The organism is Streptomyces sp. NPDC050856 (assembly GCF_040653855.1).
In the GTDB taxonomy this organism is placed as follows: Bacteria; Actinomycetota; Actinomycetes; order Streptomycetales; family Streptomycetaceae; genus Streptomyces.
Genome location: NZ_JBFAGV010000001.1, coordinates 284,622 through 340,104 on the forward strand (window position 1 = coordinate 284,622; position 55,483 = coordinate 340,104).

Sequence of the window (55,483 nt, forward strand, 5' to 3'; positions counted from 1 at the left end):
GGCCGTGGGGCGCGAGCTGGGGCTCTCGGAGCCCGACCTGACCGTTCTGGAGTACGCCGCACTGATGCACGACATCGGACAGCTTTCCCTGGTCGACCCGGTGCCGGAGGGCGCCACCGTCCGCCTGCCGGCGGCCGAGCAGCGCCGTATCGCGCTGCTGGGCGGCGCGGTGGTGCGCCGGACCGGTGTGCCGGCCGCCGTCGCCGCCGTCGTGGAGCGGCAGGCCGACCCGTTCCGCGAACAGCCGCTGCCCGCGCGGATCGTGCGCGCGGTCAACGCGTACGACGACCTCGTGGGGGCAGGTGCCGAGGAGGCGCCGGGCGCGCTGGAGCGGCTGAGGCTGGGCACCGCCCGGGACTACCACCCGGCGGTGGTCGAATCGCTCGCCAGAGTGCTCGCCCGCGACGGCGTCGCGGGCCCCGGACCTGGGTAACCCATGGGTAATGAGCGGGCGTGCGACCGGGCATGGTTGGATGCGAACAAGAGGGTGTCCGGGGGCAGAGACCTTCAGCGACCGGCAGGCGGGAATCGTGAGGATCTTCGGGAAGGTACGGCATCGGCCCTCCGCCTCTTGGCGGCAGGCCACCGACCGCGCGTTCACGCTGATCGGGGACGGGCGGTACGAGGACGCGGGCGCGCTGTTGACGCGGGCGGCCGATCTGGAGCCCTGGCTCTCGGAGTCCTGGTTCAATCTGGCGCTGCTGCACAAGTTCCGCCACGACTGGGAACAGGCGCGGGCCGCGGGGCTGCGGGCGGTGGCGCTGCTCGACAAGGAGACCGGGGCTCCCGACTGGTGGAACGTCGGCATCGCCGCCACCGCGCTCCAGGACTGGCCGCTGGCCCGGCGGGCCTGGCAGGCGTACGGGCTGAAGGTGCCCGGGGCGGCCGCGGCCAACGGCGAGCCGGCCGGGATGGACTTGGGCAGCGCTGCCGTGCGGCTGTCGCCGGAGGGCGAGGCCGAGGTGGTGTGGGGCCGCAGGCTCGACCCGGCCCGCATGGAGGTGCTGTCCATCCCGCTGCCGTCGTCGGGGCGGCGCTGGGGCGAGGTCGTCCTGCACGACGGCGTCCCCAACGGGGAGCGCACCACATCGGCGGGCCACAGCTTCCCGGTGTTCGACGAGATCGAGCTGTGGGCGCCGTCACCCGTGCCGACCTGGGTGGTCCTGCTGGAGGCGGCCACCGAGGCCGACCGGGACGCGCTGGAGCAGCTGGCGTCCGACGCCGGTTTCGCCGCCGAGGACTGGTCCTCGTCGGTGCGGCTGCTGTGCCGGACCTGCTCGGAGTCCCGGATGCCCAGCGCCGAGGGTGAGGGCGAGCACCTGGACCCGCACGACCACAGCGAGCCGGGCCATCCCGGGCCGCTGGGCCACCGCTCACCGGGCGGGCTGTGGGTGCCGGAGCGCGAGTGCGGCATCGCGGCGCCCGCCGGGCTGGTGCGGGGGCTGCTGGACGGCTGGGTGGCCGACAGTCCGGACAGCCGTGAGTGGCGGGATCTCGAAGAGGTCTGCTGAGCCCTGCCCGTAGGCTGTACTCGCTCACATTCGGGTATTCCAGGAAGGCGCGAAGGCGGACATGGCGCAGCAGGAGACGGACCAGCACACCGACGGCGGGCCCGTCGTGGACGACGAGGGCTTCGTCGTGGACACGCGGGACTGCGAGGAGCGCGAGCGCGCGTACCGCGAGCGCGGCACCTCCCGCCCGATCACGGTCGTCGGCAACCCCGTGCTGCACAAGGAGTGCAAGGACGTCACCGAGTTCGACGACGAGCTGGCGCGGCTGATCGACGACATGTTCGCCAGCCAGCGGACGGCGGAGGGCGTGGGCCTGGCCGCCAACCAGATCGGCGTCGACCTGAAGGTCTTCGTCTACGACTGCCCGGACGACGACGGCGTACGGCACGTGGGCGTGGTCTGCAACCCGGTGCTCGAGGAGCTGCCGCCGGAGCTGCGGGTGCTGGACGACTCCAACGAGGGCTGCCTGTCCGTGCCGACGGCCTACGCCTCGCTGGCGCGCCCCGACTACGCGGTGGTGCGCGGCCAGGACGCCCAGGGCAACCCCATCAAGGTGCGCGGCACCGGGTACTTCGCCCGCTGCCTCCAGCACGAGACGGACCACCTGTACGGGTACCTGTACATCGACCGGCTCTCCAAGCGGGACCGCAAGGACGCGCTGCGCCAGATGGCGGAGGGCACCCCGCGCTACGAGGTCGTCCCCAACCAGTGACGTGCGCGCGGCCCCGCACCGGTGACCGGTGCGGGGCCGTGGCATGACCGCCGTGGGACGGACGGATGACGGCCGCGCCGGACCGGTTGACGCGCGTCGACCGCGCCGCCAGTCTCTGCGGTGTCCCTCTTCACCGCTGGAGGCCCGATGCCCGGACGTACCGCACGACTCCTGCTCGCCTTTGTCATGCTCATGGCTGTCGCGTCGGCCGGGGTGGTGGCCACGGCCGGCGCCGCGCACGCGGACGGCTGCTTCACCTGGTCGCGCACGCTCTCCGAGGGAGCGACCGGCGCCGACGTCACCCAGCTCCAGATCCGGGTCGCCGGCCACGCGGGATACGGCGGCGTCCTCGCCGTCGACGGCGACTACGGGCCGGCCACCACCGCGGCGGTCAAGCGCTTCCAGGCCGCGTACGGGCTCACCGCGGACGGGATCGCCGGGAACGCCACCTACACCAAGCTGTACGCCCTCCAGGACGACGACTGCACGCCCGTCCACTTCAGCTACGGCGAACTCAACGACTGCAACACCACCTGGGCGGGCGGGGCGGTGAGCGCCGCCACCGCCAAGTCCAACGCCCTGCGCACCATGTGGAAACTGGAGGCCATGCGGCACGCGCTCGGCGACCAGCCCCTCACCGTCACCAGCGGCTTCCGCTCGTACGCCTGCAACGAGGCGGTCGGCGGGGCGTCGGGCAGCCGTCATCTGTACGGGGACGCGGCGGACCTCGGCGCCGGCCCGCACTCCCTGTGCAGGCTCGCCCAGCAGGCCCGGTACCACGGTTTCCACGGCATCCTCGGACCGGGCTACCCCGGGCACGGCGACCACACCCACCTCGACCACCGCGCGAGCCGCTTCTGGTCCGCGTCCAGTTGCGGGATCTGACCGGCCCACGGGGCGCGGCGGTGGCCGGAGGGCCGCCGCCGCGCCCCCGCGGGACGGGTCAGAAGTCCTCGTCGAGGTCGACCGAACCCTCCACCGCCACCTGGTAGGCGGACGGGCGCCGTTCGAAGAAGTTGGTCAGCTCCTGCACCCCCTGGAGCTCCATGAACGAGAACGGGTTCTCCGAGCCGTACACCGGGGCGAAGCCCAGCCGCTGGAGCCGCTGGTCGGCGACGCACTCCAGGTAGGCGCGCATCGAGTCGGTGTTCATGCCCGGCAGGCCCTCGCCGCACAGGTCACGCGCGAACTGCAGCTCCGCCTCGACGGCCTCCGCCAGCATGTCGGTGACCTGCTGCCGGAGCGCGTCGTCGAACAGCTCCGGCTCCTCCTTGCGGACGGTGTCGACGACCTCGAAGGCGAAGCTCATGTGCATCGTCTCGTCGCGGAACACCCAGTTGGTGCCGGTCGCCAGGCCGTGCAGCAGGCCGCGCGAGCGGAACCAGTACACGTAGGCGAAGGCGCCGTAGAAGAACAGTCCCTCGATGCAGGCGGCGAAGCAGATCAGGTTCAGCAGGAAGCGGCGGCGGTCGGCCTTCGTCTCCAGCCGGTCCAGCTTCTCCACCGAGTCCATCCACTTGAAGCAGAACTCGGCCTTCTCACGGATCGAGGCGATGTTCTCCACCGCGTCGAAGGCGGCCGCCCGGTCGTCCGGGTCGGGCAGGTAGGTGTCGAGCAGCGTCAGGTAGAACTGGACGTGCACGGCCTCCTCGAAGAGCTGTCGCGACAGGTACAGCCGCGCCTCGGGGCTGTTGATGTGCTTGTAGAGCGTCAGCACCAGGTTGTTCGCCACGATCGAGTCGCCGGTGGCGAAGAACGCCACCAGCCGGCCGATCAGGTGCTGCTCTCCCGGCGTCAGCCTGGCGAGGTCGGCGACGTCGGAGTGGAGGTCTACCTCTTCCACGGTCCAGGTGTTCTTGATGGCGTCCCGGTAGCGCTCGTAGAAGTCCGGGTAGCGCATCGGGCGCAGGGTCAGCTCGAAGCCCGGGTCGAGAAGGTTCTTGGCATCGGACATCACTGGCAGGCCTCGCAGGACTCGGGGTTCTCAAGGGAGCAGGCGACCGCGTCGGGGTCGGCCGGGGCCGCCTGCGCGGGCACGGGGGTGGCGGACGCGGCGCGGGCGATCCGGGTCGCCGGGCGCGAACGCAGGTAGTACGTGGTCTTCAGGCCCTGCTTCCAGGCGTACGCGTACATCGAGGAGAGCTTGCCGATCGTCGGCGTCTCCAGGAACAGGTTCAGCGACTGCGACTGGTCCAGGAACGGCGTACGGGCCGCCGCCATGTCGATCAGGCCGCGCTGCGGGATCTCCCAGGCCGTCCGGTACAGCTCGCGCACCTCGGCCGGGATCCAGGTGAAGCCCTGCACCGAGCCGCTGGACTCGCGCAGCGCCTCACGGGTCTGCGCGTCCCACACGCCGAGCTTCTTCAGGTCGTCCACCAGGTAGGAGTTCACCTGGAGGAACTCGCCCGACAGCGTCTCGCGCTTGAAGAGGTTGGAGACCTGCGGCTCGATGCACTCGTACACGCCCGCGATCGAGGCGATGGTCGCGGTCGGCGCGATGGCCAGCAGCAGGGAGTTGCGCATGCCGGTGGCCGCGACGCGCTCACGCAGCGCCGCCCAGCGCTCCGGCCACGTCAGCTCCACGTCGTAGTGGTCCGGGTGCAGCACCCCGCGCGCGGTGCGGGTCTTCTCCCAGGCGGGCAGCGGGCCGTTGCGCTCGGCCAGGTCGCAGGACGCCTCGTACGCGGCGAGCATGATCCGCTCGGCGATCCGGGTGGACAGCGCCCGCGCCTCGGGGGAGTCGAAGGGCAGCTTCAGCCGGAAGAACACGTCCTGGAGGCCCATGGCGCCCAGGCCCACCGGCCGCCACTTGGCGTTGGACCGGCCGGCCTGCTCGGTCGGGTAGAAGTTGATGTCGACGACCCGGTCGAGGAAGGTGACGGCGGTGCGGACGGTCTCGTCGAGACGCTCCCAGTCGATGTCCCCGCCGGCCACGAACGCGCCCAGGTTGACCGAACCCAGGTTGCAGACGGCGGTCTCCCCGTCGTCGGTGACCTCCAGGATCTCCGTGCACAGGTTGGACGAGTGGACGGTGTGGCCCGGCTCGGCGGTCTGGTTGGCCGTACGGTTCGAGGCGTCCTTGAACGTCATCCAGCCGTTGCCGGTCTGGGCCAGGGTGCGCATCATCCGGCCGTACAGGTCACGGGCCGGCATGGTCTTGCGGGCCAGGCCCCTGGCCTCGGCGGCGCGGTAGGCGGCGTCGAACTCCTCGCCCCACAGGTCGACCAGCTCCGGCACGTCGGACGGCGAGAACAGCGACCACTCGGCGTCGGCGTTGACCCGGCGCATGAACTCGTCCGGGATCCAGTGCGCCAGGTTGAGGTTGTGCGTACGGCGCGCGTCCTCACCGGTGTTGTCGCGCAGCTCCAGGAACTCCTCGATGTCCGCGTGCCAGGTCTCCAGGTACACGGCCGCCGCGCCCTTGCGCCGGCCGCCCTGGTTCACCGCCGCGACGGAGGCGTCCAGCGTCTTCAGGAACGGCACGATGCCGTTGGAGTGCCCGTTGGTGCCCCGGATCAGCGAACCGCGCGCCCGGATGCGGGAGTACGACAGGCCGATGCCGCCCGCGTGCTTGGACAGCCGCGCCACCTGGTGGTAGCGGTCGTAGAGGGAGTCCAGCTCGTCCAGCGGGGAGTCCAGCAGGTAGCAGGACGACATCTGCGGGTGGCGGGTCCCGGAGTTGAACAGCGTCGGCGACGAGGGCAGGTAGTCCAGCCGGCTCATCAGCCGGTACAGCGCCGCGACCTCCTCCAGCGCGCCTACCGAGTCGTCCTCGGCCAGCCCGGCGGCGACCCGCAGCATGAAGTGCTGGGGCGTCTCGATCACCTTGCGGGTGATGGGGTGGCGCAGCAGGTAGCGGGAGTACAGCGTGCGCAGCCCGAAGTAACCGAAGCGGTCGTCGGCCGCCGGGTCGATGAGCGCGTCCAGCCGGTCCCGGTGCAGCCGGGCGAACTCGGCCGTACGGTCCGCGATCAGGCCCTCGCGGTGCCCCACGGCCACCGAGGCCGAGAAGGCCACCGCGCCCTGTCCCGCCGCCTCGTCGGCGATGGTCCGGGTCAGCAGCCGGGCCGCCAGGCGCGAGTACGCCGGGTCCTCGGCGATCAGCCCGGCCGCCGCCTCGGTGGCCAGCTCCCGCAGCTCGGCCTCGTCCGAACCGGCGTGCCGGCCGCGCAGCGCGGCGGCGGCGACCCGGCCGGGGTCGGTGTCGGGCAGGTCGGCGGTGAGGTCGGTCAGGACCCGCAGCAACACGGTCCCGGGTCCATCGTTCTCCGCGTCCCTGGCTGTGGCCGGATCTGCTGGCGCGATGGTCACGTGGGGGCTCTCCCTCGCTCGGCTCGGGGCCACCGCGCACGCGGGCAGGGGAGCGGGGCGCAGCCCTGGCACAGGGGCGCGTGCACCGCGTCCACCGGCCCACTCCGCGAGGCCCGGACGTCTTGGCACCCGGGCCGGACGGACCGGGCGCACTGCCGGCAGGTGCTCGGACTCGTGGTGCACAAAGGCGTACCAACACACCGTTGCGGGACAGTTCCGGATTCGCACCGGATTCCCCTGCGGCGACAGCGAGCATGAGCATACATGTGGGGTGCGCGCCCTGCGGCACCCCCCACATGTTGTGTCCGCCGGGATATGTCAGAGTTCCAGCGCGTAGGCGAGGAGTGTGACGTCCGGGATCGGTGTCCGGTCCCGTCCGGGGGTCCGGACCGCGTGGCGGCGGTACGGCGAAAGGCCGCCGCGCCCCCTGCCGGGGTGCGCGGCGGCCTTTCGCCGTGGCGGGTGGTGTCAGTGTGCGGCGCCCGCCGTCGCCGGGGGGAGCTCGACCTTGACGCCCGGGTCGCCCGCGTCGGCCGTGTAGTCCGAGGGGGACGTCTCGTCGATGCCGTCCGGTGCCTTGACGGCGCGCAGGACGAAGGTCAGGACGATCGTCACCAGGGCGTTGAGCACGAACGCCGTCAGACCGATGTAGCCGATCTCGCCGATGCCCGGGATCTCGGCGGACGAGCCGCCGAAGTGCTTCTGGGTCGGGCTGGCGACGCCGTACGCCGCCAGCGTGCCGTAGAGCATGCCGACCGCCCAGCCGGCCAGCAGCGCCCAGCGATGGAACCAGCGGGTGAACAGGCCGCCCACCAGCGCCGGCATGGTCTGCAGGATCCAGATGCCGCCCAGGAGCTGGAAGTTGATGGCGACCGTCTTGTCCATGGTCAGCACGAACGCCAGCGCGCCCACCTTCACCAGCAGCGACACCAGCTTGGACACCTTGGTCTCCTGCGCCGGTGTGGCGTCCGGCTTGATGAAGTCCTTGTAGATGTTGCGGGTGAAGAGGTTGGCCGCCGCGATCGACATGATGGCCGCCGGTACCAGCGCGCCGATGCCGATGGCGGCGAAGGCCACGCCCGCGAACCAGTCCGGGAACATGGTCTCGAACAACTGCGGGATGGCGAGCTGCCCGTTCTGGACCTTGATGCCGGCGGCGATCGCCATGAAGCCGAGCAGCGCCAGCAGGCCCAGCATCAGCGAGTACAGCGGCAGGATCGTGGTGTTGCGGCGGATGACGTCACGGCTGCGCGAGGAGAGCGTCGCGGTGATCGAGTGCGGGTACATGAACAGCGCGAGCGCCGAGCCCAGTGCCAGGGTCGCGTACGTCCAGTGCGCCGCCTCGCCGGGCACCAGCGCGCCGCGCGGCTTGTCGGTGGCCGGGTTGGTCTGCGCGTAGGCGTCGCCCGCCGCGCCGAAGATGGCGTCGAAGCCGCCCAGCTTGATCGGGATGTAGATGATCGCCACCGCGATCACGATGTAGATCAGCGTGTCCTTGACGAAGGCGATCATCGCCGGGGCCCGCAGTCCCGAGGAGTAGGTGTACGCGGCGAGCACGCCGAAGGCGATCAGCAGCGGCAGGTCCTTGATGAACCAGTTGGTGTCCTCGCCGCCGCCCACCCCCATCACGTCCAGCACCGCCTGGATGCCCACGAGCTGGAGGGCGATGTAGGGCATGGTGGCCAGGATGCCGGTGACGGCCACCGCCAGCGACAGGCCCTTGGAGCCGAAGCGCCCGCGCACGAAGTCCGAGGTGGTGACGTAGCCGTGCTTGTGCGAGACCGACCACAGGCGCGGCAGGAAGGTGAAGATCAGCGGGTAGACCAGGATCGTGTACGGGACGGCGAAGAAACCGGCCGCGCCCGCCGCGTAGATCGCCGCCGGGACGGCGACGAAGGTGTACGCGGTGTAGAGGTCGCCGCCCAGCAGGAACCAGGTGATCCAGGTGCCGAACGACCGGCCGCCCAGGCCCCATTCGTCGAGGCTGTGCTCGTTCTCGGCCTTGCGCCAGCGCGAGGCCAGGAAGCCCATGACCGTGACGGCCAGGAAGAAGAAGATGAAGACGGCGAGCGCGACGCCGTTCACGCCGTCCTTCATCGCGACGAACCCCCCTTGCGGGCGCGCTGGTCACGCCGCCACAGCTGGTACGCGACCATGGTCAGCACGGTGGAGATCAGCACCCAGAGCATCTGGTACCAGTAGAAGAAGGGGATGCCGATGACGACCGGCTCCACCTTCGCGTACGACCCGACCCAGAGCATCGCCACGAACGGCGCGATCAGACAGAGCGCCACCACCACCCGCGCCGGGGTGACCCATGGTTGTTTCTCCTGTGTCATACGGCGACTCCGTCCCCTCACTGATCACATGGCGTAATGCGCACGCAATCTAGGGGACCGTTCCGGCGTATGGAACCCCCGTCCGAATAACGGACGGGTCTCGGTGATGGCGCGATCCCGACCCACGAGCCCGACTCCTGCCGGTCCGTCCCTGTCCGTCCGGCCGTCTGTACGTCTGTACGTCCGTCCGGCCGGCCGGGTTCAGTCGTTGGGCCGCTTGAGCCGCGCGACGAACTTGTACCGGTCGCCCCGGTACACCGAGCGCACCCACTCGACCGGTTCGCCCCGGGCGTCCAGGGAGTGGCGGGAGAGCATCAGCATCGGCAGGCCCACGTCCGTGCCGAGCAGCCCGGCCTCGCGCGGGGTGGCCAGGGAGGTCTCGATGGTCTCCTCCGCCTCGGCCAGGTGGACGTCGTAGACCTCGGCCAGCGCCGTGTACAGCGAGGTGTACTTCACCAGTGACCGCCGCAGCGCGGGGAAGCGCTTGGCCGACAGGTGCGTGGTCTCGATGGCCATCGGCTCACCGCTGGCCAGCCGCAGCCGCTCGATGCGCAGGACCCGCCCGCCGGGGGAGATGTCGAGCAGTCCGGCGAGCGTGTCGTCGGCCGTGACGTACCCGATGTCGAGAAGCTGGGAGGCCGGCTCCAGGCCCTGCGCGCGCATGTCCTCGGTGTACGAGGTGAGCTGGAGGGCCTGGGAGACCTTCGGCTTGGCGACGAAGGTGCCCTTGCCCTGGATGCGCTCCAGCCGGCCCTCCACGACCAGTTCCTGGAGGGCCTGGCGCACGGTGGTGCGGGACGTGTCGAACTCGGCCGCGAGCGTGCGCTCCGGGGGCACCGGGGTGCCGGGCGGCATGGTCTCGGTCATGTCCAGCAGGTGCCGCTTGAGGCGGTAGTACTTGGGCACGCGCGCGGTGCGGGTGGCGCTCCCGCTCTCCGTCACCCCGGTGCCGCCGCCGTCCGTGGCCATGACCCGCCTTCCCGACTCCTGTGCTGTTGCCGTCACCGGCTCCTCCGTCCCTTGCGGCTCACATGGTGGCACGGACCGGTAACGGGTCGTCGCCCCTCCTCAGGTGTCGGTCCGATAACGGAGCCGACTGCCCTTCTTATACACCCTTGACACCCCTAAAGGTCTAGGCCAAGCTCCCGGTTACTGGTCTAAACCACTAAAGACCAGGTCCCGGTCCCACGGGCAGTACTCGAGTATGGCTTCGCGGTGTTCGCGGTGGGGGCAGGGTTTGCAGGCATCCCTGAGGAGGGTGGCGTGAAGCGCAAGCTCATCGCGGCGATAGGCGTCGCGGGCATGATGGTCGGCATAGCGGCGTGCGGCGGATCCGGCAAGGGCGGGGACTCGGCCGGCGGCGACGCCAAGGAGCTCACCGTCTGGCTGACGGTCGACGCCCAGAACAACTGGCCCGACCTGGTCAAGGCCGCCGACGACGCGCTCGTCGCGAAGCACCCGGGCGTCAGGATCAAGCACGAGTACTACGGCTGGCCCGACAAGAACGCCAAGCTCGACGCCGTCCTCGCCACCGACAAGGCGCCCGACGTGGTCGAGATGGGCAACACCGAGATGCTCGGCTACATGGTCAAGGGTGCCTTCGCCGAGGTCGACCCCAAGAAGTTCGACCAGTCCGACCAGTGGCTCGACGGCCTCAAGGAGTCCGTCACCTACGAGGGCAAGACCTACGGCGTCCCGTACTACGCCGGCGGCCGGGTGGCCACCTGGCGCAAGGACGTGGCCGCCGAGGCCGGTGTGAAGACCCCGCCGAAGACGTACGCCGAGCTGACCGCCGCCCTGGACAGGATCGAGGCGAAGCGGGGCGGCAAGTTCAGCCCCTGGTACCAGCCTTCGCCGGACTGGTACGCCGCGATGTCCTTCGTGTACGACGCGGGCGGCTCCATCGCGAAGCAGGACGGCGACCGGTGGAAGGCCAACCTGTCGTCGCCCGAGTCCCTCAAGGGGCTCAACGAGTACAAGAAGGTGCTCGACTCCTACATGAAGGCCGACAAGACCAAGGACGAGTCGGACCGTCCGGTGGTCTTCGGCCAGGGCAACGCCGCCATGATCTTCGCCGCGGCCTGGGAGGGCGCTACCGCCGCCGACCCGAAGAACGACAAGGTCGGCAAGCTCAAGGACAACCTCGAGAGCTTCGTGATGCCCGGGCCGTCCGGCAAGAACATGCCCGTCTTCCTCGGCGGCTCGGACCTGGCGGTCCCGGTGAAGTCCCAGGCCCAGGAGCTCGCCGCCGAGTGGATCAACGCCTTCACCGGCGCCAAGGGCCAGAAGGGCCTGCTCGCCAAGGGCAACCTGCCCAACAACAAGACCGACCTCGCGCCGCTGAAGAGCGACCCCAAGACGGCGGTGCCCGCCACCGCGGCCGAGTCGAGCTGGTTCGTACCCATGGCGCCGGGCTGGGGCCAGGTCGAGAAGGCGCAGACCCTCAAGACCATGCTCCAGGAGATCGGCACCGGCAAGAAGTCGGTCGCGGCCGCCGCGAAGGACGCGGACGCCGCCATCGACAAGGTCATCAACACCAAGTGACCTGACAGCGGGGCCCCTGGCTCCGAGGGCCCGGTCCACCTCCGGGGCGCCCAAGGCCGTGCCGGCGGCCGGGACGTGCTCGGGTCGCTCGTTCCTCACGACCCACCGCGCGTTCTCCCGTCCGGCACGGCCGCGCCCCCGGGCCCGCTCGCCCCGGGCGCCGGGTGACGGGGGCCCTGCCATCCGTACGAGAAGAGAGCGCGCGATGAGTGCCGCAGACACAACCGCCGCAGCCGCGACCACCGCCGAAACGCCGCCGGTCCGGCCGTCACCGGCAACGGATCCGTCCGCGCCCGGTGGCCCCGGGCGGCCGGTGCGGAAGAAGACCGCGGGGACCACCGCGGTGCCCTGGGCGCTGCTCGCGCCCTGCCTGCTCGTCCTCCTGCTGGTCCTGGGCTATCCACTGGTCCGGCTGGTCACCCTCTCCTTCCAGAAGTTCGGCCAGCCCCAGCTGTGGGGCTTCAAGGAGCCCGAGCCGGTCGGTCTTGCCAACTTCACCAAGATCCTCGGGGACACGGAGTTCTGGGCCGTCGTCGTGCGGACCGTGGTGTTCGCGGCCGGCGCGGTCGTCTTCACCATGGTCATCGGCATGCTGATCGCGCTGCTGCTCCAGCGGGTCTCCGGCTGGGTGAAGGCGCTCATCAACATCGCGCTGATCGCCAGCTGGGGCATGCCCATCATCGTCGCGACCGCGATCTTCAAGTGGCTCTTCGACGCCGACTACGGCGTGCTGAACTGGCTGCTGAGCCGGCTGCCCGGGGTCGACATGATCGGGCACAACTGGTTCGCCAGCGGTCCGCAGGGCCTGGCGGTGATCATGCTGCTGGTCGTCTGGGGAGCGGTGCCGTTCGTCGTCATCACCCTCAGTGCCGGGCTCACCCAGGTGCCCAAGGAGCTGGAGGAGGCCGCCCGGCTGGACGGCGCGGGCGCCTGGGGGGTCTTCCGCTACGTCACCCTGCCGATCCTCAAGCCCATCATCGTGATGCTCACGACGCTGTCGGTGATCTGGGACATGGGTGTGTTCCCGCAGGTCTTCGTGATGCGCAACGGCCATCCCGAGGCCGAGTTCCAGCTGCTGACCACCTACTCGTACGACAAGGCCTTCGTCGTCAACGACTACGGCGGCGGCTCGGCGATCGCGCTCGTCACCGTGATCCTGCTGCTCGGCGTCGTCGCCGTCTACATGCGCCAGATGCTCAAGATCGGAGAGGTCGAGTGAGCACCACGACCGGACGCGTCACCCGCCGTCCCCAGGGGCCGGGGAAGAGCAGGCTCGGTTGGAACCTGCTCGGCCTGCTGGTCTTCGTCACCGCGGGTTTCCCCGTCTACTGGATGCTGAACACGGCCTTCAAGCCGGCCAGGGACGCCATCGACCCGGACCCGCACTTCTTCCCCAGGACCTTCACCCTGGAGAACTTCGAGCGCGCCCTGCAGGTCTCGGACTTCTGGGGCCCGGTCGGGCGCAGCCTGGTCGTCTCGCTGGTCGTGGTCCTCATCGGCATCGTCGTCGGGATGCTGGCCGCGCTGGCCATCTCGCGGTTCGCCTTCCGCGGCCGCAAGGTCGTCATCGTCGGCATCCTCGCGGTGCAGATGGTGCCGCTGGTCGCGATGATCATCCCGGTCTTCCTGCTGCTGAACGACCTCGGCCAGTACGACAAGCTCACCGGTCTCGTCATCACCTACCTGACCTTCATCCTCCCCTTCACGGTGTGGACCCTGCGCGGCTTCATCGTCAACATCCCCCGGGAGCTGGAGGAGGCGGCGATGGTCGACGGCTGCACCCGTACCGGCGCCTTCGTCCGCGTGGTGTTCCCGCTGCTCGCCCCCGGCATGGTCGCCACCTCCGTGTACGGCTTCATCCAGGCGTGGAACGAGTACCTGTACGCGCTGATGCTGATGAGCCAGCAGAACCAGACCGCCACGGTCTGGCTCGGCAACTTCACCACCAAGCACGGCACCGAGTACGCCCCGATGATGGCCGGCGCCACCATGATGGCCGTTCCCATCGTCGTCCTCTTCCTCCTGGTCCAGCGCAAGATGGCCGCGGGTCTGACGGCCGGCGCGGTGAAGGGATAACGACACCCATGACGACGCTCGTACGTGGCACCTCCGACACCCTGACCAGGGACGCGCTGGCCGTCCTCCAGCCGGGCTTCGCCGGCACCACCGCCCCCGACTGGCTGCTGCGCCGCATCGGCGAGGGGCTCGTGTCCGTGGGCCTGTTCGGCCGCAACATCGCCACGCCCGCCCAGCTCACGGCGCTGACCACCCGGCTGCGGGCCGAGCGCGACGACGCGCTCGTGGCCATCGACGAGGAGGGCGGCGACGTCACCCGCCTGGAGGTGCGCAGCGGCTCCTCCTTCCCCGGCAACCTGGCGCTCGGCACCGTCGACGACACCGCGCTGACCCGGGCGGTGGCCCGGGAGCTGGGCGGCCGGCTCGCCGCGTGCGGCGTGGACTTCAACTGGGCGCCGTCCGCCGACGTCAACTCCGACCCGGACAATCCGGTCATCGGCGTACGGTCCTTCGGCGCGGACCCCGAGCTGGTGGCCCGCCACACCGTCGCCTACGTCGAGGGCCTCCAGGCCGCCGGGGTGGCCGCCTGCACCAAGCACTTCCCGGGGCACGGCGACACGAATGTGGACTCCCACCTGGCGATGCCCCGCGTCCCGGCGGACCCCGACACCCTGCACGCGCGTGAACTGGTGCCCTTCCGGGCGGCGATCGCCGCGGGTTCCAAGGCGGTGATGAGCGCCCACATCCTGCTCCCCGCGCTCGACCCGGACCGCCCGGCCACCCTGAGCCACCGGATCCTCACCGGTCTGCTCCGCGAGGAGCTGGGCCATCAGGGCCTGATCGTGACCGACGGCATGGAGATGCGGGCCATCGCCTCGACGTACGGCATCGAGCACGGCTCGGTCCTCGCCGTCGCGGCGGGCGCCGACGTCATCTGCGTCGGTGGCGGCCTGACCGACGAGGGGATCGTCCTGCGGCTGCGCGACGCGCTGGTGAACGCGGTACGCACCGGCGAGCTGCCCGAGGAACGGCTCGCGGACGCGGCCTCCCGGGTGCGCGAGCTGGCGTCCTGGACCCGGGCCCACCGGGCGAGGGGCACCGCCGCGGAGCCGGGCGCGCCGGCCGGGGCCGGGACCTTCCCGGCGGGGCCGGCCGGTGGCGGCGCGCCCGGCGCGGGCGTCGGCCTGGAGGCGGCGCGCCGCGCGGTCCGGGTGACCGGCCGGCGCGATCCCCTGACCGGCCCGGCGTACGTCGCCGCCTTCACTCCCGTGGCCAACATCGCCGTGGGCGACGAGACCCCCTGGGGTGTGGGTCCGGAATTGGCCCGGCTCCTGCCGGGCACCACGACCGGTACCTACACGGCCGGCGACCCGGTGGACGCCGTCCTGCGGGACGCGGGGGGCCGGCCGGTCGTCGCGGTCGTACGGGACGCCCACCGCCACGCGTGGATGGCGGAGGCGCTGGACCGGCTGCTCGCCGCCCGCCCCGGCACCGTGGTGGTGGAGATGGGCCTCGGCCAGGCCCCGCCGAAGGGCTCGCCGCACATCGCGACGTACGGGGCGGCACGGGTGTGCGGGCAGGCGGCGGCGGAGGTCATCGCCGGGGTGTGAGCGCCGCCCGGGCGCGGGTGGCGAGGGGAAGGGGGCCGGGCTCGCGATCGAGCCCGGCCCCCCTTCCCCTCGCCCCGGCTAGATGCCCTGCCAGGCCGGCTTGTTGGCGTAGGTGTGCCGGAAGTAGTCGGCGAGCTTCAGCTTGGACGCGGCGGCCTCGTCGACGACCACCGTGGCGTGCGGGTGCAGCTGGAGCGCCGAGGCGGGGACCAGGGCGGCGACCGGCCCCTCGACCGTCTGGGCCACCGCCTCCGCCTTGCCCTCGCCGGTGGCCAGCAGCACCAGGTGGCGGGCCTCCAGGATGGTGCCGATGCCCTGGGTGATGACGTGGTGGGGAACCTGGTCGATGTCACCGTCGAAGAAGCGGGCGTTGTCGACCCGGGTCTGCTGGGTGAGCGTCTTGATCCGGGTGCGCGAGGCGAGTGAGGAGCACGGCTCGTTGAAGCCGATGTGCCCGTCGGTGCCGATGCCGAGGATCTGGAGGTCCACGCCGCCGGCGTCGGCCAGCGCCTGGTCGTACGCCTCGCACGCCGCCTGGACGTCCTCGGCGGAACCGTCGGGCCCCATGAACGCGTCGGGGCTCAGCCCGAGCGGTTCGACCACCTGGCGCAGCACGGTGGAGCGGTACGACTCGGGGTGCCCGGCGGGCAGCCCGACGTACTCGTCCAGCTGGGCGATCCGGGCATGCGAGACGTCCACCTCGCCGGCGCGTGCCTTGGCGGTCAGGGCGTCGTAGACGGGCAGCGGGGTCGAGCCGGTGGCCACCCCGAGCAGTGCGTCCGGCTTGCGGCGCAGCAGCCGGGCGATGCCCTCGGCGATCAGCTCGCCGCCTGCCTTGGCGTCGGGGACGATGACAACTTCCACGCTGGGCCTGCCGATCTGGAGAGTGGTCCGGGGGATACTCAGTGGTCATGTGGTATAGACCAATCTAGCAGAACGGGGCCCCGCGCGGACGGGTCGCGCCGGGGCCCGGCTGGTCGGACGACACCGCTCGGCGGGCCCGCCGGGCAGGCGCCGCCGGCCGGCCGCGGGGGCGGTTCCCGGCCCCACGTCCGCCCGGCGCCACCGGCGTCCGGGTACCCCTGGGGGCCGGGTACCCACGGGAGGCGGGGTCGTGCCCCACGGGCTGGTTGCGCCCGCGCCGGGTGGGCCGGTGCGCCACGGCCCCCGTACCGGAGGCCCCCGGTCGCGGGCTGGGAGGCGTCCGCGGCGGTCCGTCCGGCCGGCGGGGGCGGCCCCGGGGGGTTCCGGCTCGGTCCCGCCGCGCCGGATCCTGGCCCATGGGGCGCGGTGCCCCTCGCCCGCGGCGGGGCCCCGGGGCGCCTGGTCCCGGCAGGGAGGGACGGCCGGCGAAGGCGCGGGGCGCCTGGTCCCGGCAGGGACGGCCGGCGAAGGCGGGGGGCGGCGGTGCGCGGGCCGCTCAGGGGCGGAGAAACACCCGCGGGCCGCGGCGCCGCGACGGGACCCTCAACCCGTCCGGCACCGCAGCCCGGAGTTGCTCGGCCTCGGGGTGCCCCGCCCCTGCTGAGGGGAAGGGCGTGCGGTCCCCGCGGCCCTGTGGGGGTCCCGGCGCAGTCAGGGCAGAGAGCGCCGTTACCCCGGTCCACCCTCCTGTGCGGGGAGGGCGGAGGTTCGTTGTGTACCGTCTCACGCATTCTGGACTAGACCAATCGGGTCTGTCCATCCATATGCAGAGCCTATTTGCGGCCCCATCCTCCACCACGAACCGGCAGAACGCCAGCGGCATCCGCCCAGGTACGCTCGCACACGTGCCCTCCATGAACGACCTCGTACGCCAGCACACCGCCCTGAGCGAGTCCGACCTCGAATGGCTGCACCTGCTGGTCTCGGAGTGGCAGCTGCTCTCCGACCTCTCCTTCGCCGATCTGGTGCTCTGGGTGCCCACCCGCGACGGGAGCCGGTACGTCTCGGTCGCCCAGATGCGGCCCAACACCGGCCCCACCTCGTACCAGGACGACATGGTCGGCCACCTGGTGCCGCGCGGCCGGCGTCCGCTGCTCGACGCCGCGCTCGACGAGGGGCGCATCGTGCGCGAGGGCGACCCGGAGTGGCGCGAGGAGGTCCCGGTCCGGGTGGAGTCCATCCCCGTGCGCAGGGAGGGCCGGGTGCTGGGCGTGATCGCCCGCAACACCAACCTGCTGACGGTGCGCACGCCGAGCCGGCTGGAGCTGACCTACCTCCAGTCGGCCTCCGACCTGGCCCAGATGATCGCCGCCGGAACGTTTCCCTTTCCCGGGCAGCAGGTCGACATGGACGCCTCGCCGCGCGCCGGTGACGGGCTGATCCGGCTGGACGCCGAGGGCGTCGTCCAGTACGCCTCGCCCAACGCCCTGTCCGCGTACCACCGCCTCGGTCTCTCCGCCGACCTGGTCGGCCAGCACCTGGGGCAGATCACCGCCGAACTGGCCCCCTCGCGCGGCCCGGTGGACGAGGCCATGGTCAAGCTGGCCAGCGGATACGCGCCGCGCGAGACGGAGGTGGAGAGCAGTGGCGGCGTCATCCAGCTGCGGGCCATTCCGCTCAAGCCCAAGGGGACGCGCATCGGTTCGCTGGTCCTGCTCCGTGACGTCACCGAACTGCGGCGCCGTGAGCGGGAATTGATCACCAAGGACGCCACCATCCGGGAGATCCACCACCGGGTGAAGAACAACCTCCAGACGGTGGCCGCGCTGCTGCGGCTGCAGGCCCGCCGGATGGACTCCGACCAGGGCCGGGAGGCGCTGGACGAGGCGGTGCGGCGCGTCGGCTCCATCGCGATCGTGCACGAGACGCTCTCCCAGAACCTGGACGAGCGCGTGGAGTTCGACGAGATCGCCGACCGGGTGATCTCCATGGTGGCCGAGATCTCGCCCGGCAAGGTGGCCTGCCGCCGCAACGGCCGCTTCGGGGTGCTCGACGCCGAGGTCGCCACCCCGCTGTCGATGGTCCTCACCGAGATCCTGCAGAACGCCCTGGAGCACGCCTTCGCCCCCGGCGCGCACGGCACCGTCGAGGTCTCCGCCGTCCGGGGCGGCACCCGCGCCGACGCCCGGTTGCTGATCACCGTTCAGGACGACGGCCGCGGCCTGCCCGAGGGGTTCGACCCGCAGCGTGCCGGGAATCTGGGTCTGCAGATCGTCAGGACCCTGGTGGAGGGGGAGTTGGGCGGCACCTTCGACATGCGGCCCGCCCCGGCGGGCGGCACGCGGGTGGTGCTCGACATCCCCGTACAGCCGCAGAAGTGACGGCCGGCCGGTCGCCCGGGGGCCGGTCCGCCGCCGCCCGGCCCCGGCCCCGGCTCGGCGGTCCGGTCCGGGACCGGGGCGTCCGCGCGCAGCAGCGAGCCCCGGACCGCGACTGCGGTCCGGGGCTCGAACGCTTTGGGTTACTGCTGCGCGCTGCGGCTCGGGAGACGGGTCATTGCGTACACGCTGTACGCGCCGCCTGGCTCAGGCTCGTAGCGGTGGCGTCGTTCAGGCGCTGGCGTTGCGCGCCCGGTTGCGGGCGGCGCGGCGCTTCATCGCGCGACGCTCGTCCTCGCTGAGGCCACCCCAGACGCCGGAGTCCTGGCCGGACTCGAGCGCCCACTGCAGGCACTGCTCCATGACGGGGCAGCGACGGCAGACAGCCTTGGCTTCCTCGATCTGCAGCAGCGCAGGACCGGTGTTGCCGATGGGGAAGAACAGCTCGGGGTCTTCCTCACGACAAACGGCGTTGTGACGCCAGTCCATGGCTGCTACCTCTCCTTGGTGTTGCATGCAAGTTGCTTGTGAATGTGAACGCTTTCACGAATCCCTCAACAAGTGAAGGGCCGAACGCCAGATGAACTGGTGTGGTCCTGGATTTGAGGAGGGGTTCTGGCTTTCCCTGGAGGCCGGTTCTGCGGGCCGTCCCGATCGCCATGTAGAGATTCGCAAACCTCGGCGGCGGATACAACCCCTTCCGGAAAGTTTTTTTTGATTCCTCGGTGTCGGCTAGGTCACAGCCGTACTTCTATGGGGTGGACCCTGGCCCATACGTTCGAGATAAAGGACTTAGGGCCCTTCCACTCACACAATCACACGCAGTGCACGGCGAACGCCTGTGAACGCCACGCTTGTGCGCAGACCGAGGTGGTCTCCGTCCATCTGGAACGGGAGCGGAACCTTGGAATGCAAGGTGAAGTCGGTCAGGTCGTGCAAGGAGAGCGCGTGCCTGCCCCGCGGCCCCCGCTCCGGGCTGGACGTGAGCAATTGGGTGGCGTACCGGGCCACCGAGGCGGCCGACAGGCGGCTGAGCGCGAGCACGTCCAGGGCCGTGTCGAAGGAGGCGTCCGGGGACGCGTACACCGGGCGACTGCCCAGGTAGGTCCAGGGGGCGGTATTGCAGATCACGGAGAGTACGAGGTCGTGCACGGCGTCCTGACCGGGCCGCTCCAGGGTGATCGTGCCGTGCCGGCGGTGCGGCTCGTCCAGTAGCTGGCGCACCACCTGGCGGATGTAGAGGGCGTGCGTCGATCTCCGTCCGCGCTCGCGCTGCTGTTCGACCCGGCCCACCACCCCCGCGTCGAACCCGAACCCGGCGCAGAAGGTGAACCAGCGCGCGGGCACCGATTCGTCCTCGGTGCCGGGCACCCCGGCCGCCAGGCCCAGGCCCACCGTCCGCCCGCGGTCCTCCCGCAGCGCGTCCAGCAGCACCCCGGTCGCCTCGACGGCGTCGTTGGGCAGGCCCAGCGCGCGGGCGAAGACATTGGTCGAGCCGCCCGGCACGACCGCCAGGCGCGGCAGCCGGTCGGGGTCGGGGCCGTGGTGCAGCAGGCCGTTGACGATCTCGTTGACGGTGCCGTCGCCGCCCAGGGAGACGACCACGTCGATGTCGTCGGACTCGGCGGCCCGGCGGCCCAGGTCGCGGGCGTGCCCCCGGTACTCGGTGGTCACGGCCTCCAGCTTCACCTCGCTGGCGAGCGCGTGGATCAGTACGTCACGCGTGCGGGCACTGGTGGTGGTGGCTGCCGGGTTGACCACGAGGAGTGCGCGCATGTGCGCCAGGTTACCTACCGCGCGGTACCGGCCCCAGGGGGGTCGCGCCCCGGTCCGGCCCGCCGGCGCCGGCGGCGGCTACCCTGCAGGGGTGAGCAGTACCGAACGCCGCACCCCCGAGACCCCCGCCCCCGCCCCGCGCCCCGCCCGGGTGACGGCCGCCGCGGCCGTCACCGGAGCGGAGGCGCTGGCGCTGTTCGCCGGAGGTCTGTACCTGCTCGTGACCGGCCTCATGGGCCGTCCCGACGACCTCACCCAGGCGCTGACCGGCGGCGTGACGCTCGTCGCGCTGGGCCTGATCCCGCTGCTGGCCGCGCGCGGACTGCTGCTGTGCCGAAGCTGGAGCCGGGGCCCGGCGATCATCACTCAGCTGATGGCCCTGCCGGTGGCGTGGACACTGCTGCGGGCCGCCGGCGCGGCTATCCCGGCCGGGATCGCGCTGGCGGCGGCCGCGGTGACCGGCCTGGTGCTGCTGGTGCACCCGGGGACCACCCGGGCCCTGGGCATCCGCGCCCGCGGCTGAACCGCCGGGCCGCGCCCCGCCGGGCCCCGGCCCGCCCGCCGCTACTCCTCCACGAGCAGCTTCTCGCGGAGCTGGGCCAGCGTGCGGGCCAGCAGGCGCGAGACGTGCATCTGGGAGATGCCCACCTCCTGGGCGATCTGCGACTGGGTCATGTTGCCGAAGAACCGCAGCAGCAGGATCCGCTTCTCGCGCGGCGGCAGGTCCTCCAGCAGCGGCTTGAGCGACTCGCGGTACTCGACGCCCTCCAGCGCCTCGTCCTCCGCGCCCAGGGTGTCCGCCACCGCCGGGGACTCGTCGTCGGTGTCGGGCACGTCCAGCGAGAGCGTCGAGTACGCGTTGGCGGACTCCAGGCCCTCCAGGACCTCCTCCTCCGAGATGCCGAGACGCTCGGCCAGCTCGTGCACGGTCGGGGAGCGGCCGTGCTGCTGGGACAGCTCCGCCGTGGCGGTGGTCAGCGACAGGCGCAGCTCCTGGAGGCGGCGCGGCACGCGCACCGCCCAGCCCTTGTCCCGGAAGTGCCGCTTGATCTCCCCGACCACCGTGGGGGTCGCGTACGTCGAGAACTCGACGCCCCGTTCCGGGTCGAACCGGTCCACCGACTTGATCAGGCCGATGGTGGCGACCTGGGTCAGGTCGTCCAACGGCTCTCCCCGGTTGCGGAAGCGCCGCGCGAGGTGCTCGACGAGCGGCAGGTGCATCCGCACGAGCTGGTTGCGCAGCTCGGCCCGCTCGGGCGAACCGTCCGGCAGCTCGCGCAGCGCGATGAACATCGCCCTGGCCCCGCTGCGGTCCTGCGGGTCGTGCCTGTGGTGGCGCTGGTGCTGGTCGTGGTCGTTGGGCCGGGCCTGCTGCCGGGTCTGCTCCTGCTGGTCGTGTTCGCTCATCCGGTCCGCCCGCTCTGCCTGCGCCTGCTCCGGCGCGTCCAAAAGACCGTCCACCGGATGCGGTCGCGCCTGCTGCTCCGGGATTCCCCCCGCCGCGCTCACTCCCCGCGGGCCGCGCTCCTCGTTCCGCACGGGACCGTCCCCATTCCTCACGCCGGCCCGGGACCCGCGCCGCGCTGTTTGTACAGGCTGATAGAGACCGTCCGGTCGTCGGCGACGGACGAGTCGACCTTGCCCGCCAGCGCGGACAGCACCGTCCAGGCGAACGTGTCGCGCTCGGGGGCGCGGCCGTCGGTCGTGGGTGCCGAGACGGTCACGTCCAGGGCGTCGTCCACCAGACGGAAGACGCAGCTCAGCACGGAGCCGGGCACGGCCTGCTGGAGCAGGATCGCGCACGCCTCGTCGACCGCGATGCGCAGGTCCTCGATCTCGTCGAGGGTGAAGTCCAAACGCGCCGCCAGGCCGGCGGTGGCCGTACGCAGTACGGACAGATAGGCACCCGCAGCGGGCAGCCGGACTTCCACGAAGTCCTCGGTCCCGGGCTCGCCTGCGATCTGGGACACCCTCACCTCCAAGGTGGCACAAGCTCAATCGGGGCCCGGGGAAGGCGGAATCTCCCCGGAGCCATGGCGGACACGCAGGTGTGCGTAGTCCGCCGTGACGCTATCGCGATCCATGGTGCCGTGTCGCCGGGACCCCCGGTCCGACGGCTGTCACTCATGGTAAGCATATGAGTACGCACAGTGGCTAGGGGTTTGCGGTGCCCAATCGCGAGAATCCAGGGGAGGGTTGACGTACCCAACCCTCAGACGATCGAACCGTCGACGAAGCACCAGCGCCAGTCCTCGTCCGGCTCGAAGCTGCGCATCACCGGGTGGCCGGTGTCCCGGAAGTGGCGTGAGGCGTGCCGGCCCGGAGAGGAGTCGCAGCAGCCGACGTGCCCGCAGGCCAGGCAGAGCCGCAGGTGGACGGGGTGCGTCCGGTCGGCCAGGCACTCCGGGCAGGTGCCCGTCAGCGGGGCGGGCTCGGGGCGCGGCAATTCGGCAACGTGGCGGCACTCGCTCATGATGACCACGGTACGACGGACCGGGGACGGGCGGGAGCGGGGAGATGATGGAAGCGACTCCACTGGTGGCGCTGATCGCGGTGAGCGCCGTGATCGCGGGAGCGGCCCGCCGGACCCCGGTGCCGGCGCCGCTGTTGCTGGTGGCGGCCGGACTGGCCGCCTCCTACCTGCCCGGGGTGCCCGACTACACCCTGGACCCGCACATCGTGCTGCCCCTGGTGCTGCCCCCGCTCCTGCACACGGCCGCGCTGGACTCCTCGTACCTCGACCTGCGGGCCCACCTGCGGCCGGTCGCGCTGCTGTCGGTCGGATACGTGCTCTTCGCCACCGTCGCCGTCGGCTGGCTGGCGCACCTGCTGGTGCCGGACCTGCCGCTGACCGCCGCGCTGGTGCTGGGCGCGGTGATCGCGCCACCGGACGCGGTGGCCGCCACGGCCATCGCCCGCCGGCTGCGGCTGCCCGGCCGGATCACCACCATCCTGCAGGGCGAGTCCCTGGTGAACGACGCCACCGCGATCACCGCCTACAAGGTGGCCCTGGCCGCGGCCGTGGGCGCCGGGGTCGGCTGGGCCGGCGGCATCGGGCAGTTCGCCCTGGCGGCCGTCGGCGGGGTCGGGGTGGGGCTGGTGCTGATGGTGCCGATCCACTGGCTGCGCCGGCGGCTGCGCGAACCGCTGCTGCTGAACACCCTGTCCCTGCTCATCCCGTTCGTCGCCTACGCGCTGGCCGAGCGGGTGCACGCCTCCGGGGTGCTCGCGGTCGTCGTGGTCGCCCTCTACCTGGGGCACCGCTCCTGGCAGGTGGACTTCGCCACCCGCCTCCAGGAGGCGGCCGTGTGGAAGATGGTCGCCTTCATCCTGGAGACGTCGGTCTTCGCCCTGATCGGGCTCCAGCTGCCCTACGTGGTGCGGGGCCTGGGCCCGTACGGCATCGGGGAGGCCGTCTGGTACGCGGTGGCGGTCTTCGCGGCGGTCGTTCTCGTGCGGTTCGTGTGGGTCTTCCCGGCCACCTATCTGCCCCGCCTGCTCTCGTCCCGTGTCCGCGAACGCGAGCCGGACACCACCTGGAAGGCACCGGTGATCGTCGGCTGGGCCGGGATGCGCGGTGTGGTCTCGCTGGCGATCGCCTTCACCATCCCGGTGGCCACCGGCGGTGAACCGTTCCCCGCCCGCAACCTCGTCCTGTTCCTCACCTTCACCACGGTCATCGGCACCCTGGTGGTGCAGGGCCTCACCCTGCCGGCGCTGATCCGGGCGCTGCGGCTGCCCGGGCGCGACGCGCGGGCCGAGACCCTGGCCGAGGCCCAGGCGCAGAACGAGGCGTCACGGGCCGCCGAGGAGCGGCTGGCGGCACTTCTGGCGGACGAGCGCAACGCCCTGCCCGAGCCGCTCGCCGACCGGCTGCGCACGGTACTGGAGCGGCGGCGCAACGCCGTGTGGGAGCGGCTGGGCGCGGTCAGCGCGACCACCGGGGAATCGGCGGACGACACCTACCGGCGCCTGGCCCGCGAGGTCATCGACGCCGAGCGGGAGGTGTTCGCGCGGCTGCGCGACGAGCGGCGCATCGACGACGAGATGCTGCGGACGCTGCTGCGCCGGCTGGACCTGGAGGAGGCGGCCGCCTACCGGGAGACGGCGTCGGACGGCTGACCCGTGACCACCGCCGCGACGGTGGTGCCGGGCGGGAAGGCGCCCTCCTCGGTGAGACGGAACAGTCCGTAGAGCAATTTGGCGACATATATGCGCTCGATGGCGAGTCCATGCCGCGCCTCGAAGTCGTCGGCGAAGGCGTCGAGCGCCGCGGAGGTACGGGCGTAGCCGCCGAAGTGGAACCGTTCGTCCAGGCTCCAGTCGCCCGCCGGGCCGCCGAACGCCGCCTCCTGGAGGGCGCGTATCTCCCCGCCCAGGAAGCCGCCCCTGAGCACCGGTACGCCCAGCGCCCGCTGCCCCGCGGCCAGCCCGGCGGCGAGCCCGGCGAGCGTGCCGCCGGTACCGCAGGCCACCGCGGCCACGTCCGCCGCCCCCCGCAGCTCCCGTCCCAGGCCGGCGCAGCCCCGCACGGCGAGCTCGTTGCTGCCCCCCTCGGGCACGACGAAGCTGCCGTCCGGGGCGTCGCGCAGGATGGCCGCCAGCACGTCCGGGTCGCTCTTGGCGCGGTAGGTCGCCCGGTCCACGAACAGCAGCCGCATCCCGTCCGCGGCACACCGCGCCAGGGACGGGTTCAGCGGACGGTCCGCCAGCTCCTGGCCGCGGACGACGCCGGTCGTGGTGAAGCCCAGCAGGCGGCCGGCGGCGGCCGTGGCCCGCAGATGGTTGGAGTAGGCGCCGCCGAAGGTCAGGACCGGGCGGCCGGCCGCCGCGGCCAGGTTGGGGGCGAGCTTGCGCCACTTGTTGCCGGGCAGGTCCGGGTGGATCAGGTCGTCGCGCTTGAGCAGCAGCCGTACGCCGTGCCGGGCGAACCGCTCGTCCGCGACCGGCAGCAGCGGGGAGGGCAGCAGCGGCCGGAGGCGGGACAGGTCGAGCGGGTTCACCCGGCCATTGTCCCCGCTGGGTCACTTCAGCCGGTCGGCGACCCGGGTCCGCATCGACGCCATGGTGAAGCCGCGGGGGTCGATCTTGCCCGGCTGCCACTCCTTGTGGCCGATGACCGAGCGGGCCGTCCAGCCGTGGCGGCGGCAGACGGCGGCCGCGGCTCTGGCGATGGCGTCCAGCTGGGCCTCGGGCCACGGGTCCTCGCCGTCGCCGAGGTTCTCGCACTCGAAGCCGTAGAAGTGCCGGTTGCCGTCGGTGTTCGACTCGTTGTCCGGAGGCAGGCCCTTTTCGGCGATCACGGCGCGCAGCACCTCGTCGTCGCCGGCCCCGGCGTGGTTGGCGCGGCCGTGACCGACCAGGTGGACCCGGCCGTCCTTGGTGATCACACCGTGGCAGAGCGGCCCGGGCAGGGTGGGATGACCGTCCCGGCAGATGCGGACCGTCTTCTCGGCCCCCTTGGTGACGGTGTGGTGGATCATCACCCCGTGGACGGGCCCCCAGGGGCCCTTGTGGTTGCGGTTGTGCGTGCGCCAGTCGCCTACCTCGACGACGGTGAGGCCTTCGTCGCGCAGCGCGTCCAGAAAGCTGTTCGCGGACATGGGTGGGGCCATGACCGCCTCCTTCGTGCTAGAGCGGGTGCGGCGGAGGGTGGTGAGCGGTTCGGCTCGTGCCGCGTCCTCCTGTACGTACAGGGCGGGCGCGCTGTTCGGATTGGGCGAGCGAGCCGATCCGGACAGGCCACCACCGACACGCCAGGCCCCGCCGGACCGGGCCGAAACGCCGTGTCCTGCCCCACCCGGCCATGATCCAGTCCCACTCATTTGTGTGATGGTGTCGTCACATCGTGTGGTGAAAGGCTCTCTCTCGCAGCTCAGCCCATGATCGAGAGGGACCTTCATGTCCGTTGGTTCGGTTGGTTCGGTTGGTGACGAGATCGGCTCGGAGCAGGTGCCGCCGCAGCAGAGTCTCGGCACGGCCGCGGCCCGCAACCTGGCGACCACCACCAAGTCCGTGCCGCAGATGCAGGAGATCACCTCGCGGTGGCTGTTGCGGATGCTGCCATGGGTGCAGGTGCAGGGCGGTACGTACCGGGTGAACCGGCGGCTGAGCTACGCCGTCGGCGACGGGCGGCTGACGTTCGTGCAGACCGGCGAGCAGGTCGACGTCGTCCCCGGCGAGCTGACCGAGTTGCCCGCGCTGCGGGGGTACGACGACGAGGAGGCGCTGGCCGAACTGGCGGGCCGGTGCCGGCAGCAGACGTACGAGGCGGGCCAGATCATCGCGGTCGCCGGGGAGCAGGCCGACCGGGTCCACCTGCTGGCGCACGGCAAGGTCGAGCAGGTCGGGACCGGCCCCTACGGCGACGAGGCGGTCCTCGGCGTCCTGGCCGACGGCGCCTACTTCGGCGACCGGGCCCTGATCGAACCGGACGCCACCTGGGACTGCACCGCGCGCGCCGCCACCGCCTGTGTCGTCCTGGAGCTGTCCCGCAGCGATGTGCTCAACCTGGCGGAGCGGGCCGGCTCGCTCGCCGAGCAGCTCGCGCGCATGGCCTCGGTGCCGCACCAGCGCACCAACAAGTACGGCGAGAAGGCGATCGACCTGTCCGCCGGCCATGTCGGCGAGGCGCGCGTCCCGCACACCTACGTCGACTACGAGCCCCTGCCGCGTGAATACGAGCTGAGCGTCGCGCAGACCGTGCTGAAGGTCCACAGCCGCGTCGCCGACCTCTACAACCAGCCGATGAACCAGACCGAGCAGCAGCTCCGGCTCACGGTCGAGGCGCTGCGCGAGCGCCAGGAGTACGAGCTGATCAACAACCGGGAGTTCGGGCTGCTGTCCAACTGCGACTACGGGCAGCGGATCCAGCCCAGCGACGGGGTGCCCAGCCCCGACGACCTGGACGAGCTGCTCTCGCGCCGGCGCGGCAACAAGCTCTTCCTGGCCCATCCCCGCGCCATCGCCGCCTTCGGCCGCGAGTGCAACCGGCGCGGACTGGTCCCGGACATGGTGGAGGTGGCCGGCCACCAGATCCCGGCCTGGCGCGGAGTGCCGATCTTCCCGTGCAACAAGATCCCGGTCTCCGACGCCCGCACCACCTCGATCATCTGCATGCGTACCGGCGAGGCGGACCAGGGCGTCATCGGCCTCCACCAGACCGGTATCCCCGACGAGATCGAGCCGAGTCTGTCGGTCCGGTTCATGGGCATCAACGAGCAGGCGATCATCTCCTACCTGGTGACCGCCTACTACTCGGCGGCGGTCCTGGTGCCGGACGCGCTCGGTGTGCTGGAGAACGTGGAAATCAGCCGCTGGCGGTGACCGCCCGTGACGGGCGGGAGCGCCCGGCCGCGCCGGGCGCCGCGTCCCCACCCGTCCCCCTCCTGCTGGGAAGGAAGAGACTGTGACCATGATCAGCACGGGCGCCGCGACGGAGGGCCAGGGCGCCGCGGCCCTCCTGGACCGGACCCGTACCGTCGTCGATCCCCAACTGCGCGCCACCGTGGAGTCCCTGCCCGGCACCCTGCGGCGGGTGGCGATGTACCACTTCGGCTGGGAGCGGGCCGACGGCACTCCGGCCACCGGGCAGGCCGGCAAGGCGATCCGGCCCGCCCTGGTGCTGGCCGCGGCGCGGGCACTGGGCGGTGAGCCGCGCACCGCCGTACGGGCCGCCGCCGCCGTGGAGCTCGCGCACAACTTCACCCTGCTGCACGACGACATCGTGGACGAGGACGCCACCCGGCGCAGCAGGCCCACCGCGTGGAGCGTCTTCGGCATACCCGACGCGCTGATCGCCGGGGACGCCATGCTGGCCCTCGCGCTGCGGCTGCTCGCCGAGGACCGCCATCCGGCGTCCGCCGCCGCCTCGGCCCGGCTGGCCACCTGCGTGATCGAGCTGTGCGCCGGCCAGCAGGCCGACTGCGCCTTCGAGACGCGCGGGCCGCACGAGGTGTCGCTGGAGGAGTGCCTCACCATGGCGACGGCCAAGACCGGGGCGCTGCTGGGCTGCGCCTGTGCCCTCGGCGCGCTGTACGCCGGGGCCGGCGAGGCGGAGGTGGCGGCGATGGACGCGTTCGGCCGCGAGGCGGGCCTGGCGTTCCAGTTGATCGACGACCTGATCGGGATCTGGGGCGACCCCGAGCGCACCGGCAAGCCCGCCGGCGCGGATCTGGCCGCCCGCAAGAAGTCGCTGCCCGTGGTCGCCGCGCTCGCCTCCGGTACGCCCGCCGGCGCGGAGCTCGCCGCGCTGTACGGGCGGCCGGTCCTGGGCGGTGGTGACGTGCGGCGCGCGGCCGACGCCGTGGAGCGGGCGGGCGGTCGGGACTGGGCGCAGGCCCAGGCGGCCGACCGGATGTCCCGCGCGGTGCACCAGCTCTCCCGGGCGGTGCCCGACCTGGCGGCCGCCGGCGATCTGCTGGCCCTCGCCGAGTTCGTGACCCGGCGCACCCGCTGATCCACGGACGGGCCCGCCCGGTGGCCGCGGGTGCCCCCCGGGTGGGCCGTCCGGTGGTCGCGGGTGCCGTGGGGCGGACCCGATCCGTGCCCGGGTGCGCGCCCGGCCACTCCGCGCCGGTGCGCGCCGTCACCGGCGGTCTCCCGGTAACGCCACGGGGCTCCGGAAGCACCACCACCGCGAACTGTCCGGTTCGCCCGAATCGCCATATCCTGGGGGCATGGGCAGCGAAGGACACCGGACCGTCCGCCGCCCGCAGGAAGCGGGGCAGGGACCCGCACCCGAGCCCGAGTGCCCCTCCTGCGGACAGCCGGTCGGCACGGCCATCAAACGACGCAAGATCCTCGGCGCCTGGGTTCCCGTCTGGCGCCCCCGCCCCTGCCACAACCCCGAGTGCGCGCGGTACCAGCGGGAGAGTTCCGCGGACGAGCCGGGCAAGAGCGGAGAGACCGGCTGAAAGCCCGGCTCCCTTTCCCGGTCCGGAGGTGACCGGCCGCACACCGCGGCCGGTCGTACCGCTACAGTCCGCGCCATGTCATCGGAGTCGACGGAAATCTGGACCGGCTGGTACCGGGACCGCCGGGGCGCGGAAGCGGTCACCCTCACGGCGGACGGGCGGGGCGTCGCCACCCGGGTCAGGGGCGTCCGGTACGCGGGGCCGGGTCTCGCCGCTCTGCGCGCGGATCAGGAGAACGGCGGCCTGCCGCTGGCCGGTTGTGTGCTGGAGTGGGACCTGCCACTGCCGGTCGCCCTCGACGGCACGGTCCAGAAGGGCACACTGAGCTGCCTGCTGACGCTGGGCGAGGCCCTGCCCGACGGCTCACCCGAGCGCGTCGACCTGCAGCTGACCCTGCACTGCGGCGGAGCGGCGTACGAGTCGGGCCTGGCCGGCGGCGACTTCGACCTGGCCCTGGAGCGGCTGTTGCGCCAGCTGCCGCCCGGAGCGCGGTTCGCCCGCACGCTGCTCCAGGCCGCCTGACCGCCTCGGGCGAGCCGCTCCGCCGGCTCGGGCGAGCCGCCGCCCGAACCACCGCCGGCGAGGTCCCCGACGGTCCGCGAGCCGCCTGAACGCCGTCGGCGGCCCGGGCGCCCCGTGTGGGGCGGGGCGCCCGGACCGCCGGGTGTTCTCCCGTGCCGGCTAGGACACCTTGGCGGCCTTGGCGGCCTTGGCGACGGCCGCCGTCAGGCCATACCGCCACAGGGAGTCGACCCGGGAGCGCTCCTGGCTGTTGGGGACGGCGTTCTGGCAGGACGGGCCGGGTCCGCCACCGGACATCAGCTCGCTGCACGGCCCGGAGTAGTGGTCGGGCAGCCCGAGCACGTGCCCGGTCTCGTGGGCGGTGACCCGGGTGGAGTTGTAGGTCTGGTTCTGCCGGTAGTCGAGGAAGATGTAGCCCCGGCCGTGCCCGTCGGTGGAGGCGTACGAGCCCCGCGAGTCGTTGCCCTCGTAGTACCGGAAGTCCGGGCTCGCGCCCTCCTGGAGCTTCACGTTGGTGACGGAGCTGTTCCAGATCTGGGTGGAGCGGGCTATCTGGGTGCGGAAGCTCGGGGCGTTCGCCGCCGAGTAGACCACGGTGACGGCCTGGGCGCCGGGGTTGGCGGCACGCTTCTCGGCGACCGACTCCATGACGGCCTGGAAGAACGCCTTGTTCGCCCTGGCCTCCTCGGAGGACCCGGCGTACCCGGCGTACGAGCCGGACACGGCGGGTGCGGCCTGCCCGGTGGGGGCCGGGGCGGCGGTCGCGGTGGTCGCGGGCACGGCTGCCAGAGCGGCGGCAACGCTCAGGGCAGCGGCCAGCACGGCCTTGGGGTGTCGCATGGGGGGCTCCTACTCGTCCTGAACGGCTGGGTGGTTCCGTTCGGTTGGGGAGAGTGTCGGGGGAGCCGGCGCCCGCGGGGATGATGTCAACGGGCGATAACGCCGACGCATCACACCCCAACTCCCCGAAAGTGTCTGGTGTGACGCGCGTTGCGCGGCCTACTCTCGGCCCATGGAGCTGGAGGTGAGACATCTGCGGGTGCTGTGCGCCATCGCCGACACGGGCAGCCTGCACAAGGCCGCGCGGCAACTCGGCACCAGCCAGCCGTCCTTGACGACCCAGCTGCGGCGCATCGAGAACGCCCTGGGCGCCCAGCTCTTCGCACGGGAGCGCAGCGGCTGCCGGCCCACCCCGCTGGGCCGTGCCGTGCTCAGCCGCGCCCGGCCCCTGGTGGCCCAGATGGCCCAGCTCGTCACCGAGACCCGGGCGGCCGCCGGGCACGCCGACGGCACGCGGCTGCGGGTCGGCTCGACCGCCAGCCGCGCCCTGGCGGGCTGGCTGCGCCGGCTGCGCCAGCGGCTGCCGGGCACCGACATCCCGCTGCACATGGACGTCTCGGCCAACGCCCTGCTGCGGGCGCTCGCCGCCGGGCAGCTCGACGTCGCGTTCGTCCACGAGGTGGAGGGCAGCCCGCTGCGCGTCCCGGACGGGCTGGAGCGACGGGTGCTGGTCGAGCGGGAGCCCCAGTTCGTCTCCCTGTCCCTGGACCACCCGGCCGCCGCCGCGCCCGTCGTGGACCTGGCGGACCTGGCCGGTGACCGGTGGATGGTCGACCCGACGGTGGACGGCGAGTGGGACGGGCTGCGCCGGGTGCTGGCCGCCGCCGGCATCGACCCGCCCGTCCTGCACGGGGACTACCACACGGCGGCGTCCCTCATCGTGGCCGGCGAGGCGGTCGCCCCCTGCCAGCCGACCTCCGGCCCCCGTGACGACATGGCGATCCGCCCGTTACGGGGCGACCCGCTGGCCGTGCGCCTGCTGCTGTACAGCCGCCCGGGCACCGGGGCGGACGCGGTCTACGAGGAACTGGCGGCGGCGTACCGCGAGGCGGCGCTGCGCATCCCGGCGTACCGCCAGTGGCTGCTGCGCCACGGCAGCCCGCTCCCGCACGCGGCCTGAACCGCGGCGCCACCCGCACCCGGGCGGACAGGGCAGGCCGATGTCACGCCGGCGCGGGAACGGACGCCGGAGCGTCTGCGCGCGCCGCGCGCACGGCTGGACATCGGTCGGCGGCCCGTCCGCCCGGGCCGATGTGCCCGGGGCACCGGCGGCGGTACAGGCGGCCGCCACCCCTTTCGTACGCCGTCGAGGCGCACAGGGGGCAGAGCGTTCAGGCGTCCTCGATCCGCCCGCAGGAGGCGCACACCCACAGGTCCCGCTGGCGCCACATGGTGGAGGCGCAACTGGGGCAACCGGTGGTCTGGATGCCGTCGGGGCCCATGAGAGGCGGGTCGGGCGTGGTCGCCGCGTACTGGATCAGCCGGTCGCGTAGCCGAGGGTCGTCGGTGCGGGCCATGCGGATCAGGCGGGCGGCTCTGGAGCGGGCCTCATCAGCAAATCCGGTCACGCGGGCAGGTTACGGGGCGGGGGCGCGCAGGCGGCGCACGTTCGTGGCATTCACCCACACGAGGGTGTAACCAGCGTGACGCGAGCCGGGCCGGAACTCCTGGAAGGCTCGCCATGGGCGCGGCCCGGGGACGGGCACCGGTACCTCGAGCCGGTCAGGGAACCCGTCCGCCGCCCGGGCCGGACCCGGCCCGGGCGGCGACTGCCCGTGTCTGCCTGAAGCCGGGTACCCGGGACCCGTACGCCGGCCGAGGCGCTCACGCTGCCCCGCGAAACTGACGGGGGGCGGATCCTCCCCCGCACTCAGCGGACGCCACTCGTCGCGGTGGTCACGGGTGACCCCGCTGCTGTAGGGCCTAGAACTTTCCGTTGGCGAGGATCTCCCCGCCGCCGTCGTACACGGTGACGAGACCGTTCTTCGAGGTCTTCCACTCGGCGAAGACGCTTGCGAGGAGCTTGCCGTCCCCACCGTGCGGGCCGAGGAGACCACCGGTGTAGTCCGTGTGGATCTCGGCCGCGTCCAGGACATTGTTCTGCTCGCCCGCGCCCTGCACCCGCGTGACGTGCTTGGCGGCGGCCTTCTCGGCGGCGGTGCCGCTCTTGGCGACGAACGCCTTGAACTGGTCCGTCTGCGACAGTTCCTTGCGCTCGGCGGCTGGCGCCTTCTCGGCCGGAGTCGGTACGGAGCGGGTGGTGGCCGGGGCGCCGGAGCCCTTGTCGCTGGTGTCGGTGCCGCCACCGACGGCTGCGCTGATGGCACCGATGACGACGACGAGGGCGACGACGCCGAGGCAGCCGATCCCGGCGATCTTCCCCGCGCTGCTCTTCTTGGGCTCCGGCGGGGGAGTGCCCCATCCCGGCGGCTGGGGGTGGGGCTGCTGGGACGGGTAGGGCTGGTGGTCGGGCGGCGGCTGGTTCACGGTGTCCCCTGAGTGCGGTGGTGACGGTGGTGTGGGGGGGATGGTGAACGTACCGGCAACGACACGGCGGGCGCAGGCAGTTGCCGGATCCGTGCACGAAAGAAGTCCCAACGCTCCGGGCGGCAGGCATGTTTCAGCGGTCACCGGCGCCTGCCGACCGTCGGGAGCGCGCGGGCCGTTCGGCGATGCGCGTACCGGCGCCCCACAGTGGCCTGCTTCCCGCGGGGGCGGCGCCATTCGGGCCCCAGCCGCCGGGTGCGGCTGCCAGCCGCGAGGTGAGCTCCCCGCGACGGCCGGGGTGGACCCACGCGCCGGCGCCGGCCCGAGCGGCTACCGGCCGAGGCACCGATGCCGTTGGACGGTACCGGCGGCGAAAGCCCGGCTGCCACGCCTGTCAGGACGGCCGGGACCGCGCCGGTGCGCAAGCCGCCCGATGCCGAGCCTGTCCCGCTCGCCGTAGGGCGCCGAGCCCGATGATCACGTCGCACACGAGCAAGAAAAGGTCACTCCCCGGTCCGGGGTGAGGGCACCCCTGCGGGCCGAGGTCAGGGACACCGCCGGGTCCGTCACACCGACAGCGGCACCTCGTGGATCTCGTCCGCGGCGTGGCCTGTCCGTTCGTGGACGCGCTGCACCGCCTCGGCCGACGGGCCGGTGGACAGGCAGTAGATCGTTCCCGACTCCGGGTCCGCCCAGGCCCGTTCGAAGTGGACCCCTTCCTCCTTCTCGACGGCGAGGTCCGCCCGGTGGGCCTCCCGCAACTGCTCCGACGTGATGCCCTTCATCCCGTGGTGGACGTCCATGTACGTTCCCATGACTCCCACACCTCCAGGTCCTCGTGGCTGTGGTTCCTCTTCCATGCTGGACCCTCCGGGTTCCGCGGGCGATACGGCCCGGTCCCTGATCCCGCGCCGGATCGGGCCGGAAGAGGTGGCCCGGCCGACGTGGCCCGGACGCGCGGGCGGCCGGAAGGCGGAGCGTCGGGCGCTCAGCCCGGTCCCGTCTCCCGGACGGTCTCGCGGATGCTCACCGGGACGCCGGACGGCCCGCCCATCTCGGATGGGCGGGCCGCTTTCCCGGTGCCTCTGAGCCGCGGCGGAACCGCGGGCCTCCGGCCGATCGTCCGAGGACGATCAGGCCTTCTTGGTCTCCCTAGTAACGGGCCGGGTCGGTGACCTGCGGGGATCTCTCCTGTAGGTCGCTGACCTGGCCTTTTGCTGTTGACTGGCGATGGGGTGCGACGGTCCTGATCGGGTGTCCTGCGGACTGTGTGCGGACTCCGGGCGCTCACGAAATAGCAGCGACGTCGATGCATCCTGAGCCAGGCGCCCGCACCCTCAAGGCGATCCTCCGCTGTCTGATGTGAACCCGGCGAGTGGAACGACCAGCATCATATGGGTCACAACGTAAGAAATAGGAACGTAGCCAGCTAAAGGCATAAATGCGTCGTGGATGCTGAGGGGCTCCAAAAAACCCCATACTTCTGCCCCGTCACACAGCTAGCATTACGTCCCTACATGCGGCACGAGCACCATGCAGTGGAGTCGGCATGACCGTCATGAACAACCAAACCCCTGATGCGGCAGTTCCGGAGAGCAGGAAGCGCAGTGGTGCGGGGCACAAGCTTTCTCTGCTCACCTATGCCGACCTTGCTGAAGCTGCCGCGAGGATGCAGGCCGGCGCTACAAAGACGAAGGCGGGATGGGAAAACCTTCGGGCGTTGCTTAACCAACTTCAGGGTGAGAACTCAGGCGCACTCGATCCTACTCAGGGCGAAGCCTGGAGTATCAAGGGGTTGCGTCTCTGTGGGTTCCAGGGGACTACGTCTGAGCTCTCCATGACGATCGATCCTTCTCCTGGAATCAGCATTTATCACGGCCCGAACGGATCCGGCAAGTCGACCATTGCTGATGGGATTCGTACCGCGATGTCAGGCAAGACAGGATGGTGGACTGAGGTAGCCGCGCCGACGGGGCGAAGCAAGTTCGATCCGCTCTGGGAAAAGATTAATCGGGCCCGTGACAGTTCGAAATCGTGGGCGGAGGTCACACTCGTACGAACGGGTGAAGAGCTGACCTTGAAGTGCGTACTCACCGACGGCGGTGAAGTTAGCGACGCCTACGGCGAATGGAAGACCTCCTCTGCGGAAGTGCGCCGTGTTGACATGGGAAGCACATGGCGTCACGCACTGGAAGGGCATCCGCCCGTCTTTTCCTACGCAGAGGTGGAAAGGCGAGTCCAGCAGAGCAATGATTTGCAGCGTTACATTGCCAATCTTCTCGCGCTGGGCGGGGCTTTCACGCATCTGGAGGCGCTGGTTTCCGAGCTGAGTGAGGCTGCCTCTACTAGTAAGAAGAAGATCGATGTCGCCCTCAGGGATGGAAAGGTTCGAGTCGCCGAAGTTGACCGTCTATTTCGCCTCAAGGAGCCGGCGGTCGATATAGAAGATGTCTCCTGGCCGGAAATTACCGACAGCATCGAGGGCTGGCTGATTAGTCACAAGCTCGTAGACGGTGGTTTGCCGACGGTAGAAGTAACCAGTGCAGACGTGGAACGCCTGAGGTTGTCACTGTCGTCCGTGGATGCTGCATTCCAGAAGCTGGAGGGCGTCCCTGAGCTGACGAGTCCGAGAATCTCTCAGCATTTGGACGCGCTTTACAAAGATGCTGTTGAGGTTGCACCGGGCTCAGCATGCCCCGTTTGTAATTCGGCAGTTGATAATTGGGTGCAGACTCTGCATGAGAATGTGGAGCGGCACGCTGAACTGGCGCCAATCCACGAAGAGATGCGTGATGCATTGAGTGAACTCAGGGATGCTTCTGCTGTTGTGAGTCACGTCGCAGAAGTTCTTGAGTTGATCCATTCGTCAAGTGGCGCTCACAGGACTGCATCGGCGAGTGCAGCGGCAGTTGCAGAGCGCCTTCGCACTGCAATGAGTTACCACGGGAGTCGGCCTGCATTGGAGGTACGGGACGCATTCCTGGCCTTGAGGAACTCCACTAATACCGCCGGCTGGGGCGAGGCGAGTGGCGTGGCGGTCGAAGCAAGCGAGGTGACACGTAAGTGGCTTCGTGAGCGCAGGGGGGCTCTTGAAAACTTCCTGCATGTGTGGCGGACGGAGCAGGAAACAGCTAAGGAAAGCGCTCTGTGGCAAGAGACTAAGAAGTGCTCTACGACTCTCGCCGACAAGCTGCGCAAAGAGCGGACTGAACGCTTCAAGGAGAGGGCGGATAAGCGAGTCAGGCAGCTGCTGGAGGATGTTGGGATCTACTTGAACGGAATTCACCTGACGACAACCCGGGCTGATGTAAGCGTAAGCAATTCGAGTGGTCAAGAATTGCAGCTGTCAATGCTGAGCGCTGGGCAGAGAAACGCTTTTCTACTTGCTCCGTTGCTCTCTACTGCCGAGTCCGGGCCGTTCTCTTTCTTGATTCTGGATGACCCTGTTCATGCTTTTGATGAGATTCGAGTTGACCGTCTGGCGTCGGTTTTGGTCGATCTCAGTTCCGAGCGACGAGTGATAGTTTTTACTCATGATGAGCGCTTGAAGCAGCATCTCCTTGCTCGGGCGGTAAACGGACAAGCTTGGAGAGTGAGCCGTGATGTCGAGAAAGGTGAAATCGACATCGAGTCGACGGACGAGATGTGGAGAGTATTGCTGGATGATGCCCGAAACATCGTCACTTGGGCGCCACGGGCGTCTCCCACTGCCTATTTGACTGAAGGTCAGGTTGTGAGAGGGCTGTGTAGGCAGGCGGTTGACCATGCCCTGCATTCCTGCGTTGTCCGCTACTCGTTGGCGCGAGGGCAGGATGTGGCGCGCAACCTCGAATCGATCGATCTGCTCGATAACACCTTGAAAAGGGTGGCTTTCGCAGAAGGGTTGATTAATGCGACCCATGCTGGCAAAAACCCGATCGATGAATTCAACGGGATTTGTGGACCGTACCTGCGTGGTTGGAACAAGGCAGTCCACGGATCGGATGACGCGAAAGCGGATCTGAACTTGGAAATCGATAAGGCGCGAGAAGGGTGCGCATTGATCACTGGCTGGGTCTTCTCGTGAAGCTTGACGGTGCATCTCGGCGGCGCATTGAAGTTTTTGAGTTGAGGCTTCGCATCGAGTTGGCAACTATCGAGGCATACCATCGGGTATGCCAGCCAGAGAATCCACTTCTGTACATTAATAACGTGACGGGGCGGCTCTCTATGGTGATCGCCCTAGTCCCTCCAGAAAATGTACTGGAAGCGGTCGGCTTGGTGCGTCTAGTTAGGCATGTTTATGGTCGGGCATCGGACATTCTGCATGGCAGGTCGAGCATGGTGGATGCCCCAGCCGTGATTATCGATGAATGGCGCAGCATTGTTGAGAGACTGGAAACACTAGCCGGCGTGCGGACAGTAGAGGACTCGAACTGAACGCGCTCTGCTCTGAGAGGTGCGGAGTTGGTTTTCGCCGTTCAGAACCGCTGTTGCGGCGAGCCGGACGTGAGGACCGAGACCGGGAGATTGGCTCCGGTAGGTCTACCGCCAGCCGTCGAGGGATACTTCGGGACCGTCGGAGAGATAGCGGCGGAGCGCGCTGGCGGTGGTGTCCACGAAGTTTTCGGGGATGGTGTCGGCGTCAACCCAGCGGACTTGGGCGTGCTTGCGCGGTTCGCGGTTCTCTGGTTTGCCGGACCAGTCGTGGGCGGCGAAGACGACGGTGAGGAAGCCGTTGGGGGCCTCGACGCCCCAGGCGCCGTGGATGATGTGGGCGACCTTGAGGGACTCGGGCTTCACCGTGAGGCCCGTCTCCTCGTAGAGCTCGCGGACTGCCGTCTCCGTGATGGGTTCGCCCGGTTCGCTCTTGCCGACGGGGAGGTCCCACAGGCCCTGGGCGAACTTGGCGTTCTCGCTGCGCTGGAGGAGGACGACGCGGTTGGTCGCCTTGTCGTGGACGATGACGGCGGCGACCAGCAGGGTCATGGATTCGAGCGCCGGCTTCAGGGCCTTGGGCTGGTCGTCGGTCTGCTGGGTCACGGTGTTCCCTTCGTCGGGCGGGTTGTTGGGCATGTTAGGCGAGGGCCTCACGAGCACGGCGGGCGAGATCGGCGGCACCGGGTACCTTGCGCCTCTGGTAGATCGCCAGAGTGGAACGGATCGAGGTGATCGCCTTGCGCGTCCGGTCGGAGGTCATGCCCTCCATGAGCACGAGGGCCTGGGTCCAGGCGGCGACGGCTTCGTCGGCGCGGGCCTGGGCGGCGAGGCTGTCGCCGAGGTCGGCGTGGGTGAGGGCGTGGACGCGCTTGTACTTCTGGGGGTCCCAGCGTGTGAGGGCGTCCCGGTGCTGCTGCTCCGTGCCGATGTGGTCGGCGAGGTCCGTCAGGGTGCGGGCGGTGTGGCTGGCCACGGTGCCAGCGGCGGGGCCGCTCACGCGGGAGTAGCTGGGCTGGGGGCCGTCGTCTCGTAGGAGGGCGTCCTCGGCGGCGAGTAGGGCGCGCGCGGCCAAGGGGTTCTCGTTGACCGCGGCGTAGGCGCGGGCGTGCGTGATATGGAGGAGCGCTTCGGTCTGGCCGTCGACGTGGCCGAGACCTGTGCGGAGGGCGCCTTCGACGAGGTCGACGCAGTGGTGGGGCTGCTTGAGGCTGAGGGCCTGGTGGGCGAGGGCGCGCATCATCCAGGCGGCGTGGCCGTGGGGGTCGGCTTCGCAGGCGAGCTTGTAGCCGACCTGGTAGTAGCGCTGGGCGGCGCCTTCTTGGCCGAGGTCGTGGTGCTTCCATCCTGCGAGGTAGGCGAGTTCGGCGACGGCGCCGAAGGCGGCCCGGCGTAAGGCTTCGCTGGGGAAGCGTCCTCGCAGCATGGGGGCGGCGGTGTCGGCGAGGTACGCGGTGACGGTGGTCAGGCCGTGCCCGCCGCCGAGGCGCTCGTCGGCGGCGCTGAAGGCCGCGGTGATCTGCCGTACGACGTCCACGTCCTCCGCGCCGACCAGGGACGTGCCGGTGCGGGCGCGGAGCATGCGGGCAGTGGCTTCGTGGTCGTATCCGAGCGGCATGGCGACGCCGGCGGTGGTGAAGGCCGCGATGGCGAGGAAGCGGCGGCGCTCGACGTCGGCGCGGCCCAGGTCGGTGGCGGCGAGGACAGGGTCGGATTCCGCCGGCGCTTCGTCATCGCTGGCCTGGAGGCCGATCTCGGTCTGGGAGACCGTGCGCCCCGCTCGGCGGGACAGCGCCTCGGCCAGGTACTGACCTACCCGGCCCGACGGGGCGCGGGTGCCGTTCACCCAGTGCGAGATGGCCGACTTGTTGGTCTGGAGGATCTCGCCGTTCTCGGCCGCGATGCGCCGCACGTCTCTGGCGAGGGCCTCGTAGGTGCAGTCGACCGCCGCGATGACGTCGCGCAGACGGGAATTGGGGTCTCTCTGCGCCGCCACGATCGCCTCCACTCCGGAGCTGTAAACCGCGTATACCGCTTCAACTGCCTTCCACCGTACCCACTGAGCGTGACCACCGGTTCACTTATCAGCAGCCGCCCGGAACGGCGCGACCGTGATCCAGGCTCCCCCTTGGGTCCGGGCGGCACCCCGAAGTTCCGTACGCCCACACCAGGCTCGGGCATTCCTGTGCCCGAGACCGGCCAATCAGAGACGGAGACACGGTGACCACCATCGACACCACGGCCATCACGGTCGAGCTGCCCGAGGCGTTCGACCCGCGCTGGAGCCGCCTGCCCGGCGTCCAGGTCGACGGCCGGCGCATCACCATCGACCCGGCCGAGTACTTCTTCCGCTTCGAGTCGAACACCTGGCTCGTCGCCGACTGGGAGCTGGTCAAGTCCCAGCTCCTGGACGTGGACGAGACGACCGAGAGCGCGGTCGAGCAGCTCGCGCTCGACTTCATCAAGCAGCACAGCGAGTCCACGTCCGACGCGGCCCGTGTCCTGGCCACCGCGTACGAGGTGTACGCGTACCTCTTCCGCGACGAGCACCTGGCCGGCCTCGGTCTGCCGCAGATCACCGCTGACCATCTGCGGATGCTGCGCGAGGCGGCCACGCTCATGGCGCTCAACAAGGTCGAGCTGGACGGGCACATCTCCAACGTTGGCCCGTGCTGGTTCTTCCCCGCCGCCACCTCCGTCGTCTTCGACCTGGACGACGAGATGGGCGAGATGCTCGACGAGGTCTACCACGGCGGCTGGTTCAACGAGCACCGCCGCATCGAGTCCATCAAGGCGCACGCCGCGCTCGGCGGCCGGCTCGTGCACGGCTGCCAGTCCGTGCCGGACCAGTCCGGCGGCGTGGTCGCGCCCTACGGTGCCTCGATGGCGAACTTCCGCGACGACCTCGCCGCGTTCAAGGCGGGCTGGATCGAGCAGGTCTACGCCCACCGCGTGAACTCCGCCGCGTAACCCACCCGATCAGGCTCCGGGGCGGGCCGGCATCCCTCGCCCGCCCCGGACGCCACCACCCCTCCCCGGAGCCCCACGTGACCACGAACCCCAGCGCCGAACTCCTCGACAACCTGCTCACCGCGACCGGCCAGACCACCGCCGTACGGGAGGAGGAGCGTGTGTGGTCCATGTCCGGCGTCGAGCGCGTGACCTTCCCCGACGGCTCCACGGCCATCTTCAAGTACGCCAAGAAGCCCTTCGACAGCGAGGACCAGGCCCTCCGCCTGGCCCATACCCTCGGTGTACCCGTCCCCCAGGTCCACGCCTCCGCCGTCCTGGACGGCTGGCTCGGCATGCTCATGGAGGACCTCGGACCGTCCGTCCGCGAGGCCGACGACCTCGACGGCGTCGCCGCGGCCGTAATCCTGCACGGAACCCGTACGGCTCCGCCCTTGCCCGTCCTCGACCAGGAGCGGCTGCGGACGCTCCCGGCCCGGGCGCTGGAGCACCTCGAACGGCTGCGCAAGGCCGACCGATGGCAGGGGGCCGACGACGTCGAGGACGCGCTCGACCGGATCGCCCAGGCCGCCGAGGCCCGCTCGGCCGGAGCGACGCTGGAGCCGTTCGGCTGGGTGCACTCCGAGTTCCACCCCACCAGCCTCCACATCGGCGAGCGCGGCTGGAGGCTGCTCGACTTCGCCCGCGCCTTCACGGGCCCCGGCCTGCTCGACCTCGCCAGCTGGCACGGCACCATCGAGCCCCCGCACCCCGTGCGCCTGCGCGTCTTCCTGGAGCAGTACGTCACCGCCGGCGGCACCCCCGACGCCCTCGCCCGGCGCGGCGGGCTCACCGCCGAGAACTGGGCCCTGGGCTGGCACCGCATGTGGGCCGTCGAGTGGTTCATGGAGCAGTCCATCCGCTGGATCAACGACCCGGCCACCGACCCCGCCTACATCAAGGCCGTCCGCCGCCACCTCACCGACGTCCTCCACCTCCTGGAGATCTGACGTGCTCGCCCAGGCATCCCCCTGGCACGCCCACGCCGCCCAGCGCACCGCCGCCGGACTGGCCGAACCTCTGGCCGTACCCGCCCGGATGGAATGGACCACGAGACCCGGCCAAGGTCCCGGAGCCGAGATCCTCGGCCCCGACCTGCGCGGCAAGCGACTCCTGGAACTCGGCTGCGGCCCCGGCCACAACGCCGCCCACCTCGCCACCCGCCACGGCGCCGCCGTCACCGGCGTCGACCTGGTCGGCCTCCAAGTCCGCCGCGCCCGCTCCCACTACGGACGGCTGAACAACCTCACCTTCGTTGCCGGCCACGCCCTGCACTACCTGCACGCCTCCGACGAACAGTTCGACGCGATCTACTCCGTCTTCGGAGCCATCGGTCTCGTCGCCCCCGAGCTCCTGCTCCCGGCCATCGCCCAACGCCTCACGCCCGGGCGAGTGCTCGCCTTCTCCGTCCCCCACCCGCAGCGCGGCGGCCGCAGTCCCTCCGGCGACGACCGGCCCCGCCGCGACTTCGTCACCCTGCCCGACCGCACACGACTCCCCATCGCCCGCTGGGAGTTCGATACCGACCGTTGGGGGAGGCACCTCAGCCAGGCCGGTTTCTGGCTCACCTCGGCCCAGGAGTTCCACGACCCCGGCATGGGCCACTGGCCCACCACCCTGCTGATCCGCGCCCGCAAGCTCTGACAGCCGCGTTCATCCGACCACTGGAGGACCGATGCGCACGCCCTACCTGCTCCTCGACATCGACGGCGTCCTCATACCCTTCCCCGACAAGCACGGCTCGACCCCGGCCACCCACGCCCGCCACGACGTCGTCCCCACCGGCCGCAGCGCCGACACCCCGGTCACCGTCTGGCTCAACTCCGACCACGGCCGCCTGCTCATGGACGTCATCCGCACCGGTCTGGTCACCCCCGTCTGGTGCACCAGCTGGCGCCAGGACGCCACCACCCTCATTGGGCCCCTCCTGGGCCTCCCGATGCTGCCGTGCGTCGACCTGCCGCGTCCGCAGATCACCACCAGCCACCCCAACGGTTACTTGTGGAAGCGCGACCACGTCGACGCCTGGCTCGGCGACGCCCCTGCTGTGTGGATCGACGACGACTTCACCGGCCTCGACCATGAATGGGCGGTGGAACGCACTGCGAAGGGAACGGCGACCCTCCTCATTCAGCCCGACCCGCACCTCGGGCTGCAGACCGAGCACCTGACCGAGGTCACGAGGTGGGTCGCGCAGTTACGCACAGCCCGCGCCGCCTGACGACTGATGCCCTAGCTGCCACGAGCAGCGAGGGCATCAGGGTGCGCTGCTGGCACTGCACCAGGGCTACTCCCACAAGTCCGCTCCATCGCGCCCACTCGGGTCCATGGCCAAGAGATCTTCGTGTAGGCCCGAGAGGGCTCGACCAGTCGGGGCGCCGTCTTCGGCTGACTCCATGACGAGCCAGCCGACATCGATGCCCGATACGTTTACATCATTCCCGGTGTCCAGCTCATCGAGCGTTGCGAACACTGCCTCATAGGCGACCGCTCGCGCCAGGCGAGCGAGATCCTCCTTGCTCGCCCCAGCAGCAAGAAGCCGCTGGGCGACAGGAAGCTGATCGATGGCATCCGGATCGGCCCAACCGTCGATCGGACCGCGCCACAGACTTCGCAGCAGCATGAACCGCGCGAGGTGTGGAAGGTCCTCGCAGATCTCCGACTTGGCCCAGTCGCCAGCATCGGCTGCGCCGAGTGCTTCGAATCGCGCGCGCAGCGACTCCGCTGCCGCCCTTTCACGCGCGTCCAGACTGTTCAACCAAGCCTGCCACTCGTTTGAGGATTCACTCACCGTGACAGCATGCCCCACGCGCACCTCGGCTGGAGATCCGCCAGCACTATCAGCAGCTTGGCCCCCAAGCCGATCACTACTCTGTTCGCATGACCGTGAACGGAGACCGCCAGTTCCCCGCCGCGCTCGCCGCTGCCATGGCGGTCCGGCTCGAGTGCATTGGCGAGGATGGTGTCGACTTCGAGCCTTACGAGTCCTTCCTGACCGCCGATGAGACCACCGAGTGGTTTCGCGCGTGGACCGGCAACGGCGAGCTGAACGGCGACGCCTTCCGCGTTTTTGGCCAGGACGGCACCGGCGGGAACGCAGCGTTGTGGCTGGTTCGTGAAGGTCGGGAACTGGTAGAGCAGCCCGTTGTCTTCCTGGGCTCCGAGGGGGAGACAGGCGTTGTCGCTCGCGACCTGGGTGCCTTCTTGTGGCTGCTGGCTGACGGCTTCGGCCCGTGGGAAGCAGCCACGTCGTACGAGCCCGAGCCTGATTGGGCTCCCCAGGCCAGTCGCGACCTGGCGGCCATCGCCCAGCAATTCGCTCCGGACCGCCGCGCGTCGGCAACGGCGATCACCGCGCAGGCCACACAGGAATTTCCTGACTTCGACGACACCATCATGAAGCTCTGCCGTTGAGCCGGACCCGATGCCCCGCCACGAGGCGTGGCGGGGCATCCGGCCGGGGTCAGCGGTGCCGACTGCGCTCTTCGGGCCTCGTGGCCGCTGGTGTGGCCGGAGGGCGCGGCGTGGCGGACATGGACGGCGTTCCGCTGGTGGTGCTTCGGCTGCGAGCGGCTTGCGTCCGCCGGTTCGGCCGAGCAGCGATGCGCCAGTTCAGGACCTCGGCGGGGTGCTCGGCGCTGTCGAGCTCTCGCTGGGTGCCCACCTCGGCCAGGAGGTGACGGGGGTTGTAGCCGGCGGTCTCGGCCTGGGCGAGCGTTGTGGTCAGGGCGGTCCAAGTGGGGTCGGCGAGGATCCGGTCGGCGTGGTCGGGGAGGGCCGCACATACGTCCTGCTCGAAGCGGCGGGCGGTCGCGGCTCGTGGTGCGCGGCGGGCCAAGTCCGCCAGGACGGGTGGGGCGGCCTGCTGGTAGCCCGCCTGGAGGTGGCGGAGGGCTTCCTCGGCCGCAGCGGCCTGCTGTTCGTGGCCGCGCTGTTCGTGCCACTTGGCGGCGGCGCGGGCCAGGTGCATGGTGGCGAAGAGCAGGGCAATAGCGAGTCCGCCCGGCTCGTTGGAGGCGTAGGCGAGTTCCTTGGCGGCCTTGCGTAGGGCGGTGGCGGCTTGGTGGTCGGCGCGGGTGGCGGAGCGGCGGGCGCGGTTGAACGCCATGGCCGCCGCTCGTAGTTCCGCTCGGTGTGGGCCGGTCGTGGCGCTGGCGATGTTGTACAGGGCGTCACCGAAGGCGGCCAGGTGGCCCTGGGCGGCGGCATCGTCATCGGAGTCGAGGACGGTGCGTGCTGTGTGGATGGCGATGGTGGTGCGGCGCCATGGGTCCGTGGGGTCCGCCACATACCGCGGGTGGTCGGCCATCTCCTGGTCGGGGAGGAGTTCGCGTAGGCGGTTGATGGAGAGGTCGGGGGCGAGCTTCGAGCCGCCGTACCAGACGGGTTCGCCGGCCGCGTTGGTGTCGCCGGGGGCGGCGAGGCTGTAGCCCATCACGTCGCCGGTCTCGGAGCCGAGGCGGGTCTTGACCTTGATGCCGAGGGACTGGAGCACGGTGAAGTAGTCGGCCTCGGTTCGTACGGCGGCGGCGACCGCGTACGCCTGCTCGCGCAGCCACTGCCGTGCCGTGACCGTCTGGCCCTGGCGCTCGGTCTTGGCGCGTTCGGCGCCCGTGGGAGTGCGGGGCGCGGTGAGGTCACCGGACTTCAGGCGGCGCAGGCCGAACTCGGCCTCGATCTTGCGGCACTCGGCTTGGGCCCGCTGTCCGTCGCGGTTGGTGCGCGGGCGGCGCCCGTCGGCGCGGACGGTGGTGGCCATGATGTGGATGTGGTCGTCGGCATGGCGCACCGCGATCCACCGGCATGCCTTCTCATCGCCTTCGAGGGCGATGCCGGTGGCGTGCACGATGCGGCGCGCGACCTCGGCCCACTCGGCGTCGGTGAGGTAGCGGTCGCCGGGCGCGGTACGGACCGGGCAGTGCCAGACGTGCTGAGGTGGCTTCTTGCCGCCCAGCTCGCGGGTGCGCAGGTCGACGTGGTGGTCGAGGCGCTTGGCGAGCTGGGAGTAGGTGGCTGCCGGGTTGCGGCCCGGGTCTGGGGCGCCGGCCATGTCCCAGGCGGCGACGATGTGAGGGTCGGTGTGTTCGTCCCGGCGGCCAGGGCCGAAGAGGTAGACGATCAGTCCGCGGCTGTCGGAGCCGGTGGAGACGTCAGGAACCATGGGCGGTGCCTTCCGTCAGGAGCTGGTCGATCAGTCGGTAGCTGTTCTCGGCGGCTTGCTCGACGCGGTCCAGCACCGCCTCGGCGCGCTCGGGCACTGTTCCTCGGTGGATGGCTGCGGTGATCTGGTTGAGGTTGCCGCCGATGCGGTTCAGCGCGACCGTGTGTGCCTCGACGGCCTCGATCAGTGGGCGGACCGGGTCGTCCTCCGGGCTGCCGACCAGCCCCGCCTTGCCGAGGGCGACGGCGAGGGCGGCGTCTCCGACGAATCCGGCGAACTTCTGCCCGCGCTGGTGAGCGGCGGCGCTGATCACGCCGACCGCGGTTCGCGTGAAGCGGATGGTCTTCTCCTGGTCGCGCTTCTCCACGGTGCGCTTGCGGTTCATCAGTGCGGGCAGGGTGGGGGCGTCGAGATCTCGCCGGGAGGGCTGCTCGACGAGCGGGTGGACATCGGCCGGCGGCTGAATGCGAGAGGCGATGGAGTCGGCTGCGGGCGGGCAACTGGTCTCGGCTATGCCCTCCTCCGGCTCGGGCGCCCCCTGGCGCCCGGCCTTCTCCTCCGCCACCTCTGGGGCGGGGGCAAGCGCGGACGAAGCCTCGTTAGAGGCTCGTTCGCTCCAGCTTGCTGCTGATCGGCGGGTCAGGCCGAAGAATCCCTTGCGGCGGCGGATGGGGGTGTTGCCGGTGCTCGTTTCGGGCATGGTGGTGCTCCGGTGGTCGTGTGGGGTGGGGCTTCGTCACGTCCGTTGCATCCGTCCCGTGGCTGGTCAGGACAGGTACGGAAGCGGTCGCAGGTACGGAGCGATCCGTATCGGAGAGAAACTCCGTCCCCGCGCTGACCTGCGCGGGGACGGATGCGACGGATTGATACGGAGCTGGTGTCAGCGCGTGGGCCTGGGGCCGGCAGGCCCGCCGGGCGGGCCGACGGGTAGCGTCCCCGACGGAGGGGCCGGCGGCTTGCCCTGGGCCCGACGTGCGGGCCCGGTCTCGCTGACTGCGGGCGACGACTGGGCGGGGTAGGGGCAGTAGCGGGCCCAGGCGTCGAGGAACTGGTTACGGGCGTACGCCTTGGCCTGCCTGCCGTTCTCGAAGCGGTGGTTGGCCGGGCTGATGCCGAAGTCGCGCAGCAGGTTGGCCAGGTGGTAGGCGTTCAGGCCCTTCGTCCCGTATTCGGCCCACGGCGCCTCGGCGTCCTGGACGAGGGCGGCGAGCAGGTCATGGCTGCGCAGCGCCTCCGTGTCGCCCTGCTGCTCGAACACGCGGCGGATGTCGCGCAGCAGCCGCGTCTTCAGCGTCGTCTGCTCGTCCTGGACCACCTCGTTCCTGGTCATCGCCAGGCAGGCCGCACGGGCCCGAGAGGGCCAGTGCCCGCCGGCCAGGTCGGCGACGATGACCAGCGGTTCCCACGTGTCGGCGGCACGGTCTTCGACCGGCATCTGCGGAACCAAGCCCTCTGCGGTGCTCCGCAGCGGGGCCAGCCAGGTGGTCAGACGGTCGCGCAGCGCGTTCAGTTCCGGGACGGAATACCGCGAGCGGAACGGGGCTATGCGCTCACCCGGCTTGCGCTTCTGCATGCGGAGCACGACCGCCCGGTCCATGATCGTGTCTGGCAGGTCGCCGATCCCGGCGAGCGCCGCCATGGCGAAGGTGGGAAACGCCGTCGCCTTGTGCTCCGGGCCGGAGATTCGCCAGGCGGGCCGGTTGCGCTGGTGCCCCGCGTTCAGCAGGCCGCGCAGGTCCTCCTTGTCGCCGGCTTTGGGGCCGAAGATGGTGTCGGCCTCGTCCACCAGCAGCGTCGGCGGGTCCTCGCCGATGACGCGGAAGACCACCGCCGGTGAGGTGTTCACCGTCATCATCGGCCGGGACACGGTCTCGTGGAGCACGTCCAGGAGCGGGACTTGCCACAGCCCTTGGTCGGCCCCACCACCGCCAGGCGCGGCGCGTGCTGGAGGGCGGGCTGGATGTGGGAGGCCGCCACCCAGAGGGTGACCGCGGTCAGTGCCTCCTCGCTCGGCAGTACGACGTACCGGCCGATCGCGGCACGCACGTCGTCCAGTACGGCGGTCCCGTCCTGGTCCCGGTCTGCCGTGAGGCCGGCGTGCTCGCGGTCCCCAGTTCCCGGTCCGGGTTCGGGGACCGTCCCCGGAGCACCGTGGCCCACCGGGACCGGCGGTCCGGGTTCGCTGTCCGACTGACCGGAACTCTCCGTCCGGTCCTCGGCTTCCGGACCAGGGCCGTGGTCCGGGTTCCCGGTCCGGTCCGGTAGGCCGTTGAGCTGCGCGTTCTCCGTCGGTCCGGGTTCCTGGTCCGGGTTGTCCGGAACTCCGGTCCGGGTTCCGGTCGCGGGTCGGTCCGGTCCCGGACCGACCGGACCAGCGGCACGGTCCGGTCGATCGCCGGTCCCCGGAGAGGCGGACCGGCCGTCCGCTCGGTCCGGACCGAGCCACGGGATGCCCTGGCCGGGGACCGCAGCAGCAGGCCAGACGACCTTGCGGGATGTGTTCGAGGTGGCGGGGGACGTAGAGTCCTCCATCGACGTTCCTCTCAGGTGAGGGACGGGACGGGCAAGGTCCCGCCCCTCACCGGTTCGTTCGTGCAGGGATGGGCGACGTGCAGGGGAATCTCCGGCCCTCGGCGTTGGCGCGCCGGGGGCCGTTGCTGTGTCCGCGCCTGGCGGCGGCTCATGAGGCCAGGCCCCACTCGTCTCGGCCGTCGATCAGCGTGCGCTCGTAGCGCAGGAGCTCCGCCTCGGGGTAGAGCACCCGCTTGCCGACCTTGATCCCGCGCGGCCCCTTCTTGATCTGGCGCCAGTACCGGACGGTGCTCTCGGCTGTGCGGTAACGCTCGGCGACCTCGGCAGTGGTCAGGTATCGCATGCATTCCCATTCGGCTAGGTGGCGATTCGATATGCATAGAGTTGTACCTCGGGATCGGCGGTTAACCAAATCGGGAAGCTCATGTTTCAATTGGGATAGCGACGGTGATGATGGAGGTTCGATGGCAGGCGACAGGCCCGAAGGCGGCGAGGTGCCGCTGCTCTACAGCGAAGGGAACGTGGCCGCGCGTGTGGCCCTGGAGCGCGAGGTCAGAGGGTGGAGCACGACCGAGCTGGCGGATCGGGTGACCAGAGCCGGCGTGAAGATGAACCAGACGGCGGTCTGGCGCATCGAGAACGGCACGCCGCGTCGGCGCATCAATCTCGATGAGGCCCTCGCCTTCAGCCGCGTCTTCGAGCTCCCTCTCGAAGAGCTGATGTCTCCGCCCCTGGAGGGGCTCGACATCGATAGCCGGCGCCTCGTCCAGGAGGCCGTCGAAGCGTTCTATGAGGCCCGCGACGCGCGCGATCGCCTCCACCGTGCCGTGGTCGCCATCGCCGACCACATCAAGGCCCACCCCGACAGCTCGCGGGCCATCCACGAGCAGTGCCTCCGCCTCATGGGTGACGAGCGGGACGCTCGCACCCTCAGCAACGACATCGAGGACGGCGGTCACTACTGACAACCGACACGAAGGAGAGGCCACTTGGCCAACATCCAGAAGCGCCCCAACGGCAAATGGCGGGCCCGCTACCGCGACCTCGACGGCAAGGAGCACGCCCGCCACTTCGAGCGGAAGCTCGACGCCCAGCGCTGGCTCGACGAGGTCACGGCCAGCATGGTCACCGGCCAGTACGTCGACCCGCGCGCCGGCCGCGTCACCTTCGAGAAGTACGCCGAGAAGTGGGAGGGCTCGCTCATCGCGAGCGAGGCGGGCGAGCGCATCACCGACAACGCGCTCCGGCTCCACCTCGTACCTGCGCTGGGCGCCCGCTCCATGGCGGCGATACGCCGCAACGACATACAGGTGCTCTTCAAGCACCTGTCCGACCAGCTCGGCCCCGGCAGCGTGCGGAACGTCTACGACGTCCTCGTACGCGTCATGACGGCGGCGGTGGACGACAAGGTCATCGCCTCCAGCCCGTGCCGCCGGATCACCCTCCCGGCCATGCCGGATGAGGAGGTCACCCCGCCCACCGTCGAGCAGGTCGAGGCGATGGCACGGGTGATGCCGCCGTACATCCGCGCGGCGATCGTCACCCTCGCCGGATCAGGGCTGCGCATCGGCGAACTGCTCGGCCTTAAGGTGTCGGACGTCGACTTCAAGGCCGGCACCATCCGGGTCGACCGGCAGCGGCTCCAGTCCGGGAAGATCGGGCCGCCGAAGACCGCCAAGTCGCGGTGCACGGTCCCGGTCGGCGAGGTCGTCACCGATGCACTCCTCGCGCATCTCGCCGCACGGCCCTCCAAAGAATGGCTGTTCACCATGGAGGAGGGCGAGCCGCTCAACTACCGGCGGTGGAAGACCGAGTGGAACGGCGCCCGTCGCGCACTCCAGGCGGCCGAGAACGGCGCAGCCGAGCGGGAGGGCCGTAAGGCCGTCGAGCTGCCGCACATGGTCACTCACGACCTGCGGCACTTCTACGCCTCCGCGCTCATCGCCGGCGGCGCGAGCGTCAAGCAGGTGCAGCTCGTCCTCGGGCACGCGTCCGCCGTCATCACCTTGCGGATCTACGCGCACCTCTGGCCCGGGGAAGAAGACCGCACCCGGGCCGTCATGGACGCCGTGCTCGGCGGCCTGCGGACCGGGTGCGGACAGGTAGGCGACATGGCCAGCGAAACCGCAGGTCAGAACGCCTAACCAGAGATCAAGCCTTCTTGGTCTCCCAGAAGATCTTGTCGATCTGCGCGATGTAGTCCAGCGCCTTCTGGCCCGTCGCCGGGTCCGTCGAGGCCTTGGCCGCCGACAGGGCCTTCAGGGTGTCGTTCACGAGCTGGTGCAGCTCGGGGTACTTCTCGAAGTGCGGCGGCTTGAAGTAGTCGCTCCACAGCACCGAGACATGGTGCTTGGCGAGCTCCGCGCGCTGCTCCTTGATGATCGTGGCGCGGGACTGGAAGTGCGGGTCCTCGTTGGCCTGCATCTTTTCCTGGGTGGCCTTGACCGACTCGGCCTCGATGCGGGCCTGGGCCGGGTCGTAGACACCGCAGGGAAGGTCGCAGTGCGCGCTGACCTTCACCTTGGGGGCAAACAGGCGGGAGAGCATGGAGCTGTCCTTCCTCGTGATCGTCTTCTCAGGTGGGACATTACTCCGTGGGAGACGGCTTTTCGCGAGTGCCCCCGGGGGCTTAGGACAAAAGTCCAGGGTCACCATGGGACTCGTGGAGGAAGGGACCGGGAGGTGCGCGAGTGAGTGATCAAGGACGGGAGCCGGGTGTGCCGTTCGGGGTCGCCGAGGTGACGGGAATCTCCATGGTGCCCACCCTCCGGCACGGCGACCGGCTGCTGGTCCACTACGGGGCGCGGCCCAGGGCCGGTGATGTGGCCGTACTGCGCCATCCGCTCCAGCAGGACCTGCTGATCGTCAAGCGGCTGGTCGAGCGGCGCGACGGGGGCTGGTGGGTGCTGGGCGACAACACGGACGCCGAGGCGGTGGACAGCCGCGCGTTCGGGGCGGTGCCCGCCGAACTGGTGCTGGGGCGGGTGCGGGCCCGGTACCGGGGGATCCGGCCCGGGCGTCAGCGGTCGCTGGGCGTGGTGCTCTCCTGGCTGCTGACGGCGGTGCGTCCGGTGCTCGCCGACCGGTCGGTCTCCAGGCGCTTGCGGGCCCGGTAGGCGGCCACGTTCGCGCGGGTCGCGCAGCGGTCGGAGCAGTAGCGGCGGGAGCGGTTGGTGGAGGTGTCGAGGTAGGCGTTGCGGCACGGGGCCGCCTGGCACAGGCCGAGCCGGTCGACGCCGAACTCGGTGAGGTGGAACGCCAGGCCCATCGCGGCGATCGCCGCGTACCCCGCGGTCGCGTTCGACGGGTGGTCCGCCAGGTGCAGGTGCCAGCGCGGCCGGCCCTCGTCGTCGAGCAGGTCGTGGCCGGAGATCTGCGGACTGACCGGGAATTCCAGCAGCAGGGAGTTCAGCAGGTCCACGGCGTGCGTCTGGTCGCCGGCGTCGGCCGCGGTGAACACCGCCCGCAGCCGGGAGCGGACCGAGCGGAAGCGGGTGACGTCCGCGTCGGTGGCCCGCCGCGCCATCTGGGAGGCCTGCCCGAAGAGGGCGCGTACCGCTTCGACCGAGGTCAGGGAGTCCTTGTTGCGCGCCGGCTCCTCGGTGTTCACCAGTCGTACGGCGTAGTCCGAGTAATAGGCCAGTTCCACTTGTAGTCCTTACGGCGGCGGTCTAGGGTCGGGAGGCGAACGGGTAAGAGCCCTGCTGGCTACGAGGGTATTACGGAGTGGACGGACCGGAGGTAGGGATGGCGGAGACGACCGCGGGCACCGACTGGCGGGCCTGGCAGGACAGCTGGGACCGCCAGCAGGAGTGGTACATGCCCGACCGCGAGGAGCGGTTCCGGGTCATGCTCGACATGGTCGAGGCGTTCGCCGGCCCCGCGCCCCGGGTCCTGGACCTCGCGTGCGGCACCGGGAGCATCACGGACCGGCTGTTCAAGAGGTTCCCGGACGCCGTCAGCACCGGCGTCGACCTCGATCCGGCGCTCCTGGCCATCGCCGAGGGGTACTTCGCGGGCGACGAGCGGGTCACCTTCGTACGGGCGGACCTCACCGACCCGGAGTGGGCCGCGGCACTGCCGTACGACTCCTACGACGCCGTCCTCACCGCCACCGCCCTGCACTGGCTGCGCACCGGGCCGCTGGCCGTCCTCTACGGGCAGATCGGCGGCCTGGTCCGCGAGGGCGGGGTCTTCATGAACGCCGACCACATGAAGGACGAGTCCACACCGCGCATCAACGCCGCCGAGCGCGCCCACCGGCACGCCGGCATGGACCGGGCCAAGGCCGCCGGGGCGCTCGACTGGGCCGACTGGTGGGAGCTGGCCGCCCAGGACCCGGTGCTGGCCGGGCCGACCGCCGAGCGGTTCGCCATCTACGGCGAGCACGCCGAGGGCGACACCCCCTCCCTGGAGTGGCACGCGCGCACCCTGCGCGAGGCGGGGTTCGCCGAGGCCAGGGCCGTGTGGGCCTCGCCGTCGGACTCGCTGGTGCTGGCGCTGAAGTAGCCGTGGCACGCACGAGGGGGGGCGGTACGGGAACCCTCCCGTACCGCCCCCCTCGCCGCACGTGTGACGTACGCGGCCTGTGCCAGCGCGGCTACAGCACCTTGGACAGGAACGCCTTCGTCCGCTCGTGCTGCGGCTTGGTCAGGACGTCCTTGGGGTCGCCCGACTCGACCACGACACCGCCGTCCATGAAGACCAGCGAGTCGCCGACCTCCCGGGCGAAGCCCATCTCGTGCGTGACGACGACCATGGTCATGCCGGACTCGGCCAGGTCGCGCATGACGTCCAGCACGTCGCCCACCAGCTCGGGGTCGAGCGCCGAGGTCGGCTCGTCGAAGAGCATCAGCTTCGGCTCCATCGCCAGTGCCCGGGCGATCGCGACCCGCTGCTGCTGGCCGCCCGAGAGCTGCGAGGGGTAGTTGCCGGCCTTGTCGCCCAGGCCCACCCGGTCCAGCAGCTTCAGCGCGCGCTCACGGGCCACCGCCCTGGTCTCGCCCTTGACCTGGACCGGCGCCTCCATGACGTTCTCGACGGCCGTCATGTGCGGGAACAGGTTGAAGCGCTGGAAGACCATGCCGATGTCCCGGCGCTTGAGCGCGACCTCGCTGTCCTTGAGCTCGTACAGCTTGTCGCCCTTCTGGCGGTAGCCGACGAGCTCGCCGTCGACGTACAGCCGGCCGGCGTTGACCTTCTCCAGGTGGTTGATGCAGCGGAGGAAGGTCGACTTGCCGGAACCGGACGGGCCGATGAGGCAGAACACCTCGCCCGCCGCCACCTCCAGGTCGATTCCCTTGAGAATGTGCGCGGCGCCGTAGGACTTGTGGACGCCCTCGGCCTTCACCATGGCGGTCATGCGGCACCTCCCGCCGGGCGGTTGGACAGGGACAACAGATTGGCCTTGATCTTCTGGAAGGGGGTGGCCGCGAGCTGGCGCGAGGAACCGCGCGCGTAGTAGCGCTCCAGGTAGAACTGGCCCACGCTGAGCACCGAGGTCATGATCAGGTACCAGGCGGCGGCCACGAAGAGCATCTCCACCGGGGTGCCGGACGTCTGGCCGATGTCCTGGGCGTTGCGCAGCAGCTCGTAGTACTGCACCGCCGCCACCAGCGAGGTCGTCTTCAGCATGTTGATGACCTCGTTGCCCGTGGGCGGCACGATCACGCGCATCGCCTGCGGGATGACGATCCGGCGCAGGGTCTTGCCGTGGCTCATGCCCAGGGCGTGGGACGCCTCGGTCTGGCCCTCGTCGACCGCGAGGAGGCCCGCGCGGCAGATCTCGGCCATGTACGCGGCCTCGTTGAGGCCCAGGCCCAGCAGCGCCGTCAGGAACGGCGTCATGAAGTCCGACCACTCGTCCTTGTAGACCGGGCCGAGGTTGATGAACTCGAAGACCAGGCCCAGGTTGAACCAGACCATGAGCTGGACCAGGACCGGCGTGCCCCGGAAGAACCAGATGTAGAACCAGGCGATGGACGAGGTCACCGGGTTCTTCGACAGCCGCATCACCGCCAGCAGGATGCCGCCGAAGATGCCGATCGCCATGGACAGGACGGTCAGCACCAGGGTCTGGCCGACGCCGTCGAGGATCCGCCCGTCGAAGAAGTAGTCGGGGACGGCGCCCCAGTTGATCTGGCCTTGCGAGAAGGCGTAGACGATGGCGACGAAGGCCGCGATGGCCACGACGGCGGTGACGTACCGGCCGTAGTGCCGGACGGGGATGGCCTTGATCGCTTCCGGGCCGGAGGGCGGCGTCGCCGCCTCCTCCGGACCCGTCTTCTTGATGTCAGTTGTCACGGTGGTGCCTTTCAGGGGCCTGTGTAGTGCCAGTGGCCGGTCAGGAACCGCCGTTGATCTTCGCTTCGGTCACCGCGCCGGCGGCGACACCCCACTTGTCCAGGACCTTCTTGTACTCGCCGCTCTTGATGACGGCGTCCAGGGCCGCCTTGATCGCGTCGCGCAGCTGGGTGTTGTTCTTGGCCACGGCGATGCCGTACGGCGCCGCCTGGACCTGCTCACCCACCATCTGGAAGTCCTTGCCGCCACCCGAGGTCTTCGCGGCGTACGCGGCGACCGGGTAGTCGGAGGAGCCGGCGTCCGCGCCGCCGGCGCGCAGCCGGGTCTGGGCCTGCTGGTCGTTGTCGAACGCCTCGATGGCGATCTTGCCCTTCTTGGCCGTCTCGCACTTCTTCGACTCGGCCTTCGCCATCTCCTCGGAGACGGTCCCGCGCTGCACGACGATCTTCTTGCCGCACAGGTCGGCCCAGGTCCGGATGCCCTTGTCGGCGCCCTTCTTGGTGTAGATCGACACACCCGCGCTGAAATAGTCGACGAAGTCGACGCCCTCGCCGACCTTCTTCCGGGTCTCGGAGTCGATGCCGTTCTGGCGGTCCTTGGTGTCCGTCATGGCCGACATGACCAGGTCGTAGCGCTTGGCGCGCAGACCGGTGACCAGCGTGTCGTACGTGCCGTTCTCGAAGACGAACGTCACGCCGAGCTGCTTGCCGAGGGCGTCGGCGAGATCGGGGTCGATACCGACCGTCTTACCGCTGTTGTCCTTGAATTCGACGGGCGGGTAGGCGATGTCCGATCCGACCTTGATGACGCCCTTGTCGCGGACGGCCGCGGGCAGCTTGTCGGCGAGCGGCGCGGGCGCGGACGCCTTCGTCTCCTTGCCGCCGGTACCCCCTGGGCCGCTCTGGGTCTGGTCGCCGCAGGCGGTCAGCAGCATGGAGCCGGCGACCGCGATCGCGGCGACCGCGGCTATCCGGGACGTCCGGGACGTACCGGTCCTCGCGGCGGTCGTACAGCGGGTGGTGCTTGCGGGCATGGTCGGGTTCCTCCGGCGGGTGAGGGAGTTGCCAAACGGTCGGGCACGCACCTTCGGGTGTCGCGACCTCGTGTGATTACGGCATCTTGCCATTCGGACCAGCCCGAACAGGGGGCCTCGCATGTCAAAATCGGATAACGGGACACCCCCGAACCCCAACGGGCCGGTACATCAAGGCCGGACCTTCTGCGGGGTTACCTGACT

General features: G+C 70.5%; 54 protein-coding genes, 1 pseudogene and 1 riboswitch (1 of these 56 running past the window's edge). Of the genes and pseudogenes, 26 read left to right on the top strand and 29 right to left on the bottom strand.

What is annotated here, in order from left to right:
• From AB0H53_RS01295 to AB0H53_RS01310, 4 genes are all read left to right on the top strand, one after another.
• A protein-coding gene (locus AB0H53_RS01295) for an HD domain-containing protein (RefSeq protein ID WP_362105630.1) crosses the window boundary here: on the top strand, positions 1 to 433 show its 3' portion. It extends 845 nt beyond the left edge of the window; only the last 433 of its 1,278 coding nucleotides appear in the window; its start codon lies beyond the left edge, outside the window; its stop codon occupies positions 431 to 433.
• Positions 434 to 530: 97 nt separating this feature from the next.
• Entirely contained in the window at positions 531 to 1,511 is a 981-nt protein-coding gene (locus tag AB0H53_RS01300; protein WP_362105292.1) for a hypothetical protein, read from the top strand.
• Between the two features lie 61 nt (positions 1,512 to 1,572).
• Positions 1,573 to 2,223, top strand: coding sequence for a peptide deformylase (gene def, locus AB0H53_RS01305; protein ID WP_362105295.1), 651 nt, complete (start codon positions 1,573 to 1,575; stop codon positions 2,221 to 2,223).
• Between the two features lie 147 nt (positions 2,224 to 2,370).
• Positions 2,371 to 3,108 (top strand): D-Ala-D-Ala carboxypeptidase family metallohydrolase, encoded by a 738-nt coding sequence (locus tag AB0H53_RS01310; RefSeq protein WP_362105298.1) that lies wholly within the window; start codon positions 2,371 to 2,373, stop codon positions 3,106 to 3,108.
• 58 nt (positions 3,109 to 3,166) lie between these two features.
• Here AB0H53_RS01310 and AB0H53_RS01315 read toward each other — a convergent pair whose 3' ends face one another.
• From AB0H53_RS01315 to AB0H53_RS01335, 5 genes are all read right to left on the bottom strand, one after another.
• Positions 3,167 to 4,177 (bottom strand): ribonucleotide-diphosphate reductase subunit beta, encoded by a 1,011-nt coding sequence (locus AB0H53_RS01315; RefSeq protein ID WP_362105301.1) that lies wholly within the window; start codon positions 4,175 to 4,177, stop codon positions 3,167 to 3,169.
• Positions 4,177 to 6,534 (bottom strand): ribonucleoside-diphosphate reductase subunit alpha, encoded by a 2,358-nt coding sequence (locus AB0H53_RS01320; RefSeq protein WP_362105304.1) that lies wholly within the window; start codon positions 6,532 to 6,534, stop codon positions 4,177 to 4,179. Before AB0H53_RS01320 ends, AB0H53_RS01315 begins: the two co-directional genes overlap by 1 nt.
• A 139-nt stretch (positions 6,535 to 6,673) precedes the next feature.
• Positions 6,674 to 6,803, bottom strand: a riboswitch (cobalamin riboswitch).
• Positions 6,804 to 7,002: 199 nt separating this feature from the next.
• On the bottom strand, positions 7,003 to 8,631 hold the full coding sequence (gene mctP, locus AB0H53_RS01325) for a monocarboxylate uptake permease MctP (RefSeq protein WP_362105307.1): 1,629 nt from the start codon (positions 8,629 to 8,631) through the stop codon (positions 7,003 to 7,005).
• Complete coding sequence (locus AB0H53_RS01330) at positions 8,628 to 8,873, bottom strand: DUF3311 domain-containing protein (RefSeq protein WP_362105310.1); 246 nt, start codon at positions 8,871 to 8,873, stop codon at positions 8,628 to 8,630. The genes mctP and AB0H53_RS01330 overlap by 4 nt, the downstream gene beginning before the upstream one ends.
• A 201-nt stretch (positions 8,874 to 9,074) precedes the next feature.
• Positions 9,075 to 9,842, bottom strand: a complete 768-nt coding sequence (locus AB0H53_RS01335) for a GntR family transcriptional regulator (protein ID WP_362105633.1) — start codon at positions 9,840 to 9,842, stop codon at positions 9,075 to 9,077.
• Between the two features lie 294 nt (positions 9,843 to 10,136).
• Here AB0H53_RS01335 and AB0H53_RS01340 point away from each other — a divergent pair, with 294 nt between their 5' ends.
• The 4 genes from AB0H53_RS01340 to AB0H53_RS01355 all read left to right on the top strand — a co-directional run bounded on the left by AB0H53_RS01340 (position 10,137) and on the right by AB0H53_RS01355 (position 15,043).
• A complete protein-coding gene (locus AB0H53_RS01340; RefSeq protein WP_362105313.1) occupies positions 10,137 to 11,417 on the top strand; it encodes an extracellular solute-binding protein in 1,281 nt (426 codons plus the stop codon).
• Positions 11,418 to 11,622: 205 nt separating this feature from the next.
• Complete coding sequence (locus AB0H53_RS01345) at positions 11,623 to 12,636, top strand: sugar ABC transporter permease (protein WP_362105316.1); 1,014 nt, start codon at positions 11,623 to 11,625, stop codon at positions 12,634 to 12,636.
• Positions 12,633 to 13,493 (top strand): carbohydrate ABC transporter permease, encoded by an 861-nt coding sequence (locus AB0H53_RS01350; RefSeq protein ID WP_362105319.1) that lies wholly within the window; start codon positions 12,633 to 12,635, stop codon positions 13,491 to 13,493. Before AB0H53_RS01345 ends, AB0H53_RS01350 begins: the two co-directional genes overlap by 4 nt.
• 8 nt (positions 13,494 to 13,501) lie before the next feature.
• The gene (locus AB0H53_RS01355) at positions 13,502 to 15,043 is read left to right on the top strand and encodes a glycoside hydrolase family 3 protein (protein WP_362105322.1); all 1,542 of its coding nucleotides are present in this window, start codon (positions 13,502 to 13,504) and stop codon (positions 15,041 to 15,043) included.
• A gap of 78 nt (positions 15,044 to 15,121) precedes the next feature.
• Here AB0H53_RS01355 and nagB read toward each other — a convergent pair whose 3' ends face one another.
• Positions 15,122 to 15,907 (bottom strand): glucosamine-6-phosphate deaminase, encoded by a 786-nt coding sequence (nagB, locus tag AB0H53_RS01360; protein WP_362105325.1) that lies wholly within the window; start codon positions 15,905 to 15,907, stop codon positions 15,122 to 15,124.
• Between the two features lie 914 nt (positions 15,908 to 16,821).
• On the opposite strand from nagB, the gene AB0H53_RS01365 reads away from it, so the two are divergent.
• Complete coding sequence (locus AB0H53_RS01365) at positions 16,822 to 18,288, top strand: PAS domain-containing sensor histidine kinase (protein WP_362105636.1); 1,467 nt, start codon at positions 16,822 to 16,824, stop codon at positions 18,286 to 18,288.
• 228 nt (positions 18,289 to 18,516) lie between these two features.
• Here the strand turns inward: AB0H53_RS01365 and AB0H53_RS01370 are convergent, their stop codons facing one another.
• Both AB0H53_RS01370 and AB0H53_RS01375 read right to left on the bottom strand, forming a co-directional pair.
• Positions 18,517 to 18,774, bottom strand: coding sequence for a WhiB family transcriptional regulator (locus AB0H53_RS01370; RefSeq protein WP_003953983.1), 258 nt, complete (start codon positions 18,772 to 18,774; stop codon positions 18,517 to 18,519).
• Between the two features lie 318 nt (positions 18,775 to 19,092).
• Entirely contained in the window at positions 19,093 to 20,061 is a 969-nt protein-coding gene (locus AB0H53_RS01375; protein ID WP_362105328.1) for a diacylglycerol kinase family protein, read from the bottom strand.
• Between the two features lie 91 nt (positions 20,062 to 20,152).
• Here AB0H53_RS01375 and AB0H53_RS01380 point away from each other — a divergent pair, with 91 nt between their 5' ends.
• A complete protein-coding gene (locus AB0H53_RS01380) occupies positions 20,153 to 20,584 on the top strand; it encodes a hypothetical protein (RefSeq protein ID WP_362105331.1) in 432 nt (143 codons plus the stop codon).
• A gap of 41 nt (positions 20,585 to 20,625) precedes the next feature.
• On the opposite strand, the gene AB0H53_RS01385 is transcribed toward AB0H53_RS01380, so the two are convergent.
• The 3 genes from AB0H53_RS01385 to AB0H53_RS01395 form a co-directional block, all read right to left on the bottom strand.
• Positions 20,626 to 21,570, bottom strand: coding sequence for an RNA polymerase sigma factor SigF (locus tag AB0H53_RS01385; protein WP_362105639.1), 945 nt, complete (start codon positions 21,568 to 21,570; stop codon positions 20,626 to 20,628).
• 47 nt (positions 21,571 to 21,617) lie between these two features.
• Positions 21,618 to 22,031: an anti-sigma regulatory factor gene (locus AB0H53_RS01390; RefSeq protein ID WP_362105334.1), complete on the bottom strand. Its 414-nt coding sequence runs from the start codon at positions 22,029 to 22,031 to the stop codon at positions 21,618 to 21,620.
• 242 nt (positions 22,032 to 22,273) lie between these two features.
• Complete coding sequence (locus tag AB0H53_RS01395; protein ID WP_362105337.1) at positions 22,274 to 22,534, bottom strand: UBP-type zinc finger domain-containing protein; 261 nt, start codon at positions 22,532 to 22,534, stop codon at positions 22,274 to 22,276.
• A gap of 47 nt (positions 22,535 to 22,581) precedes the next feature.
• On the opposite strand from AB0H53_RS01395, the gene AB0H53_RS01400 reads away from it, so the two are divergent.
• Positions 22,582 to 24,183, top strand: a complete 1,602-nt coding sequence (locus AB0H53_RS01400; RefSeq protein WP_362105642.1) for a Na+/H+ antiporter — start codon at positions 22,582 to 22,584, stop codon at positions 24,181 to 24,183.
• Here AB0H53_RS01400 and AB0H53_RS01405 read toward each other — a convergent pair.
• Entirely contained in the window at positions 24,156 to 25,064 is a 909-nt protein-coding gene (locus tag AB0H53_RS01405; protein ID WP_362105340.1) for a pyridoxal-phosphate dependent enzyme, read from the bottom strand. The two genes, AB0H53_RS01400 and AB0H53_RS01405, sit on opposite strands and share 28 nt — an antisense overlap.
• 21 nt (positions 25,065 to 25,085) lie before the next feature.
• Entirely contained in the window at positions 25,086 to 25,676 is a 591-nt protein-coding gene (locus AB0H53_RS01410) for a peptidoglycan recognition family protein (protein WP_362105343.1), read from the bottom strand.
• Positions 25,677 to 25,962: 286 nt separating this feature from the next.
• Here AB0H53_RS01410 and AB0H53_RS01415 point away from each other — a divergent pair, with 286 nt between their 5' ends.
• The 4 genes from AB0H53_RS01415 (at position 25,963) to AB0H53_RS01430 (ending at position 29,498) form a co-directional block, all read left to right on the top strand.
• Positions 25,963 to 27,387 (top strand): family 2B encapsulin nanocompartment shell protein, encoded by a 1,425-nt coding sequence (locus AB0H53_RS01415; protein ID WP_362105347.1) that lies wholly within the window; start codon positions 25,963 to 25,965, stop codon positions 27,385 to 27,387.
• 88 nt (positions 27,388 to 27,475) lie between these two features.
• Positions 27,476 to 28,519 carry a family 2 encapsulin nanocompartment cargo protein polyprenyl transferase gene (locus AB0H53_RS01420; protein WP_362105645.1) on the top strand — a complete coding sequence of 348 codons (1,044 nt, stop codon included), beginning with the start codon at positions 27,476 to 27,478 and terminating at the stop codon, positions 28,517 to 28,519.
• A gap of 220 nt (positions 28,520 to 28,739) precedes the next feature.
• Complete coding sequence (locus tag AB0H53_RS01425) at positions 28,740 to 28,976, top strand: hypothetical protein (protein WP_362105350.1); 237 nt, start codon at positions 28,740 to 28,742, stop codon at positions 28,974 to 28,976.
• Positions 28,977 to 29,051: 75 nt separating this feature from the next.
• Entirely contained in the window at positions 29,052 to 29,498 is a 447-nt protein-coding gene (locus AB0H53_RS01430) for a DUF6304 family protein (RefSeq protein WP_362105353.1), read from the top strand.
• Positions 29,499 to 29,657: 159 nt separating this feature from the next.
• Here the strand turns inward: AB0H53_RS01430 and snpA are convergent, their stop codons facing one another.
• A complete protein-coding gene (gene snpA / locus AB0H53_RS01435; protein ID WP_362105356.1) occupies positions 29,658 to 30,338 on the bottom strand; it encodes a snapalysin in 681 nt (226 codons plus the stop codon).
• Between the two features lie 172 nt (positions 30,339 to 30,510).
• Between snpA and AB0H53_RS01440 the strand changes: the two genes are divergently transcribed.
• A complete protein-coding gene (locus tag AB0H53_RS01440; protein ID WP_362105359.1) occupies positions 30,511 to 31,458 on the top strand; it encodes a LysR family transcriptional regulator in 948 nt (315 codons plus the stop codon).
• Positions 31,459 to 31,669: 211 nt separating this feature from the next.
• Here AB0H53_RS01440 and AB0H53_RS01445 read toward each other — a convergent pair whose 3' ends face one another.
• The 3 genes from AB0H53_RS01445 to AB0H53_RS01455 form a co-directional block, all read right to left on the bottom strand.
• Positions 31,670 to 31,906 (bottom strand): hypothetical protein, encoded by a 237-nt coding sequence (locus AB0H53_RS01445; protein WP_362105362.1) that lies wholly within the window; start codon positions 31,904 to 31,906, stop codon positions 31,670 to 31,672.
• A 355-nt stretch (positions 31,907 to 32,261) separates the two neighbouring features.
• Positions 32,262 to 32,825, bottom strand: a complete 564-nt coding sequence (locus AB0H53_RS01450; protein WP_362105365.1) for a hypothetical protein — start codon at positions 32,823 to 32,825, stop codon at positions 32,262 to 32,264.
• Positions 32,826 to 33,391: 566 nt separating this feature from the next.
• Positions 33,392 to 33,640, bottom strand: a complete 249-nt coding sequence (locus tag AB0H53_RS01455; RefSeq protein WP_362105368.1) for an SCO4226 family nickel-binding protein — start codon at positions 33,638 to 33,640, stop codon at positions 33,392 to 33,394.
• A 734-nt stretch (positions 33,641 to 34,374) separates the two neighbouring features.
• Between AB0H53_RS01455 and AB0H53_RS01460 the strand changes: the two genes are divergently transcribed.
• Positions 34,375 to 36,891, top strand: a complete 2,517-nt coding sequence (locus AB0H53_RS01460; RefSeq protein ID WP_362105371.1) for an AAA family ATPase — start codon at positions 34,375 to 34,377, stop codon at positions 36,889 to 36,891.
• A gap of 458 nt (positions 36,892 to 37,349) precedes the next feature.
• On the opposite strand, the gene AB0H53_RS01465 is transcribed toward AB0H53_RS01460, so the two are convergent.
• On the bottom strand, positions 37,350 to 37,880 hold the full coding sequence (locus AB0H53_RS01465) for an NUDIX domain-containing protein (protein WP_053637098.1): 531 nt from the start codon (positions 37,878 to 37,880) through the stop codon (positions 37,350 to 37,352).
• 1 nt (position 37,881) lies between these two features.
• Entirely contained in the window at positions 37,882 to 39,237 is a 1,356-nt protein-coding gene (locus AB0H53_RS01470) for a tetratricopeptide repeat protein (RefSeq protein WP_362105374.1), read from the bottom strand.
• 224 nt (positions 39,238 to 39,461) lie between these two features.
• Between AB0H53_RS01470 and AB0H53_RS01475 the strand changes: the two genes are divergently transcribed.
• The 4 genes from AB0H53_RS01475 (at position 39,462) to AB0H53_RS01490 (ending at position 42,471) form a co-directional block, all read left to right on the top strand.
• A complete protein-coding gene (locus AB0H53_RS01475; RefSeq protein ID WP_362105377.1) occupies positions 39,462 to 40,211 on the top strand; it encodes a hypothetical protein in 750 nt (249 codons plus the stop codon).
• Positions 40,212 to 40,288: 77 nt separating this feature from the next.
• Positions 40,289 to 41,200, top strand: coding sequence for an aminoglycoside phosphotransferase family protein (locus AB0H53_RS01480; RefSeq protein ID WP_362105380.1), 912 nt, complete (start codon positions 40,289 to 40,291; stop codon positions 41,198 to 41,200).
• Between the two features lies 1 nt (position 41,201).
• Positions 41,202 to 41,894 carry a class I SAM-dependent methyltransferase gene (locus AB0H53_RS01485; RefSeq protein ID WP_362105383.1) on the top strand — a complete coding sequence of 231 codons (693 nt, stop codon included), beginning with the start codon at positions 41,202 to 41,204 and terminating at the stop codon, positions 41,892 to 41,894.
• Between the two features lie 31 nt (positions 41,895 to 41,925).
• On the top strand, positions 41,926 to 42,471 hold the full coding sequence (locus tag AB0H53_RS01490; RefSeq protein ID WP_362105386.1) for an HAD domain-containing protein: 546 nt from the start codon (positions 41,926 to 41,928) through the stop codon (positions 42,469 to 42,471).
• Positions 42,472 to 42,537: 66 nt separating this feature from the next.
• Here the strand turns inward: AB0H53_RS01490 and AB0H53_RS01495 are convergent, their stop codons facing one another.
• On the bottom strand, positions 42,538 to 43,041 hold the full coding sequence (locus AB0H53_RS01495; RefSeq protein WP_362105389.1) for a hypothetical protein: 504 nt from the start codon (positions 43,039 to 43,041) through the stop codon (positions 42,538 to 42,540).
• An 89-nt stretch (positions 43,042 to 43,130) separates the two neighbouring features.
• On the opposite strand from AB0H53_RS01495, the gene AB0H53_RS01500 reads away from it, so the two are divergent.
• A complete protein-coding gene (locus AB0H53_RS01500; protein WP_362105392.1) occupies positions 43,131 to 43,664 on the top strand; it encodes an SMI1/KNR4 family protein in 534 nt (177 codons plus the stop codon).
• Positions 43,665 to 43,713: 49 nt separating this feature from the next.
• On the opposite strand, the gene AB0H53_RS01505 is transcribed toward AB0H53_RS01500, so the two are convergent.
• From AB0H53_RS01505 to AB0H53_RS01520, 4 genes and pseudogenes are all read right to left on the bottom strand, one after another.
• Entirely contained in the window at positions 43,714 to 45,411 is a 1,698-nt protein-coding gene (locus tag AB0H53_RS01505; protein WP_362105395.1) for a mobilization protein, read from the bottom strand.
• On the bottom strand, positions 45,401 to 45,976 hold the full coding sequence (locus tag AB0H53_RS01510; protein ID WP_362105647.1) for a hypothetical protein: 576 nt from the start codon (positions 45,974 to 45,976) through the stop codon (positions 45,401 to 45,403). Before AB0H53_RS01510 ends, AB0H53_RS01505 begins: the two co-directional genes overlap by 11 nt.
• A 315-nt stretch (positions 45,977 to 46,291) precedes the next feature.
• Positions 46,292 to 47,571 (bottom strand): annotated as a pseudogene (locus tag AB0H53_RS01515) (DUF3631 domain-containing protein).
• A gap of 520 nt (positions 47,572 to 48,091) precedes the next feature.
• The gene (locus tag AB0H53_RS01520; RefSeq protein ID WP_030207232.1) at positions 48,092 to 48,286 is read right to left on the bottom strand and encodes a helix-turn-helix domain-containing protein; all 195 of its coding nucleotides are present in this window, start codon (positions 48,284 to 48,286) and stop codon (positions 48,092 to 48,094) included.
• A 121-nt stretch (positions 48,287 to 48,407) separates the two neighbouring features.
• Between AB0H53_RS01520 and AB0H53_RS01525 the strand changes: the two genes are divergently transcribed.
• Complete coding sequence (locus tag AB0H53_RS01525) at positions 48,408 to 48,908, top strand: helix-turn-helix transcriptional regulator (protein ID WP_030207231.1); 501 nt, start codon at positions 48,408 to 48,410, stop codon at positions 48,906 to 48,908.
• A gap of 24 nt (positions 48,909 to 48,932) precedes the next feature.
• Complete coding sequence (locus tag AB0H53_RS01530; RefSeq protein ID WP_362105400.1) at positions 48,933 to 50,087, top strand: site-specific integrase; 1,155 nt, start codon at positions 48,933 to 48,935, stop codon at positions 50,085 to 50,087.
• 7 nt (positions 50,088 to 50,094) lie between these two features.
• Here AB0H53_RS01530 and sodN read toward each other — a convergent pair whose 3' ends face one another.
• Complete coding sequence (sodN, locus tag AB0H53_RS01535) at positions 50,095 to 50,490, bottom strand: superoxide dismutase, Ni (protein ID WP_362105403.1); 396 nt, start codon at positions 50,488 to 50,490, stop codon at positions 50,095 to 50,097.
• Positions 50,491 to 50,633: 143 nt separating this feature from the next.
• On the opposite strand from sodN, the gene sodX reads away from it, so the two are divergent.
• Positions 50,634 to 51,059 carry a nickel-type superoxide dismutase maturation protease gene (sodX, locus tag AB0H53_RS01540; RefSeq protein ID WP_362105406.1) on the top strand — a complete coding sequence of 142 codons (426 nt, stop codon included), beginning with the start codon at positions 50,634 to 50,636 and terminating at the stop codon, positions 51,057 to 51,059.
• Here sodX and AB0H53_RS01545 read toward each other — a convergent pair.
• Positions 50,963 to 51,592 carry a CGNR zinc finger domain-containing protein gene (locus tag AB0H53_RS01545; RefSeq protein WP_362105409.1) on the bottom strand — a complete coding sequence of 210 codons (630 nt, stop codon included), beginning with the start codon at positions 51,590 to 51,592 and terminating at the stop codon, positions 50,963 to 50,965. The two genes, sodX and AB0H53_RS01545, sit on opposite strands and share 97 nt — an antisense overlap.
• Before the next feature lie 98 nt (positions 51,593 to 51,690).
• Here AB0H53_RS01545 and AB0H53_RS01550 point away from each other — a divergent pair, with 98 nt between their 5' ends.
• The gene (locus tag AB0H53_RS01550) at positions 51,691 to 52,452 is read left to right on the top strand and encodes a class I SAM-dependent methyltransferase (RefSeq protein WP_362105412.1); all 762 of its coding nucleotides are present in this window, start codon (positions 51,691 to 51,693) and stop codon (positions 52,450 to 52,452) included.
• Positions 52,453 to 52,543: 91 nt separating this feature from the next.
• On the opposite strand, the gene AB0H53_RS01555 is transcribed toward AB0H53_RS01550, so the two are convergent.
• The 3 genes from AB0H53_RS01555 to AB0H53_RS01565 are packed head-to-tail and all read right to left on the bottom strand — an operon-like array spanning position 52,544 to position 55,279.
• Positions 52,544 to 53,305: an amino acid ABC transporter ATP-binding protein gene (locus tag AB0H53_RS01555; RefSeq protein WP_362105415.1), complete on the bottom strand. Its 762-nt coding sequence runs from the start codon at positions 53,303 to 53,305 to the stop codon at positions 52,544 to 52,546.
• A complete protein-coding gene (locus AB0H53_RS01560) occupies positions 53,302 to 54,246 on the bottom strand; it encodes an amino acid ABC transporter permease (RefSeq protein WP_362105418.1) in 945 nt (314 codons plus the stop codon). Before AB0H53_RS01560 ends, AB0H53_RS01555 begins: the two co-directional genes overlap by 4 nt.
• Positions 54,247 to 54,286: 40 nt before the next feature.
• Positions 54,287 to 55,279 carry an ABC transporter substrate-binding protein gene (locus tag AB0H53_RS01565; protein ID WP_362105421.1) on the bottom strand — a complete coding sequence of 331 codons (993 nt, stop codon included), beginning with the start codon at positions 55,277 to 55,279 and terminating at the stop codon, positions 54,287 to 54,289.
• Between the last annotated feature and the right edge of the window lie 204 nt (positions 55,280 to 55,483).

Excerpts from the sequence above, each read along its gene's own strand:
- def (WP_362105295.1), top strand. The coding sequence starts at position 1,573 with ATGGCGCAGCAGGAGACGGACCAGCACACCGACGGCGGGCCCGTCGTG.
- AB0H53_RS01310 (WP_362105298.1), top strand. The coding sequence starts at position 2,371 with ATGCCCGGACGTACCGCACGACTCCTGCTCGCCTTTGTCATGCTCATG.
- AB0H53_RS01315 (WP_362105301.1), bottom strand. The coding sequence starts at position 4,177 with ATGTCCGATGCCAAGAACCTTCTCGACCCGGGCTTCGAGCTGACCCTG.
- mctP (WP_362105307.1), bottom strand. The coding sequence starts at position 8,631 with ATGAAGGACGGCGTGAACGGCGTCGCGCTCGCCGTCTTCATCTTCTTC.
- AB0H53_RS01330 (WP_362105310.1), bottom strand. The coding sequence starts at position 8,873 with ATGACACAGGAGAAACAACCATGGGTCACCCCGGCGCGGGTGGTGGTG.
- AB0H53_RS01335 (WP_362105633.1), bottom strand. The coding sequence starts at position 9,842 with ATGGCCACGGACGGCGGCGGCACCGGGGTGACGGAGAGCGGGAGCGCC.
- AB0H53_RS01345 (WP_362105316.1), top strand. The coding sequence starts at position 11,623 with ATGAGTGCCGCAGACACAACCGCCGCAGCCGCGACCACCGCCGAAACG.
- AB0H53_RS01355 (WP_362105322.1), top strand. The coding sequence starts at position 13,502 with ATGACGACGCTCGTACGTGGCACCTCCGACACCCTGACCAGGGACGCG.
- AB0H53_RS01365 (WP_362105636.1), top strand. The coding sequence starts at position 16,822 with ATGAACGACCTCGTACGCCAGCACACCGCCCTGAGCGAGTCCGACCTC.
- AB0H53_RS01370 (WP_003953983.1), bottom strand. The coding sequence starts at position 18,774 with ATGGACTGGCGTCACAACGCCGTTTGTCGTGAGGAAGACCCCGAGCTG.
- AB0H53_RS01375 (WP_362105328.1), bottom strand. The coding sequence starts at position 20,061 with ATGCGCGCACTCCTCGTGGTCAACCCGGCAGCCACCACCACCAGTGCC.
- AB0H53_RS01395 (WP_362105337.1), bottom strand. The coding sequence starts at position 22,534 with ATGAGCGAGTGCCGCCACGTTGCCGAATTGCCGCGCCCCGAGCCCGCC.
- AB0H53_RS01400 (WP_362105642.1), top strand. The coding sequence starts at position 22,582 with ATGGAAGCGACTCCACTGGTGGCGCTGATCGCGGTGAGCGCCGTGATC.
- AB0H53_RS01410 (WP_362105343.1), bottom strand. The coding sequence starts at position 25,676 with ATGGCCCCACCCATGTCCGCGAACAGCTTTCTGGACGCGCTGCGCGAC.
- AB0H53_RS01415 (WP_362105347.1), top strand. The coding sequence starts at position 25,963 with ATGTCCGTTGGTTCGGTTGGTTCGGTTGGTGACGAGATCGGCTCGGAG.
- AB0H53_RS01420 (WP_362105645.1), top strand. The coding sequence starts at position 27,476 with ATGATCAGCACGGGCGCCGCGACGGAGGGCCAGGGCGCCGCGGCCCTC.
- AB0H53_RS01425 (WP_362105350.1), top strand. The coding sequence starts at position 28,740 with ATGGGCAGCGAAGGACACCGGACCGTCCGCCGCCCGCAGGAAGCGGGG.
- AB0H53_RS01430 (WP_362105353.1), top strand. The coding sequence starts at position 29,052 with ATGTCATCGGAGTCGACGGAAATCTGGACCGGCTGGTACCGGGACCGC.
- snpA (WP_362105356.1), bottom strand. The coding sequence starts at position 30,338 with ATGCGACACCCCAAGGCCGTGCTGGCCGCTGCCCTGAGCGTTGCCGCC.
- AB0H53_RS01440 (WP_362105359.1), top strand. The coding sequence starts at position 30,511 with ATGGAGCTGGAGGTGAGACATCTGCGGGTGCTGTGCGCCATCGCCGAC.
- AB0H53_RS01455 (WP_362105368.1), bottom strand. The coding sequence starts at position 33,640 with ATGGGAACGTACATGGACGTCCACCACGGGATGAAGGGCATCACGTCG.
- AB0H53_RS01460 (WP_362105371.1), top strand. The coding sequence starts at position 34,375 with ATGACCGTCATGAACAACCAAACCCCTGATGCGGCAGTTCCGGAGAGC.
- AB0H53_RS01465 (WP_053637098.1), bottom strand. The coding sequence starts at position 37,880 with ATGCCCAACAACCCGCCCGACGAAGGGAACACCGTGACCCAGCAGACC.
- AB0H53_RS01490 (WP_362105386.1), top strand. The coding sequence starts at position 41,926 with ATGCGCACGCCCTACCTGCTCCTCGACATCGACGGCGTCCTCATACCC.
- AB0H53_RS01500 (WP_362105392.1), top strand. The coding sequence starts at position 43,131 with ATGACCGTGAACGGAGACCGCCAGTTCCCCGCCGCGCTCGCCGCTGCC.
- AB0H53_RS01505 (WP_362105395.1), bottom strand. The coding sequence starts at position 45,411 with ATGGTTCCTGACGTCTCCACCGGCTCCGACAGCCGCGGACTGATCGTC.
- AB0H53_RS01520 (WP_030207232.1), bottom strand. The coding sequence starts at position 48,286 with ATGCGATACCTGACCACTGCCGAGGTCGCCGAGCGTTACCGCACAGCC.
- AB0H53_RS01525 (WP_030207231.1), top strand. The coding sequence starts at position 48,408 with ATGGCAGGCGACAGGCCCGAAGGCGGCGAGGTGCCGCTGCTCTACAGC.
- sodN (WP_362105403.1), bottom strand. The coding sequence starts at position 50,490 with ATGCTCTCCCGCCTGTTTGCCCCCAAGGTGAAGGTCAGCGCGCACTGC.
- AB0H53_RS01550 (WP_362105412.1), top strand. The coding sequence starts at position 51,691 with ATGGCGGAGACGACCGCGGGCACCGACTGGCGGGCCTGGCAGGACAGC.
- AB0H53_RS01555 (WP_362105415.1), bottom strand. The coding sequence starts at position 53,305 with ATGACCGCCATGGTGAAGGCCGAGGGCGTCCACAAGTCCTACGGCGCC.
- AB0H53_RS01565 (WP_362105421.1), bottom strand. The coding sequence starts at position 55,279 with ATGCCCGCAAGCACCACCCGCTGTACGACCGCCGCGAGGACCGGTACG.